The following is a 57671-nucleotide window of genomic DNA, read 5'->3' as shown; positions in this document are numbered from 1 at the left end:
TTCAAATCAGTGTCACCAATAATATTTAAAATCTGCAATAGATGAACGCCTCCTGATGATGGTGGTGGCATTGAGCAAATTTTAGCTTTACGAAAGTTTCCACAAACGGGATTGCGCCAGATTGCTTTATAGGCTTTGAGGTCTTCTAGAGTAATTAAACCACCATTTTTTACCATATCAGAAGCGATCGCGCGAGCAATACTGCCGGTGTAAAAACTTTGGGGATTTTTGGCAATTTCTGTTAAAGTACGTGCCAAATCGCGCTGCACCAGCTTCTCCCCTGGTTGATAAAACTCGCCATTGCGAGTGAAAATTGCTCGTGCTGCTGGATTGTTGAGAATTGCTTCCTTGCGGTTTTCGTATTCTGGGAGCGAACGCCAAGTAATTTGAGGACTGAGGACAAAGCCATTAGCAAGTGCGATCGCAGGTTTGATTACCTCTTGCCAAGGAAGCTTACCATAGCGACGATGCAGTTCATAAAGTCCCGCCACCGTTCCTGGTGTGCCTACTGCCAAATAACCATTAATACTTGCATTGGGACGCACCTTTCCTTTGGCGTCTAGATACATATTTCTTGTAGCTTTCAATGGTGCGCGTTCACGGAAATCTAGCGCTTTCATCTCGCCAGTTTTCTCAGAATGCATCAGCAAAAATCCGCCGCCGCCGATTCCGGCTGAAAAAGGCTCAACTACTGAAATTGCAAAGGTTGTAGCGACAGCTGCATCCACTGCATTACCACCTTTGCGTAACATCAAAATTCCCGCTTCACTTGCTAAGGGATGGGCCGAAACCACCATTCCCTTTTTGCTGCGTAAGGGTAAAGTTAAGGCAGCTGAGGCAACTTGGCTGTAAAGCAAGACACTGAAAGAAAAGATTGCCAGCGTAACTCGCTTAGGTTTAGTAAAAGTAAGCATTTTTATACCATTTCTCCTAAAATCTTATACTTGTTTATCATCTTGGCGTGAGATTATTGATATGATCTGATTTGAAAATTTTACAGTACTTATAAATGCTATGTTGCGAAAAATAAGCAAAACATTTTTTAAAGCTTTAACTATTGGATTATGTATCTCTAGTGGAAGCGTTCTTTCTCAAACATTATCGCTTTCTTCTAACTTAATAGGTTTTAATACGCCTGAAGGTGAAAAATTATTACTTCAGAGTAAATCAAATGAAGACTTCTTTCCCCTGAGTACACAATTCATTACTCAAAATAATCAGACATATTGTGGTGTTGCTAGTATGGTTATGGTACTGAATAGTTTACAAATTCCAGCACCAGAAGCACCACAGTACAAGCCATATCGAGTATTTACGCAAGAAAACTTTTTTAGTAATGATAATACAAAAAAAGTGCTAACTCCGGAAGTGGTGTCTCGCCAAGGTATGACTTTAGACCAGTTAGGGAAATTACTAGCCAGCTATGGCGTTAAAGTTAATGTTTACCACGCTGCCGATACTAGTTTAGAGCAGTTCCGCAAACAAGCGGCAGAAAATTTAAAACAACCGCGAAACTTTGTTTTAGTAAACTATTTACGTAAAGAAATAGGTCAAGAGATAGGTGGGCATATTTCCCCTTTAGCAGCATATAATGAGCAAACTGATAGGTTTTTAATTCTGGATGTTTCTCGTTACAAATATCCACCAATTTGGGTAAAAACAGCAGATTTATGGAAAGCAATGCTCACAACTGATTCCTCAGTAAATAAGAGCTGTGGCTTTGTATTTGTCAGCAAAAGCCCTTGATATAACAGTCTGTTCATTGAGTTCATGAATTCTGCGATCGCTCATCTTGATGTAAATAATGCGAACTAATTATGGATACCGTAATTACACCAGAAAGAATCGAATTACCACCTGGCGCGGTGTTGAAGCTTTTGGGAGACTGGAAAGACTATCAAGTATTGAGTCAGTAACTAGGCGATCGCTCCTCGCCTCGCATTAAGTATCGAAGAGGAGAAATTTTACTAATGACGCCGCTAACAGAGCATGGAAGAGATGCGAGTTTGCTGGCAGATATTGCTAAAGTTTTCCTGGATCATTTAAACCGCATATACGAATCATTTACGCCCATCACCATGAGCTTGCCAGAAATTAGTGGCATTGAACCAGATTTCTGTTTTTACATTGAAAATTGCAGAGCAGTAGTAGGCAAAAAAAGAATTAATTGGGAGTCAGATCCACCACCGGATTTAGCAATTGAAATAGATGTGACAAGCTACACCGACGTTAATGATTTCTTGCCTTATCGAGTGCCAGAAGTTTGGATATTAAAGAGTAATCGGTTATTAATTTATAGATTGCAAGAAGAAAGTTATGTGCTGACAGAAAGTAGCTACTTTCCTAACGTCAGAGAAATTGTACAGCAATGTCTCCAAATGGCAAACGAGCAAACAACAAGTGAAGTAATTAGGTGGTTAAAGAACTTTTTGCGTGAACAGTAGTAGTACAATGTCTAATCTACTAATGAAAAGTTTATAGTAATAGGACTTACGCAAAAATTGCTAAAAAGCTTAATTTCTCGAACCGCCAAGACGCCAAGAGCGCCGAGAATTCGTAGAGTGTGCGTAAGTCCTAAGTAAGCACAAACCGTAAAAAAGTGGACTAAATTGATTATTCAGTCCACTTAAGTGGACTTAGGCTATTAGCCCTGAACTTTAGTTCTGGGCGGGATATCGGTAAGTGTGACAGTTGAACTCTGACAAAAATGTAAGTAAAAGAGTTAAAATCCGATGCTTTGGGAAGGAGAGACAAAGCGCACCTTTGGCGGGGTGGGGTAATTCGGGTTTAAAAAGTAATCAAGCGGACATGATATTTAGAGGATAAGGACTAAAGTCCTGACTACGAACTTAACTTACCCATCAATTTAAACTTGACAGACTAGTAAGGTGTGTTACGCTAACCCTTAATTAATTACAAATTATTTTAATCCCTTCGATTTGCGAAACTCCTGCACAACATCTTTAATATCACGTAATTCCCCCTCAACTAAATAATTTAACTGCCGCATTTCATCTGCCGAAATCTTTCCAGCAAGTGAAGCGATCGCATTTTTTAATTCAGGATATTTTTTTAATATTTCTTGTCGAACAATTGGTACAGGTTCGTAAGGTGGAAAATAATGTTTATCATCTTTCAAGACAACTAAACCCAATCGAGAAATCTGTCCATCAGTGGAATTACCCGCCACCATATCCACTTGTTTTTGAATCAAAGCACGATATATCAAACCCAAATCCATAATTTGGGGAGGTTTAGCAAAACGCAAATTGTAAGCTTTCGCTAATCCAGGGAAACCATCTTCCCGTTCTAAAAACTCATAGCCAAAACCCCCGCGCCACTGTGGTGTATATTGAGTCGCTTCAGAGAGAGTTTGAATGTTGTAGCGTTTGGCATCATCACCCCGAACAATCATCGCAAAAGTGTTTTCAAAACCCAAGCTTGGCATCACTTCTAGATTGAATTGCTGAGAATATGCTTGTTTTAACCTTTCATAAACTTCTTTCGGATCATTAACTGCTTTTTGCTTTAAAATTCCAGTAAAAGCTGTGCCTGAATACTCAATATATGCGTCAATTTTGCCAGCAGTAATCGCACTATGACAAACAAAAGAACCACCCAGACGGGGACGACGAGCTACTTTTAAATTAGTTGTCGCCTCAATTTGTTGTGCTAACAGTTCACCTAAAATATCTTGTTCCGTAAAATCTTTGGAAGCAACAATAATATTACCATTACTACTATTATTTGAATTATGGGTACAGCTAGTGATTCCCAATAACAAAGCAAAAGTTAAACAGCACAATGCTAAAATTCTTTTCATTAACTTTTAATTTTTAATTTATTCTCCATCCAGCCAATTGCAAAGTCAGCCAGTAATGCAATTGCTGCCGCCGGAACTGCACCAGCTAAAATTAACTGATCGTTCACGACTGATATACCGCGAAAAATAAATACTCCCAAACCACCAGCACCAATTGCTGCTGCAATAGTTGCAATACCAATGGCAATTACCGTTGCTACACGCACCCCTGCTAAAATTACTCCCAGTGCTAAGGGAATCTCAACTTGTAATAATAATTGTCTATCTGTCATCCCCATGCCTCTGCCAGCTTCTCTAATAGCTGGATCTACACCAGTAATCCCTGTGTAAGTGTTACGAATTATCGGCAGCAAGGAATATACAATCAGAGCAACAATTGCTGGTACTGCGCCAATTCCGCCAATTATTGGAACAGGGATGAGCAAGCCAAACAGTGCCAAGCTAGGAATAGTTTGGAAGATATTTGCTATACCGAGAATTGGTTGGCGAAGATAACTTTTACGTGTAATTAAAATACCTAATGGAATGCCTACAAGTATAGCAATTCCAATTGCTATGCCTACCAAAAATAAGTGTTCTAGAGTATGCTGAAGAATTTCTGGGGCATACTTAATCAGGAAGAAATTTTTCATAGAGTATCTTGCAAGGTATGCAGACATTGGAGAAAGGCAAGGCTTTCTGGATGTTGCGATCGCATAAATTTATCCTTTGCCTCCAATACTACCAATTCTCCCCCATACATTAAACCAATTCTCGATGCCAACACAAATGCTTCTTGAATATCGTGGGTGACAAACACAACTGTCTTGCCCAATTCTTGCTGCAAATGCCGAAACTCTTGTTGAAGTTCTAGGCGCGTAATTGGATCGAGTGCGCCAAAGGGTTCATCCATCAACAACACTGGCGGATCTGCTGCTAAAGCTCTAGCTACACCGACTCTTTGCCTTTGTCCTCCCGAAAGTTCGTTCGGGTAACGTCCGGCAAATTGTGCTGGTTCTAAGCCGACTAATTGCAATAATTCATAAACCCGCGTTTTGATTTGTTTCGGTTGCCAACCTTCCAAAGACGGGACTAAACCCACATTGCGTTCAACAGTAAAATGGGGAAATAAACCAGTTTCTTGAATAACGTAACCAATTTTTCGCCGCAGTTTAATTTCATCCCATTGAGTTGTGGGAATACCATCAAATAAAACTTCGCCTTGTGTAGGTGTAAATAGGCGATTAATTAACTTCATTGTGGTGGTTTTGCCGCTACCACTGCGCCCAAGTAATACCAGTGCTTCTCCTTGGCGAATGGTGAAATTGAGATTTGACACCAATGGGCGATGATTGCGGCTAAAAGTAACATCGCGGAATTCGACGGCAATTTGATTATTTTGCGGCATGAGTGGCTTTTAATGGACGCTAGCTATTGTATTATGTGCTGATTTTGCTAGCGTGCTAACGCCCAATTTGCTCAAGGCTTTTGTTTTAAGCTGCTTTATGCAGTTTTAGCATTTTCATCTGATGCTTGTTCTGCAACATTTTTCAAGCGGCTCGATCTGATTTTGCGGATGCGATCGCTATTGCGAACACCACCCGCCATTTCATATTCGCGGCTGTCTTTGCCGTACTTGATCGCAACCACCATCAGCATCTTCTCAGAAAGCTGACTCAAGTTTTTTTCCATCTCTTCAATTTCAGTTTTAGAAGAGTCAACCACAGACAGAGCAGTATTATAAACATCAAGTTTGTTGCGTAACTGCTCAATTGACTCAATCAGTTTTTCCAGATTATGATTTTCATCAAATTTGATGCTTGGAACAATTGATTTCAGTCCAGCCGATCTTAACTGAGCTTTTTCTAGAATGCGGGATGTACGTTTTTGACGAGACATAAAATTACTCCTTTAAGATGCTGCTAGAGCTAGCTTGGCTTAATTAAACTGCGTTTCGGTTCAGCAAAACTCGCAGTTTTTGTTTATAAAATTTTCAGGTTATATCGGTAATTTTTCGGTATTTCTTTTAAGAATTTAATTAATAATGTAAAAAAGCAAAAGTTAGACCGCTCCCGTCACGACTGAAACCGCTCCCGTCACGAGTCAGACCGCTCCCGTCACGAGTCAGACCGCTCCCGTCACGACTGAAACCACTCCCGTCACGAGTCAGACCGCTCCCGTCACGACTGAAACCACTCCCGTCACGAGTCAGACCGCTTCAGTTTGTTGGAAAGTGCTGTAGATGCAAAGCAGCTTAAGCGATCGCATAGTATTCTGTAGGAAAGACTAATGCGATCGCAGTTTATAGAAGAGCGATCGCAACCCCAGGTTAGACAAATCCAATTGCTGCGCTGCACCCCACAACCGTGAAATACAACGCAAAGACTGCTGAGTATAGCGATGGTGAATCACTGACTATAGAGGAATATCTTGCTAACCGCTCAGTTCATGTTGGGTTTCACTGATGATTTTATGATTATAGGACTTACGCACTGTTTACGAATTCTTGGCGTTCTTGGCGTCTTGGCGGTTCGATAAATTAAGCTTTTTGGCGATTTTTGCGTAAGTCCTGGATTAATTGCGATCGCTCACTCATGGACACCAAAGACGCGATAAATCGCCGTCTCTACAAAAGACTAATTGTAGAGACGGCGATTCATCGCGTCTCCTGTCTTAATTCACATCACGTTAAGAAATTAAGACTCCATCTCCGCCAATTCTAACCAGCGTTCAGTCGCCACATCGATCGCTTGCTTGAGCTTTTCCACCTGATCATACAATTTCTGTACTTCGCTATAATTCCCCGGTGAGACATTCGCCAACGTTTTCTCGGTTTCCGCCTTCTCAGCCTCTAACTTGGCAATTTTACCTTCCAACTGCTCAAATTCTTTTTTCTCCCAATTGGATAACCTCCGTCGCTTTGTATTCTCTCCATCCTTGGGCGCAGACGCACCATTTTGGACTTCGATATTTTTAGGCTTCTCCTTAGTATTCGCGGCTTGTTGCTGTGCCTCTTCAGCCTTCTTATAGTCCAGATAAATCGAGTAATTACCTGGATATTGCCTCAGATTACCGCCTTCCTCAAAAGAAAATACTGTGTCGATGGTGCGATCAAGAAAGTAGCGATCGTGAGAAACTACAATTACACACCCGACAAAATCCTCTAAATAATCCTCTAGTACTGCCAATGTCTGAACATCTAAATCGTTTGTTGGTTCATCTAAAATCAACACATTAGGCGCACTCATCAAAACCCGCAACAGAAATAAACGGCGTTTTTCACCACCAGAAAGTTTATTAATTGGGGCATATTGTTGATTACCAGGAAACAAAAACCGCTCTAACATTTGCGAAGCAGTAATTTGAGTCCCATCGGTAATTTTGATAAATTCACCTTCTTCTTTGATGTAGTCAATCACGCGCTGATTTTCGTTTAAAGCTGTGAGCAATTCTTCAGAATGCTGGTCAAAATAACCGATGTGAACTGTAGTCCCAATTTCTGCACTACCTGAATCTGGCTGAATCTGACCAGTAATAATATCCATTAAAGTGGATTTACCTGCACCATTAGCGCCGATAATGCCGATGCGGTCTTCTGGACTAAATTCATAAGTAAAATTATTAATCAGAGTCCGCCCATTGTAGGCTTTAGAAATGTTATTTAATTCAATAACTTTTTTGCCAATGCGACGACCAACTGTAGAAATATCAACTTTACCCTGAACTTGTTTAAATTCAGTATCCCGTAGAGCATGAGCGCGGTCAATTCTGGCTTTTTGCTTGGTACTTCTGGCTTTCGGCCCTTTTTTGAGCCATTCCAACTCGCGCCGCAACAACCCTTGATGTTTACGTTGACTACTTACAGCAGATTCTTCAGCTAAAGCTTTCTTTTCCAGGTAATATGAATAGTTACCTGTATAGGTGTAAATGTCGCCTCTGTCGATTTCAATAATCCGATTGGTAACGCGATCTAGAAAGTAGCGATCGTGGGTGATCAGAAAAAGTGCGCCGCGATAGCGATTTAAATAACTTTGTAACCATTCTACAGAAAGAGCATCAAGATGGTTTGTCGGCTCATCCATGAGCAAAACATCGGGTTCTGCTAGCAACGCTGATGCTAAAGCAATCCGCTTGCGATAGCCTCCAGACAAAGTGCCTATCTTGGCGTCAAAGTCAGAAATTCCTAATTTAGTGAGGATGATTTTAGCATTAGTTTCTAATTCCCAAGCACCACTTGTATCCATCCGTTGCATCACCACAGAAAGGCGAGACATCAGTTGGCTATCATCTGGATAGTGAGCCAATTTATCTGAGAGTTCTTCATACTCACGCACCAAAGCCTTATGTTCGCCACTGTCAGCGAAAACTTGCTCTAAAACTGTATGATTCTCATCTAAATCTGGTAATTGGGGTAAGTAGATAATTCTAGAACCAGAGTTGACTAAAATCTGACCGCTATCAATCGATTCTAATCCGGCAATCATTTTTAATAGGGTTGATTTGCCAGAACCGTTAGTACCAATTAAGCCAACTTTATCGGTAGCATCGAGGCTAAAGCTGGCATCTTTTAAAATTTCTTTAATGCCAAAGTCTTTTTTGACTGATTGTAGTGTAATAATACTCATAAGATTTAGTAGTTTTTCATTGATTATTAGTTAGTAGTACAGCGCGGCATAAATGAAGCTACCATTTGAAACAAGCAAAAGCCTGAATCTACAAAGTTTTGACTTTTGAATGCGTTACTTCCGCCTTGCGGTAGTAGGTAAGGCACATACCCTACCTACATTGCCGAATTCTATACAAATAAATCCAAGGGGAGATGTCCATACATTTCGTTGATTCCGTCTTCGTCGTAAGACTGACAAGACACTAATACGCCACGATGATGTCCAGCATAAGAATCGAGATAACACAAGCCATTTTTACCATTTAATTTGATATAAACTGGGCCTTCGGGTGTAAGTAAATTGTCTGGTGCTTCATAACCCAAAGCCAGGGAATAAGTTTTCATGGCAAGTATTCCTTCTTCTGCCGTATCAGCACAAATTCCTAAAATTTGATAATCAGCAAGTTTAGCGATTAAAATTAAGGCACTACGAATTACTAATTTTTCTGATGGCTTGAGGACAGGCGCAATGTCTAGACAGTTGAATTTATTCAGTAATTTTTTCGCTTCTTCGGCGGTGAGATTCTGAGGATTGGGGGTTGACATAAACTTCGATTATTGTCTCGTTGGTTTTTCTGTTGTATTGAAGTTGGGACTAGTACCGCAAGGTGGAAGTCACGTATTCAAAAGTCAAAAGTCAAAAAGCTTTAATTTTGGGCTTGATTGCTGTAATGAAATGGTAGGTTTATTTCCGCTAACTTGTACTAGCCCAACTTACTAAATATTATTTACTCGAATTAAGGTTGATTTTGGACATTTCCAAGGTTATATATGAAGGGAACGCCGCTTTTTAAGTCACCACCCATAACGAGGACTTTGGGCATCTGAGCGCCGCCACTCTTCCAAGCTTCAATTGCTTCTTTTTGCAGAACTAACTGTCCTCCTTGGGCTTTGAGTGTCTCTGCTAACAGTCTTTGAGCTTCTGCCCTACCTTTAGCGCGATTCACATCTGCTTGTGCTTCTTGTTCTGCTTCCCGTGCTACATAAACGGCTCTTTGCGCCCGTTGTTCAGCAATTTGTTTTTCTTCCACAGCTCTTGCAAATTCTGGTGAGAATGCTAAATCAACTACGCTAGTATCTAACACAATTATCCCATATTTGTCTAAGCGATCGCCTAGCGCTTGATCAAAGTCTTCTTTCAACTCACTTCTTTTGGTAATTGCTTCTTCTACTGTTCTTCTAGCGGCTGCAATTTTAAATGCTTCTTGGGTCTGGGGTGCAATGATTTTCGATACAATATTTGCTAAGGTTCCTTGTTTCCTTCTAACTTCAACTACCTGTATGGGATCGAGGCGAAAGTTAATCGCAAATCTCGCAGATAAATTTTGCAAATCCTTAGTAGAACTCTCTGCTGGCACTTCAAATTTTTGCACCGTCAAATCATACACATCTATCACTGAGATAAAAGGCGGTTTTACGTGAATTCCTTCCAATAATGCCCCATCTTTGGCTTTACCCAAAATGCTAATCACTCCTGCTTGTCCTGGGTTAATAATGATAAAGGAATTTAGTCCCAGAATCACTAGTGTTGCTAACACAATTCCTAAAACTGTGCTTTGCCAATTTCCAAATTGCTGAATTTTCAAATTCTTCTCTCCATGTGAATTAGTTATTAGTCATTAGTCATTAGTCGTTAGTCATGAAGAGTTATTATTTTCTCCTTGTCTTCCTTCTCTAATCCACAGTACCTAGTACTGGGTAAGAAGTTTTACTTTAGCTTGGGCAAACTCAGTTACTAGTTTAAGCTTCTCATTAGTCTGTGTGAATCAACCCTTTAATTTGAAGAACCCGGCACTGGCGGTTTAATGTCCATCATTTGTGATGATATTAACCAATTAGATCGGTTTATGGATGGAGGAGCGAATGATATTATCCAAGTTTCCCCAACTGTTTTAGTTTATTGTTGCAAACATATATGCAAGTTACAGATGTAGTTGTCATTGGTAGCGGTATTGGCGGTTTGAGTTGTGCTGCTGTTTTGGCACGGTATGGCTTTGATGTAATAGTCTGCGAAAGCCACTCCATTGCTGGAGGCGCTGCTCATGCTTTTGAGCGCAATGGTTTCAAATTTGACTCGGGCCCGTCTCTTTACTCTGGACTGTCTTACAGCCCCTCTGCCAACCCTCTGCGGCAAGTCTTAGATGCAATTGGCTCGGAATTACCATGCGTAACCTATGATACTTGGGGTTGTTGTGTACCAGAAGGTGATTTTGATACGTCGGTTGGTGCAAAGCAATTTTGTGAGGTGCTAATGAAATTCCGGGGACATGATGCTGTAGCCGAATGGCAAGAACTCCAGCGCGTTATGGAACCATTCGCTAGTGCAGCAACTTCCATACCACCAGCAGCATTACGCTTTGATTTTGGTGCAGCTAGAACTGTGGGCCCATTTATCCCATCTCTGACAAAAAATCTGGCGAATATAATTAAGCTGACAGGCCCCTTCAGCCGGATTATGGATGGCGTTGTTAAAGACCCGTTTACCCGAAATTGGCTGAATTTGCTGTGTTTTTTACTTTCTGGATTGCCCGCAGATGGCACTAGTGCCGCAGAGGTAGGATTTATGTTTGCGGACTGGTATCGACCAGATGCAATACTTGAATATCCCATTGGTGGTAGTGGTGCTTTAGTTGACACCCTTGTACAAGGATTGGAGCGTCACGGCGGGAAGTTGATGCTGGGCGCTCATGTGGAAGAAGTGATTGTAGAAGGGAATCGTGCGGTGGGTGTGCGTCTGCGCGATCGCTCCGAAATTCGCGCAAGCCTAGCAGTAATTTCTAATGCATCGGTTTGGGACACACTGAAGTTACTACCAGAAAAGGCAGTACCCAAACAGTACCGCGCTAAACGACAAGCAACGCCTGAGTGTGATAGCTTTATGCATCTACATCTAGGCATTGATGCTCAAGGATTACAGTCAAATTTGCGGTGTCATTACATCGTGGTTAATGACTGGGAATTGGGCATAACAGCACCTCAGAATGTTGTAGTTATCTCCATCCCTTCAGTTCTCGATCCATCCCTAGCGCCACCAGGTAAGCACGTAATTCATGTTTATACTCCTGGTAATGAGCCATACTCTATCTGGCAGGGAATGGATAGAAAGAACCAAGAATATGCTGAAAAAAAGCGATCGCGTGCAGAAGTAATGTGGCAAGGTTTAGAGCGAATCATTCCAGATATTCGCTCTCGTTGCGAAGTCACACTTGTTGGTACACCTCTAACTCACGAGCGTTATCTCCGCCGTCACCAAGGTTCTTACGGCCCAGCAATTCAGGCTGGAAGTGGGATGTTTCCTGGGCCTAGCACACCTTTAGCAGGACTAATGTGCTGTGGCGACTCGACATTTCCCGGCATTGGTTTACCAGCAGTCGCCGCCAGTGGACTGATTGCTGCAAATACACTTGCACCGGTTAATAAGCATTTAGCAATGCTGCAAGATATCAAGTGTATTTAATTTTTCGAGTATAAAACCTAGTTGCCAACACAGCCGCACCTGCTGCCAAAACTGCTAATACACTATCAGCTTCAGGTACGGCAGCAACTTCAGCATCAATTCGGGCAGTTCCAGCAAACAAACCTGTCAATTCAGGTTTTTGCAGGATATTAGCAAACTCTGGAGAAACCAGCAATTTAACATCAGGGATGGTTAAATTTTGATTATCAAATGCCACAGGTTCTGGAAGACTCAAATCAAACAAAATTGTATTTAAAGAATATGTGTCTCTTAAAACAAATCCACTAGCATCTTTAACGGTACGTCCTGGAGTAAAACCAATTGAGAAATCACCAATAGTAATTTGATTGTTGAAGGTGACAGTCCCAGTATTCTCAATTGTCCCTGAAAGCGGAGTAAAACCGCCCTCATCGCTGAACGTAAAGTTGCTGGCTGAGTCTATGTTAAAGCCAACCAAATAATTTCTGGGAATTGGTGTGACTGTATTATGACTGCCTGTCAAGATTAGTCCGATACTTCTAAGAATATCCTCGTGGTCACGATCAATGCTAGTGACTCCAGATATCACTTTAAAAGTTGCAGCTTCTACCTCTATGGGTGCAATTGATATAAAAGCTGCTGTTGTACAAGCAAGAATCCCTGAAAACTGAAAAAAACGCATAAATAAAATCCCCCTTATTTTAGTAGTTAATTTTATCTAAAAAGCGCTCCTTATAAAACTAAAAACACTTTTATGAAATTTATATGAAGTAATTGTCAAACTAATAGCAAAATCTCAGTCTTAGAGTTACAAATACAAAGTTGTATACATAGGGATAAATAAATATCACTATTTATAAAGAAGCATAAGGTATGAGCTATAAGGCATTAGGTGTAAAAGATGATAAAAATATAGTTACGTTTAATTATGTCTACTGCCAATTATTTAGCCTTAAACCTAAAAATTATGATGTGGTTAAGCATAAGTTTTATCTTTAATTATTGATAAGCTTATGTTAAGAGATGAAGCACTATCTCAAAAATTATTTATGTATTTATAAAGTAAATCTTAAGTAGGATGCGTGGTGCGTTCATATCTGTTTCTGGACTAGTCGGGTAGATAGGACAATCGTTTTATTTGCTGATTTAAGCAAAAAACAGGCGAAGAATTTTTATGCTTATATCAAGTTCGGTTAATCACTTATGATTACCGTATTTGTGCAAAAATCGGCAAAGCCTCTTTTCCCTTGCTCCCAGCAATCTCAATTTTTATCAAATTTTAAAATTTCACTTAAATTAAACAATTTTGGAGCCTCCTTGCTGACAATTAATGGCAGCTTACCATTCCATTTTTCTATTGCTTGCCTTTGCAGAATTTCGGGAGTTAAACCATCACGTAATAATCTGTGCGCCTCAGCCTCTCCTTTTGCTAAATTAACTTTTGCCTCAGCTTCTTTTGTTGCTTTCAGTGCAATAAACTCTGCTCGTTTTGCTTCTTGTTCGGCAATCTGCTTCGCCTCCACCGCCTCACCAAATCTTTCTGAAAAATGGACATGAACAAGAGAAATATCATCAACTGCAACGTGATAGCTACCCAATCGTGTGGACAAAGCATCATCCACTCCACCTTTAACTTCTCCTCGTTTAGTAATAATTTCTTCAGCAGTATACTTTGCCATTACTGCTTTTAGCACTTCTTCAACTGCCGGGTTAATAATCCGAATAACTACATCTTGTTCATCTCCAATTTCTTGAAAAATGGCATTTGCTTCCTGGGGGACAATATGCCAATTTAGAGCAACATCAGTGAATACATTTTGTAAATCTTTAGAAGAAGCCTCCGCCGATATTTCCTGATTTTGAACTCTAACACTCAATTTTTTGACAGTATTAACTACAGGAATAATTAAGTGAAGTCCTTCACCTAATATCTGGTTTTGTACTTCACCAAATTTCATCAAGACACCACGTTCACCTGCATTTACAATCACACAAGGCGTGAGAAAGAGAGTTATCAGGAACAAAAGAGCAGTCAGTTTACCGGCACTGTTAAAAGCTGGGTTTTTTTTCATCTGTGTGAAACTTTTCTGGTGTCGGATAGATGCCAATGGGGGCTGCACGCATCGCCGCCCCGCTTTTGTCACTCTCAGGGTTAATTTTCGTTAAAAACTCTTCCCCATCTTGAATTTCTCTCAGAAAATGGTAGAAGCTTCGAGCATAACCTTCTCTCTCATCACGTTTGAAGGCTCTAACGAAACTATCGGCTAAAACTTCTACCGTCCACGGTGCTTGAGCAACAATTACTTCAGCAATGGCAATGCTCATCTGGGTGTCGTCGGTGTAGATGCCAGGATTGAGTCGAAAACGCGGATGTTGCACGTATCGACTCAAATCATTGTTAACGAGCATCTCGTCAGCATATTCAAAGCCTGCACCGTAAGCATCTGCAATCGCTAACTCTAGCAGCATATTCGGATTAAATTAAAAATGGACGCGCTAGAAAAAAGCTAGAAACTGATTTAGCATCTACCGGCTCTCCCTCCAGAATCGCTTTCTCTAATTCTTCAGGAGTCAAAAACACAGTTTCGATATCCTCGTCTTTGTCTTGTGGTGGCGGTGTTTCCAGCTTTTCTAAATCTCGCGCCAGAAAAGCATAGATAATTTCATCAGAATAGCCGGGTGCTAAGAAAAACTCGCCTAATTTGTCCCATTTTTTGGCACTATAGCCAGTTTCTTCTTCAATCTCACGCTGTATTGTTTCTAAAGGTTCTTCATTTGCTTCCACAGTTCCCGCCGGAAATTCTAATATTCGTCCCTGAATTGCAAAACGATACTGACGCACGAGAACAAGTTTACCCTCTGGCGTCACTGGCACAGCTAGAGCGCCACCAGGGTGACGAATACATTCCCATTCTCCTTCTGATTTATTAGGCAAACGCAAGCGATTAACTTCAAAATCAAATTTGCGTCCTTTATAAAACAGGCGTTGTCTTAGTAATTGTGGTAATTCTCTACCTAATGGCATAATAAAATCTGATTATCTGTGAATACAGAGGTGAAATCAGCGTTCTTCTGCGTTTAAGGATGGTATTTTTAATTGCCCATCAATAAATGTACATCAGAACAGTCTACCTCTTTCAGCAGCTCTTTAATAACATACCCGGATACTGGTTCTATCCAATCTGAGGCAATTTCTGCCAGTGGTACTAACACAAAGGCCCGATCCCGCATTCGTGGATGCGGAATCTGGAGATTTGGTGTATCCAGAATAATGTCATCAAATAATAACAAATCTAAATCTAGGATTCGTGGCCCCCAGCGTTCCTGACGCACACGCCCAAATTGTTGTTCAATTCCTAACAAAATTTCTAATAACTGCTGCGGTAATATTTCTACCTGCAATGTGACGCAGCCATTTAGGTAATCGGGCTGTGGTGGCCCCACAGCTTTGGTTTGGTACCAATTGGATCTGGCTTCTAAGAAAATACCTGGCGTTTGAGCTAAAGTTTCTATAGCTGCTTCTAAAATTGTTTGTGAATCGCCGATATTACTACCAAGGGCAACGGCGCTTCTGCTTGGCTTTGCTTCGGCGTACCTCGCCTTAAGCATCGCACTCTCCTTAAGTAAGCTATTTTGGGGCTGTCTTTGCGAATACTTCGGCACACCTGTTACAGAAAATGCCGATAACTTGAGATATCAAAATTGCAATCTTTTTACAAAACTAAATTATAAAATCTAAAAAACATTATTTTATGGTGATTTTAGTTAATTATTTATAGGATATTATACTAACACAATGGTGGTGAACTAACCCCAAAGTTGATTGATGGTGGTTATACAGTTACTATTTTGAGCGAGGAACTGACGTGGGGAAGCTTACCTCCTGGTTCAAGCGAAGACCAACTAATTTGAGTGACTCTGGACAAGGAGGAACAAATGAGAAGCTCACCACCAGCATATCTGGCGCAGACGAGGCAGTTACCGAGCAAATGAAAATTTTACCCTCTAGGATGAAGTCCAATCAGGCAACTCGTGGTAAACCACTCTATCGTCGCATCTGGTTTTGGGCAGGCTTGGGTGTAGGTGGTGGGATAGTTGCTTTTATCTACGGCATCAGTTTAATAGATCGGACTTTGCCAGATCAGGCAGAGTTGAATGCCGTGGTTAGAGAGCAAACACTGACTATCAAAGCCGCCGATGGAACTGTATTACAACAACAAGGTGAAACAGCAAGAGAACAGCTAAAGCTAGAACAAATACCAGATAATTTAAAAAAAGCTTTCATTGCCTCAGAAGATAGAAGATTTAAGCAACACAACGGATTTGATCCTCAAGGTATTGCTAGAGCCGGTTTGAATAATTTGCGATCGCAAGGTGTGGTTGAAGGTGCTAGCACTATCACCCAGCAGCTTGCGCGGATTCTGTTTTTGAAACAAGAACAGACAATCTGGCGCAAACTCAAGGAAGTCCGCCTAGCACAAAAAATGGAAAATGAATTAACCAAAGATCAGATTTTAGAACGCTACCTAAATCTGGTTTATTTGGGAGGTGGAGCTTATGGTGTGGCAGATGCATCCTGGGTATATTTTAGTAAAACGCCAGATCAGCTTTCTTTAGCGGAAATGGCAACGATTGCTGGATTAGCACCTGCTCCTAGCTTATACGCTCCAGACAAGAATCCCGAAGCTGCGAAACGGCGGCGGGACTTAGTATTGCTACGGATGCAAGAAGATAAAATAATTACGCCAGAACAAAGGCAGGCAGCAGTCCAAGAACCACTAACTCTCAAAACCAGTTTACCCAAGCGGCTGGAAGTAGAATCACCCTACTTTACCAGCTACATCCAAAAAGAATTGCCGAAGTACGTTTCTTCTAACGTGCTAAAAAGTGAAGGATTAGTAGTAGAAACTACGCTGAACCCGACTTGGCAGAAAGTTGCAGAAGAGGCGGTTGCCAAAACCCTGCGAAATCAAGGAAGCTGGGAGAACTTTAAGCAAGGAGCAATGGTAGCCATTGACCCCCGCAACGGTGAAATTAAGGCAATGGTTGGGGGAAAAGATTTTGGTAAAAACCAGTTTAATCGAGTTACTCAGGCACAACGGCAACCAGGATCGACATTTAAAGGGTTTGTATATGCCACTGCGATCGCTAGCGGTAAAAGCCCCTACGATAGCTATGAAGATGCACCCTTTGTTGTAGACGGCTACGAACCGAAAAACTATAGTGAAAGGTTTCGGGGTTCGATGAACATGCGAGATGCCCTCACCCGCTCTATTAATATTATTGCGGTGAAGGTGTTGATTGATGTGGGATTTACGCCAACGATTAAACTTGCCCATGATATGGGGATAAAATCTGAACTCAAGCCCACCTACTCCTTGGCTCTCGGCTCAAATGAAGTCAATCTGTTGGAATTGACTAGTGCCTATGGCAGTTTTGCAACTCAGGGATTGCACACAGAACCTCATGGTATTACTCGCATCCTTAACCGCCAAGGCAAGGTGATCTGGTCAGCTAATTTCAAGCCACAACGGGCCCTTGACGCTGACAGTGCCGCCATCATGACTTGGATGTTACGCAACGTCGTAGAAGAGGGGACTGGTGCTGCTGCTCAATTAGGTAATAGACCAGTTGCAGGCAAAACTGGCACTTCCGACGAAGCCCGTGATTTATGGTTTATTGGCTACATTCCCCAAATGGTGACAGGGGTTTGGCTAGGTAACGATGACAACCGCCCGACATACGGCAGTAGTGGTAGTGCTGCTTATACTTGGCACGAATTTATGGAGAAAGCGGCAGAAGGGATGCCTGTAGAAAAGTTTCCTAAACGTCCCAAGTTAGAAGGTCGTAAAGGCACTATAAAAGCCCAGTCCATCAAGCCCAAACAAGTGCTGAATCGTTCTATTTCCTCTGATGATGACTCAGAAGGAGAAAGTGCTAGAAATTCTGAAGAGAGTAGGTCATCTAGGAGACGTAGGAGGAGGAGCTATTCTCAAGAAGAACAGCAATCGAGCGATTATACCCCAAGACGGAGAAGACGCGATGCCTACGGCGGGCTACGCCTACGCACCGAAGAATCAAGTTCCAATAACTCTTCTTCAGAGTCATCCACTCCACGACGGCGGCGCTCCAGAAGAGTAGAATCTGATTCTTCTCCCCCGCCTCGAAGAAGTGGGCGATCTTCCTCTCCGACAAATAGTTCTGGTTCTTCAGATTCTTCATCACAACCATCCTGGCGGGATAGACTTAGACCTTCTAACTAATGAAGAGTGGGCATTGGGCATGGGGCATTGGGCATTAGTCCTTCGTTTTCTTCCCCTGCTTCCCCTGCCTCCCCTGCTTTGCATCCTCTTTTCTATGCAATATGGAGCTGCTGAAACTAAACTCCAGAGGGATGTTAAGTGATACGCTCATTCTATAGTGTGTCAAGTAGTGTTACTTAACGTTGGAGAATATACTCATGCATATACTGATGCAGGCAGCAGATTCAATTGCAACAGATGGGACTCATTTTCCTTTTGCTTTCACCTTGGTGTATGTCGTTGGTTTTATTGCTGCTGTAACCATTGGTTCAATAGCTTGGTACAACTCGAAACGCCCCGCAGGTTGGGAAAGCAAAGAGCGTCCTGATTTTGTGCCTAAGGTTGATAAAGAAGAAACTCCGGGTCTGGGTGATCCGAAGTCATAATTTAGTCATTAGTCATTAGTCATTAGTCATTAGTCATTAGTTATTAGGCTATAGACTTTTGACTATGATTAGTTTTGCACTTCAACCCAACGACGGTAAAGCTTTTGAATTTGTTTGAGAAGTGCAGTGTGAGCCGGTTGAGTTGAGTCATTCGGCTTGGCTACATCCTGCAATTGGATCAGTAGTCTAGCTTCTTCGACGGCAACTTCATCATCGCTATAAATTAAGCCACTGATGGCTTCAATTAGATTTTCACAATCTTCATGGCTGGGGCGATCGCCTAAATACTCACGCACCCAGTCATAGCATTCTTTTGGCTGTACAGGAACGAATTCGTACAGCCAAGGCTTAATTTCTGGATCGTTAGCCAAACCTTTTGCTTGAGCTATTTCGCGGAGATATTGCCGTTCTTCTGGTTGGATTCTGCCATCGATCCAGGCGGCTCCAATCAGGATTTTAACTAAGTTTTTGACATTAGAAGGGGTAACCATTGCTGCCTCGTCTGGTAGATTCAGGCCTCCACCAAATCGTACAATCCCAAACAGTATTCACTCGGAATTATTGGTTTTTCTTAAGCGCACCATAAAAAAGCCATCCATGTCCTGTTTATGGGGCCAGACTTTAAACCAACCTTGAGGGGTGCTATATGCAGAAGCAGGCAACTCAAAGCCGCTTGGAGACTCAATTTGCCAATGAGGTGACTCAGCTAAAAATGTCGAAATTATTTCTTCGTTTTCTGCTGGATGCAATGTACAGGTGGCATAAACTAATACACCACCAGGTTTGACAAAAGTTGATGTATGTGTTATTAATTCTTTTTGCAGCACCGAAAGTTCCCGGACAGATTCTGGTGTCTGTCGCCAACGAGCATCAGCATGACGGTGCATAGTTCCTAGCCCAGAACATGGAGCATCCAATAATACGCGGTCTGCGGTGTTTTGGAATTGGTTGAAGTGGCGGCTGTCACCAGTATAAATTTGAATAGATTGTAAATTCAGCCGTTGAGAATTTTCTTGGAGTTTGCGAAGACGAGAAGGAGTGCGATCGCAAGCCCAAATTTTCCCTTTATCTGCCATTAACTCAGCAATGTGGGTTGTTTTACCCCCTGGTGCGGCACAGACATCAATTACCACCTCACCGGGTTGGGGGTCGAGCAAATGACTTACCAATTGGGCACTACTATCTTGTACAGTCCACCAACCTTCTTTAAAACCAGGTAGTTTTTGAATTGACCCAGCACTACCAATCAATCGTAAAGCTTGGGGTAAATCAGGAATCCGTCTCACCAAAATACCAACAGATTGCAAAGCCGCCTCAACTTCTTCGATGGAAGTACGAAGTGGGTTGATACGCAAGTCAATTGTTGGTGATTGGTTCATCCATTCACACAGTTGTTCTGTCTGAGCCAAACCCAGTTGTTCTAACCAAACTTGAATAATCCAGTCAGGAAAGCTGTGTAAAATACCCAAGCGTTCCACTGGGTTTTCGGGAAGTTGTAGCGGATCAAAATCGGGGAGTGGGGAGTGGGGACTGGGGACTGGGGACTGGGGGAGTGATGAGTTTTTCTCCTCTACCCCTGTGCTCCCCTGCTCCCCTGCTTGTCTTAAATACTGGCGTAATAGACCGTTAACAAAACCCGTGAGTCCAGAAAAACCGTTTTCTTTTGCTAGCTGGACGGTAGTATTAACAGCAGCTGAGGCGGGAATACGCTGTTGATAACGCAGTTGGTAGAAACCCAGATGTAAGATGGTGCGGAGGTCTTGTGGTTGTTGGTGAGATTTCTTTTTAGCAAATTGATCGATGAGAGTATCAAGAGTGCGCTGCCTTCTGACACTCCCATAAACCAATTCTGTCAGCAAGCGGCGATCGCTATCAGGCAAATTAACTTTTTGCAGCACTCTATCTAGGGCAACATCAGCATAAGCCCCCTTGTGAACATCTCGCAGGGCGATAAAAGCTAGTTGACGGGGGTTTGTCATGGAAACAAGATTCAGGAGTCAGAAGGCTTTTGTATTCTAACTCCTGTACAGACGCGATTAATCGCGTCTGTACTCTTTCCCTATCGAGACAGATACGGGTCTACACTAGCGATTTCAAACTCACATGCTCTAGAAACCTGTTCTGCTGGTAATTTACCAAAGCTGATTAATGGTAAATAAGTGGGGTTTGCCATCAGTTCTTTTGCTAATAAGAACCCAGTAATTGTCCAAGTTTGATATTTTCGAGCTTGTTTGCCAATCAGTCGCCCTTTCTTACCATCGTAATATTCTGGCCATTCATCTGTACTGAGGCGTCCTTGAGCAGTTTCAATAGCCTTTTGTGCAAGATTTGTTTTGTTAGTTTTCACCGCCGCCGCCGCTAACATCCACATTAAAACTGGCCAACTACCAGCATTATGATACGACCAGGGGATATTTTTGGGGTCACATCCAGTTACAATTCTGTATTCTTCATGTTCTAAAGCTGGGAAACAAATTTTCATTGGCATATCTCCCACTAAATCATCCCATCGATCCTCAATGAGAGTCATAATCGCTTGTGACTGTTCTTCAGTGGCTAAGTCTGAAATGATTGCCATTAAGTTTCCGAGTGAAAAGAAGCGAGTATCTAGCTGCGATGGCCCGACATTACCTGCTAGATAACCACCTTTTTTTGGTAGCCACTTATCTAATTCATAATAGGGAACAGAATCTACATATATGTTGAACAGATTAACAGCACCCTTACCATATTCTTCACTTTTGAAGCGATAAATTGCATTCAGGCGATTAATATCTATCCAATAATGCTGGCGGATATGAGCGCATAAAAGAGGCAACCGATTATCAATGGCTTCAACAATATCGGAATTACCTTGGCAAATTAACAGTTCACGAGATGCACGCAATGCCGTGTAAAAGAGAACTTGTAATTCTAGAGGATGCCCATAAATGCCCATACGACGGTCAATCATACAAGCACCATCTGGAACCAACAGCGTTGGGTACATATCAAAACGATTTGCCAAGCAGATTTCCATGATTAACCTGATACCATTTTGGAATTCAGGTTGATAGGCTAGAGAAAAATCTTCTGTAGCGATTACATAAGCACGCAACAAAATAATCCACCATAGGCAAGAATCTACAGGTGTAACTCTAGCGATCGCATGTTCACCAAAATCAGCCTCTAAATATTCTTGCCCATTTTCTGATACAACTTTAAAGCTAGCTGGAATTAATCCTCGTCCAGGCTTATAAGCATCTAATGCCCTTTCTTTAGGTTGTAGCTTTAAGGTTTCTTCTAAGAAATTGCGAACAATATCTGTTCTACCTTTAATTAGAAAAATTAGAGCTGAGGAAACAAAATCCCGAACAAAGCACTGGTCATAATTAAGAGCCTCTACAGATGCATCATAAGCGGCTACCGTCCCAACAGGACGCCCCTGATAATAGAGAATTGATTTTTCTAGTGTTCGCCACGCTTCTTCGACTTCTTTTAAATTTTCAGTAGTTTCTAACTCGTTTAGGTGCATCGCCAGAATAGCTCCATTGGGATTGTGAATTTGTGGTAGATGCGTTTTCATTTATTATTTTTGCCATTCTCAGCATAACAAAAACAATTCTTTGAATAGCAAATATAATTTGGAAAAAAATTAATCAACTAATAACGAATAAATCTGCTGATACATACAGCTTTATTACTAGTTAATTTACTTATAATGGATTACTCTTTTGGTGAATTCTAGTTATTGCTCATCACCGCAAGCGGTAACATGATTTTAAAAACAGTCACACAAGATATATTTTTAGATTATTTATTGTTCCGTTTCATGTCCAGAATCTTTGCTTTACCAAATAAAAACATATCTTCAGTGCTGTTTAAGATTTGCATGAAGTAAAACTGGTTGCAGTATATTTACTTGAGCAGGATTAGTTTTTGACACTAAGAGGTCAGATTATTCCCCTATAATCTAATAATTTATAACGTTTTTTCAAAATATGCAAGATAAATGCTTGAAAAAGTTCAGATGTCAATACTTCTGAAGAGTTATATATTTTACCCTACTGACAGATGACATGGGGTGTTTATCGGAGTGGTCAAAAATAATCAAGGTGCTGAGTCGAAATACCGCTTATAAGGTATAGAGAATATATCAAGTACATAAGTACTGAGTATTAACACAATGTTCATTACTGTTACTGTTCTAATGATTTAAAGGCTTTTTACGCTAACAGCACTGGCTTAACCCATTACACCTGTTTAACTGTTAACCTCAGAGCTACAAACTGGCTGCGTATTCGTAGGTGAGATGACCTGAAAATCGTAGTACTCAAAGTACTTAGTCGGGTAAACTCTGGGCGATTAATTGCCCCCACCATATTGCTCTTAGCAATTGGTGGTGGGTAATTTACATTTTGACTTGCATCGATAAACTGCTAACTTTATATTACCCGTTCCTGAAATTCTTTATAAGCTTGATTAATTGCTTGCATAGAGGCTTTTGCAATTGTAGAACTGTTGACATCAGGATGATACAATCTGTTTAAATATTAGTACAAATTTTTAGTTGGTTAAACTCATCACCTTACAGAACTCAGATATACCCGCATTTATCACAAGTATTGCGATCGCTAAAAGCTCACCAAGCAAGTTATTCCACAGAAATATCTATAATATTAGTAAATTCTTGGCAAAAGGAATAGATGTTCTTCCTCTCTGAACAATCCAAACAGCTTCGGCTAATGTTGTAGCTGGTATAACTAATTGGGAATCAGGATTAGAAAGAATAGTCTTGGCATTCGCACCTAATCGTGGATTTCCTTCGAGAAACCAGATGAGAGCATGAGTATCAATCACGTACTTCATAATTACCTATGACCAGTCTAAGCCGTCTTCGGTATCTCCATGAAATTCAGTAAATTGAAAATCTTTTTCTGTTGATTGATTATTTCCAGAAAACATCCCAAGCTGCATTATCCGCTTTTGACTTTGAGGTTTTTTTCGTTCTAGAAAAGTTACAATAACACGGCTTTCTAATACATCAGATGGTAATTCTGAAAGTTCTATATTACCGTTCTTATACATTCCTTCAATAGATTGCAACATTAGTGTTTACCAAATTTATACTCATAATAAATTATACTGATCGCTGAATTATCACACATACTATATTCACTATGTCAAGCAAACCTACGCTTTTATTAATCAGCAAATAGGCGAACTTGAAGAAGAAACACACACGCGATCGCATTACCAACTTTCATTGTAAGGAGGTTTGCCCTAAAAGGTACTCACTCCAAACCTAAATGTAGTTTGAGAGCAGCATCTACTAATTGCATCAACTCTTCACTTAAACTATTTACCACCTCTGACACAATTCTTTGCTTAGAAATTGTTCGCACCTGCTGCGCTTGTACTTTGGAAGCTTTAGCTAAACCACTATCCTCTAGATTAAGTAAAACCTCGAACGGATAAACACGGCTAACATTGGATGTGAGTGGTAAAATTGTTACTGTGCTAGCAGCGCGATTACTTGCATCATTGCTGACTATCAGCACAGGGCGGCGTTTATCCATTTCTGAACCTACAGTCGGACTGAGATTCGCATAATAAATATCACCACGTTTCATCTATTAATCCATCTATAATCGTTACATCCCAATCATTGTCAACTTCGGCAGATGCTTCTCGGTAAGCTAATTCTAATTCTTGTTTTCGCAACAATTGCAACGCCATTTCAATGACTTGGGAGCGAGATTTACAATCATGGGCTACTTTGTAACCTTCAACAAATTGCACCAGGGACGCTGGTAAGGAAATTGATAGTTTTTCAACTTGCATAGTCTTACCAAATAGTAGCAAGAATCTTCTTACTTAATGGTAGTCCTTCTCGTGTCTGCCCGTAAGCCAGTACAGCAGGAAAAGCAATCACTTCTGCTTATTATTGCGTCCATCCTCTTGTTGTCCAATCTCTATCGTGAAGTTCATAGCCAGTGAAGGTATTGTAATAAAAGCGATTCCTGAATAAAACAAAAAATTTATATGACCTCAGTTTCTCCTCACAAAAAAGCCAGAGCCTTAAAATCTACCAGCCGCCGCCCTGCTAAAGAACTCTGTAGCGAGTGTGGACTATGTGATACATACTATATTCACTATGTCAAGGAAGCCTGTGCTTTTATTAATCAGCAAATAGGCGAACTTGAAGAAGAAACACACACGCGATCGCGCCATCTCGATAACCCTGATGAACTCTACTTTGGTGTTCACCAAGACATGATGGCAGCGCGGAAACAACAGCCTATCGAAGGCGCACAATGGACGGGTATTGTTAGCAGCATTGCCATTGAAATGCTCAATCGCGGCATAGTTGAAGGTGTTGTCTGCGTGCAAAATACCAAAGAAGACCGCTTTCAACCCATGCCCGTCATCGCTCGTACTCCAGAAGAAATACTAGCAGCGCGGGTAAATAAACCAACTCTTTCCCCAAACCTTTCGGTGTTGGAACAGATAGAAAAATCCGGGATGAAGCGGCTATTAGTAATTGGTGTTGGTTGTCAAATTCAGGCACTACGAGCCGTAGAAAAACAACTTGGTTTAGAAAAGCTGTATGTTTTGGGTACGCCCTGCGTAGATAATGTTAACCGTGCTGGACTGCAAAAATTCTTAGAAACCACCAGCCGATCGCCTGATACAGTTGTGCATTACGAATTCATGCAAGACTTCCGGGTTCACTTCAAACATGAAGATGGCTCATCAGAAACAGTACCTTTCTTTGGCTTGAAGACAAACCAACTCAAAGATGTCTTTGCCCCATCCTGTATGAGTTGCTTTGATTACGTCAACTCCCTAGCCGATTTAGTTGTTGGCTACATGGGCGCACCCTTTGGCTGGCAGTGGATTGTAGTTAGAAATGATACTGGTAAGGAAATGCTGGACTTGGTGAAAGACCAGTTAGATACTCAACCAGTAATGTCTAAAGGCAACCGCAAGGAAGCTGTACAGCAAAGTATTCCTGCTTACGATAAAGGCGTTACCCTCCCGATGTGGGCAGCAAAACTGATGGGTGTGGTTATCGAAAAAATCGGCCCCAAAGGTTTAGAATATGCGCGGTTTTCCATTGATTCTCACTTTACTCGGAATTATTTGTATGTGAAGCGAAATCATCCAGAGAAATTAGAAGCGCACGTTCCAGAGTTTGCCAAGCGGATTGTTGGGCAATATAAGTTACCAGAATAAAAATTGGACATGGGACATGGGGCATGGGGAATTGGGCATTGCTTATTCTCCTTGTCTCCCTCATCAATAATCAGCTTGTTGAGCCAAATGGCGATCGCTGGGCCTGCACCACCCACTAATGTCAAAATTGCCACATAGCGTAGCTCCTTTGGAACTACCTGCATCACCGTTACCACACTGCGGCGAAATGCCTGGAATGGAGAAATTTCTATGATTTGCATATATCTTAAAGTAGCAAACAATAGCAAAATTCTCAGAGAGACGTTGTGATCTAAATTTCAATGAGCAGGCATCACACGGGTGATACTATTTTGGATTTTAGATTTTTAGATTTTAGATTGGAAACCGCTTAGTGTATCTGGGTTTTTTCTGCCCATCTGCCGCAATCATTTTTAAAATTGGTATGAGCAAGAAAAAATTTTAAGAATTGGGCGGCAGTTTTCCGAAATTGGTAACCTAAGTTTGGTAGTTATTACCAGAACACTAATTTATAAATAACTTCTATAACTAGCCTTGGGGAAATATGGCCCCACAAAAACCTGGTCTTCGCGATCGGGTTTTTTGGCATGTGTAAATTAACAGTAATTAGAAGCGAAACCCAACCTTAAGTTGATTGTGAGCGAATCATCCACACTAAAATACCTAAGACTTGCTCTACTGGAGGAATTAAGTACTCAGTTAAATCAATAGTTACAGTGCTATCCTCTAACTTGAGGAATGTCCACAGGTTGCCACTAGTAACACTACCGTAGATAGTAGCAATAGGTTTTTCGTATTTGGCATTAAACCTTTGGGCGGCGATCATTTCTGCGATACACTGTCCCAAACCACCTTTAAGATTTTCCTTTTTGGCTTCCACAATCACCACTGCTGGGGCTTCAATAAATAATTGTTCTGGCGAAGCGCTAATCAAAAAGTCGCAAAATCCAGCCAGTCCAACTTCTGGATCAACATTAAATTCTTCTCCAGAAAAAAAACTGATTTTTCTGTTGAGAATTTTTCGGACTTCAAACAAAATTGGGCTGATAATCAATTCTGATCTAGCTTTCTCAGAACCCATTGCAATTGCTAGCTGGATACTTTCTGCTAAAAATTCAGCCAGCAGCAGACTAGGTGAGATTGGTTCTATAGGAGGTAAAAATCGTCCACCTTCTACTAAGGTGAGATTAAAGTCTTGTTTTACTTTTCTTAAAGAAAACTCTCTATAGGACATCAAGTATCTCCTAGTAACATCCCCTCTTTGCACAGCGAAGAGGGGTAGGGGTAAGGTTACGCCGGATAAATCCGTAAGCGGCGATTTGGTTCTTCGCCAAAACTATGCGACTTGAGGCGATAATGTTCTACCAACTCATGTTGCATTTTGCGGACTTGAGAAGAACGCGGCAATAATTCGACTGGCTGTCCTTTAGGAATCACAATTTGCTCAACAGCAAGTCTGGCTTCTTCCAAGGCATCCATCTCATCATCGCTACCATTGTGCAAAAACAGTTGCAATTCTAGGTCATCGGCCATCTCTGGGTCATCAATGTTCAGCAACCGTCGCAAGCCACGGGTAATTTGGGGAATGGTGCTGGACTTAATTACGTGGATGGGTACATGACGGGCTTTGGCCATTTGGCGTAATTTGGCGTGGTTTTTGACGTGCGATCGCAGTGCTAAAATTGCATCAGCAGTATCTATATCTTTTGTCAATACCACGGGCAAAGTTAGCACGCTAATTACCTGTTCTAGTTGATGGCGACTAACACCATAAGGGTAAACGTGCAGTGGCAAATCTTCACCATTGGGTCCTGGCACTCTTGTAACAGCATCTAAATCAATGCTTTCAGAATAATTGAAGGATTCATCCAGCAAACGATCAAATTCACTGCGTCCAGTTACCCGCTCTACAGGCAATTGCGGCAGTGCTACCATTTGTCCAGATGAACGCCAGCCATTAGACGGTCGCGCCGGTGCGAAAGATTCCTCCACTGTCGCTAGCTGTCCACCGCCGCGACCGTTGACAACAGCTAACTGCCTTGTAACAGCAATTTTACCTTGGTCATCAACAGTTCTTGTTTGTGGGGTAGGCTGACGACCCCGCAGCAGATTATCTACTGTGTCAGCAACACTTTCATGTACTGTCCAGCGTTGGCGCTCCAACATTTCTACAGCGATTTCAAAGGTAGGAGGCGCTTTCCGCTCCAAAACAGTCTTTTGAGAACCTCGGCGTCTTGCTTCGTCGTCTCCCAGCGTCACAGCTTGGATACCCCCAACTAAATCAGCCAGGGTGGGGTTTTTAATCAGATTTTCGATCTGATTCCCGTGGGCAGTACCTACCAACTGTACACCCCGTTCCGCAATGGTACGAGCCGCTAAAGCTTCCAGTTCCGTGCCAATTTCATCAATGACAATCACTTCTGGCATGTGGTTTTCCACTGCCTCAATCATCACCTGATGCTGTTCATTGGGATGAGCCACTTGCATCCGCCGAGCGCGACCAATAGCAGGGTGAGCAACATCACCATCCCCAGCTATTTCGTTGGAGGTGTCAATAATCACCACTCGCTTTTGCAGATCATCTGCCAAAACACGGGCGATTTCCCGTAAGGCAGTAGTTTTGCCCACGCCTGGACGCCCCAGCATGAGAATCGATTTACCAGTTTCTACCAAATCGCGGATCATGCCAATGGTTCCGAATACCGCGCGACCAACGCGACAGGTCAAGCCAATAATCTTACCTGTGCGGTTGCGGATGGCGCTGATCCGATGCAAAGTTTGCTCAATTCCTGCTCGATTATCTCCGCCAAAGATTCCAACTCGTTGAATACAATCATCTATCTGTTCTTGAGTAACGGGTACTTCGCTCAGATACTCAGCTTGATTAGGAAACCGAGCCTCTGGGCGACGGCCCAAATCCAAGACCACTTCTACTAAACTATCTCGTTTGGGATGACTCTCTAGTACTTGTTGCAGGTCTTGGGGCAAAATGTCTAATAACTTTTGGAGATCGTCTGTAATCGTCATGCTTTCTATGGTGACGTTTTTAGAGATAGCGAGGACATTTGCGTGCAGGAGAACTCGCTCTGGGTAATTTCCCGAAACGAGCAATTAATGCTCCTGCTGTGACTTGATCTGGGAAACGAGAGAATGGGCAAGTTTTACAGCTTGCCAAAGTAATACGTCATTTTCTTCGAGGCGAAGATTCGCTTGCACATTGGTGTTACTTACCTCCTTATTCTCTAACTGTTCGAGAATTGGTGACAGCAATACGCGGGCGTAGCTACCGTAGGCCACTCCAGCAATGGATGGGGAGGATGAGGGGGATGAGGGGGATGAGAGGGATGAGGAAGAATTTACTTCCCTATCTCCCCCTGCTCCCTCATCTCCCCCTGCTCCCCCTGCTCTCTTCAGCATTCCCATTGCCTTTAACTTAGCAACGGTATAGCTATTTGTGCCGCCTGCTAACTGCACATATCCCGGTAACTTAGCTGCCAAAACTTTTTGCCCTAATTTCACCGCAGCTATTGTGGTGCCATCGCCAATATCACCACTCATGGCACGGCCGTCGGTTTGCCAAATTAAGGCACTCTTGAGTGGGGCAATCAGGTCATATATTGCTCTTAGGTAGTCAATCATCCCCTCGCCATCGGGACAGCTGATAGCTACTAGCTTTAATTGATCGGCCCACGGTGAAATTGCCTGCCATAATTGCTCAAATTCTGTCAACCGCCCGACTTTTGTATGGATTTCTACGGCATCTATTCCCGTTGACATTACCAATGGCGCGATCGCTCCCGGCGTTGACATATATGAACTTGTATCAATTATACTATATGGACAAACTGGTATACAACGACCGCAGCCATAGCACTTTTCTGATATTACTCCCGAAAAGTTTTCTTTTACATTTTTTACATTGTTAAACACGATCGCTTGTGCCGGACAAATCCGTTCACAGGGTCTAGGACAGTCTGTAGGACACTCAGTAGGATTAAATTCTGCTTTCCGAAAATGGGGGTCTTCTCCATCGTTCAGGCTTACCATCAAAAAGGGTGAGTTACCTTTGTAGCTAAAGCCTCGCTTTTGGGCATCCGTAGCCAGAGATTTGGCTACAAGTAGCCCTGCTTGCGCTGCTGCAATCACTGCTGGATCAGCTGCAACATCTATGCAGTCAGCGCCCGCCAAAGTATAGGCTAAAGTTAAACTTCTGACTGCCGGTAAATGCTGGAAGCTGGCTCCGCAGATCAGCTTGAACCAGTCACCTTGTTTGAGAGATTGTAAAGGGGCGAACAGATCAGTCACTATTCTATTATGCGTTTATACGACTAAAAATAGTAGTCTGCGATCAAGAAAAAGTCCGGATTTCTTGATTCAGGGCATTGGGCAAAATAGTGCTGAGTACTGAGTTAGGAGTTAGGAGTTAGGAGTTATTCTCCCCTCTGCCCACTCAGCACTCGGAACTCGGAACTCAGCACTCTTGAGGTACTTGTACGTAGGTTGAAAGCTAACAATTACAGCTAATGCAACAGCTAAAACAGCTACAGGAACAACAAAAGTTAATTGGAGCGATCGCTCTTGATATTCGTAAATCCTTGAAGTTTCAAGACATCCTTGCTACGAGTGTCAAAGAAGTCCGCCAGTTACTCAAGGCTGATTGCGTACTGGTGTATCAATTTACTCATCAGATACAGGGTAAAGTTATAGCTGAGTCGGTTTTATCCCAATGGACACCAACCTTGGAACTTGAAATTGAAGATACCGATTTTCAGCAAAGCCCAAGAGAAGAATACTACCAAGGAAAAATTTGGGCAGCAACGAACATCTACGAAGCGGGTTTAAGCGATCGCCATATTCAATTTTTGGAACAGTTTCAAGTCAAGGCGAATTTGGTTGTCCCCATTTTGTTAGAGAACCAAGGGACTCCAGCAGTTGTATGGGGGTTATTCATTGTGCATCAATGTTCTGCTTTCCGCCAATGGCAGACATTTGAGGTAGAATTTCTCAACCAACTGACGGTGCAACTAGCGATCGCTATCCAACAAGCCCAACTTCAGAACAACCTGCAAACCCTCAAGGCTGAATTAGAAGCCAAAGTCGAGGAACGCACTACTGCACTACAGGAAAGCGATCGCCGATTCCGGGCAATTTTCGATAACACTTTCCAATTCACAGGACTGCTAACGCCAGATGGCATTTTACTGGAGGCGAACCAGACTGCGCTCAGTTTTGGCGGACTTAAGCTTGAAGATGTGATTAATCGCCCTTTTTGGGAAGCACATTGGTGGACGATTTCACCTCAAACTCAAGAACAATTAAAACAAGCGATCGCTCGTGCAGTTCAAGGGGAGTTTGTCCGCTATGAAGTTGATGTTCTCGGCGCAAATAACCGAGTAGCAACAATCGATTTTTCACTGCGTCCGTTGCAAAACGAAACGGGTCAAGTCGTTTTGTTGATTCCAGAAGGGCGAGATATCACTGAACGCAAAGCAACAGAACTCGCCTTGTCTGAGCGTGAAGTGATGTTGTACTTGATTGGAGATAATCTGCCTAATGGTGCAGTTTATCGGGTAATCCGTGAATTGGATGGTAGCGATCGCTTTTCCTACCTGAGTGGGGGAATTGAAAAACTGATGGAAGTCAAGGCAGAAGATGCACTCAGAGATTCATCTCTGCTTTATCGCCAGTTTCTCCCAGAGGATATCCCCCGCCTAGAAGCAGCCGTTGCAGAGTCATGCCTGAATCTGTCTGTATTTGATATTCAACTGCGAATCCGAACGCCCAGTGGTAAGCTCAAATGGTTTCATTTTCGTTCTACACCACGTCAGTTGAAAGATGGACGTGTGGCTTGGGATGGACTGGTGGTAGATGTCACCGACCTCAAGCGCACTGAAGAAACACTACGCAAAAGTCAAGCCCTGCTAGAAGAATCCCAGCAAGTTGCTCGCCTTGGCAATTGGGAGTTTGAACTTGCTAGTGGCAAAATTACCTGGTCGAAGGGGCTTTTCGACCTCTTCAATCGAGAACCCGCACTTCTTGAGCCAAACTATCAGGAAATTCTGCAATTGTATCACCCTGAAGATGGGGAGAAATTGCACCAAGTTGTTGAGCGAGCGATCGCCACTGGTGAGTCTTACAAAGAAATTCTCCGTGTACCCCAGTCAGATGGTTCTAATCGCTACTTTGAGGGTATTGGACATCCAGAATTCAATGCCGATGGAGAGGCAATCCGCCTTTATAGTACTGCCCAAGATGTCACCGAACGGGAAGTTGCATTGCGCGATCGCCAAAAAGCTGAAGAAATATTGCGTCAAAGTGAAGAACGTTGGCAATTAGCGATCGCAGGTACTAATGAAGGAATTTGGGATTGGGACATATCTACTAATCAAATCTTCCGGTCTGAGCGTTGGTTCGCAATTTTGGGATATGAACCTAACGAATTTAGCGATCGCGATGATGAGTGGAGTATTCGCATTCATCCTGATGATTATACCAGAGTCATGGCTGCACAAAAGGCTTATTTGCTTAGGCAAGTTGCCGATTATAACGTTGAGTATCGTCTGCGGTGCAAGGATGGCAGTTATCGCTGGGTGCGATCGCGGGCCAAAGCTATCTGGAATGAGCAAGGAAATCCAGTTCGATTGGTCGGTTCACTTGGAGACATTAGCGAACGCAAACAAGCTGAGGAAAAACTTCGAGAAAGTGAAGAGAGATTACAATTAGCACTAGAAGCTTCTGGGGATGCTTTATGGGACTGGAATATTCTTACTGGAGAGGTATATTACAGCCCCCGTTATTTAGAAATGCTTGGATACAGTTTCGATGAACTTCCACAGGATCTTAGTACCTGGAAGCGATTAGTCCATCCAGAGGATCTGCCTTGGGTTGAGAAAATCTTGGCAGATCACTTAAAGGATAATTCAATACCCTACAAATTTAATTATCGACTCCGAACTAAGTCGGGCGAATCCAAATGGATTGCCAACTATGGCAAAGTTGTAATGCGAGATAAACAGGGTAAGCCTTTGCGGATGACTGGTACTCATCGGGATATCAGCGATGTCTATGATGAGCTTCGCTTACGCAAACAAACCGAAGCAGCCTTAGCCAGAAGTGAAGAACAACTCAGACTAACGTTAGAATTTAACCACATCGGGATCTGGGATTGGAATCTTAAAACAAATGAAGTTATCTGGAACGACAACCATTTTCGTTTGTTAGGTTTAGAACCAGAAACAACAGCCAGCTATCAGCTATGGCGCGATCGTGTTCATCTAGAGGATGTTGACCAAATTGAACAAGCTGTATCAAATGCCCTAGCACAACATACTAATTTTCAAGGTGAATATCGAGTGATTTATCCCAATGGCAAAGTTCACTGGCTGATTGGGAAAGGGCGCGGCATTTATAACGAAGCAGGCGAACCTGTTCGGATGTTAGGGGTAATTATTGATACCAGCGATGTCTACGACGAGCTTCGCTTACGCAAACAAGCAGAAGCAGCTCTGCAAGAAAGTGAAGCTCGGTTCCAAGCATTTATGAACAATAGCCCCGTGCTAGCTTGGATCACTGATTCCGACGGGCGTGTACTTTACTTAAACCAAGCATACCTGCATACATTTAAATTACTACCCGAACAGGTGATTGGACAATCCATTTTTGACCTCTATCCAGATGAAATTGCTCGGCAGCATTTTGATCGCATTCAGACAGTTATACAGACAAATCAGGTAATTGAGGCGATCGAAGTTGCTTCCCGACCAGATGGTAGCCTTGGAGAGTTCTTGGTATATAAGTTCCCGATTCTGGGATTGTCTGCACAAAAGCTAGTGGGTAGGGTGGCGATCGACATCACAGAACAGAAGATTTTGGAGCGAGAACTGGCTCACAAGCAAAAGTTATTAGATACCTTCATCAACAACGCACCTGTTGGTATAACCATTCTGGATCAGGAACTGCGTTACTCATTGATTAATGAAGCATTAGCAGAAATTAATGGCATTCCCGCAGCCGCGCATATTGGCAAGAGACCGTGGGATATTGTTCCTGATGTGGCATCAAAGCAGGAGCAAATCTTTCAACATGTCTTGAGAACGGGTGAACCGATTCTGGATTTGGAAATCAGTGGAGAAACCCCGAAACTCCCAGGTGTAATCAGGACTTGGTTAGCTTCCTACTTTCCGATTCAGTCTCAAGCCGATCAACCCATTAGTATAGGCATTGTCGTAGTTGAAATCAGCGATCGCAAACGCGCTGAACAAATGTTAGAACTGCAAGCAGTGATTACCCGTAACATGGCAGAGGGAATTTGCCTAATTCATGCCACAGATAGCGTGTTTGTCTACGCTAATCCTAAATTTGAGCAGATGTTTGGCTATGAACCTGGTGAATTAATCGGTCAGCATGTGTCGATTGTCAACTACGGTGACGAACATAATACACCTGAAGAAGTTAACCAGGCAATTAGGACTGCTGTCTTGCAACACGGTGAGGCAAACTATGAAGTTTATAATGTTAAAAAAGATGGCACTCCGTTCTGGTGTAGGGCGAACGCTTCCATTTTTGAGCATCCTGAGTATGGAAGCGTCCTTGTAGCTGTCCAACAAGACATCACCGAGCATAAGCAAACGCAGGAAAAAATCAAAGCCTCTCTGAAAGAAAAGGAGGTATTACTCAAAGAAATTCACCATCGTGTTAAAAACAATTTAGGAATTGTCAGCAGTTTGCTGCAAATGCAGTGCAGACGTACACAAGATCCTCTGGTGACAGCTGTTTTGCGCGATAGTCAAAACCGTATTGCCTCCATTGCCTTGGTTCATGAAAAGTTATACCGCTCTGAAGACCTTGCTGATATTGATTTCGCTCAATACATCCCAGATTTAACAACTCATTTATTTGATTCTTACAACGTCAGTTCTAACCAAATTCAACTGAAGATTCAAGTTGAAAATGCTAGCCTTGACATCGAAACTGCCATTCCCTGTGGCTTGATTATCAATGAACTGGTTTCCAATGCTTTGAAATACGCTTTTGTTGGTAATCGTAAAGGGGAAATTGAGGTTAAGTTTTATCAAGAATCCAAGTCTACTTTGGCACTCATTATTCGAGATAATGGCATTGGTTTACCTGAAAATTTTGATCGCGACAAAACTAAAACACTCGGCATAACTCTTATCCAGGGTTTAGTCAAGCAACTAAGAGGAAAGCTCGAAATTGACTCTCACCACGGAACACAGTTCAAAATTACTTTTACAAACAGCCGGGTATGAAAACAATTGGCATCCCATCAAACCTAGATGCAAAGGAGACAGTTAGAATCCTTATTGTTGAAGATGAATATATTCTTGCGATGAATTTGCAAGAAAGTTTAGAGTCTTTGGGATACATTGTTTTAGATATAGCGGATTCAGCAGAAGGGGCAATTGTAAAAGCAACCGAATTACGCCCAAACCTGATTTTAATGGATATCAGATTACGGGGTGAAATGGACGGTATCCAGGCAGCAGAGCAAATCTGGCATAATTTGCAAATTCCTGCTATCTATGTTACGGGGCATTCTGATAGAAGTACTGTAGAGCGGGCAACGCTGACATCCCCCTTTGGATATATTCTTAAACCAATCAAGGAGCAAGAACTCTACGTTGCCATTCAAACAGCACTAAATCGTTACGATCGCGAGCAATTTTTAAGTTCTATCCTTCGAGGAATGGGGGACGGAGTGATTGTAGTCGATCTTCAGTTAAGCATCAAGTATCTAAATCAGGTCGCTGAAGCATTGACAGGGTGGCGATGGGATGAAGCCAAAGGACGAATGTTAACCGAAGTGTTCAAGCTTGTTGATGAACAAACTCAGATCCCCACCCAGAATCCAATTATCACAGCCCTGCAACAAGAAACTACTATCTATCTAGGCAATCACATCTTACTAGTTGCTAGAGACGGCACAACCATACCAGTAGCTGATAGCGCTACTCCCCTGAGAAATAATAGTGGTGTAATTACAGGAGGCGTATTAGTTTTCCGGGACGACACGCAACGACGGCTAACTGAAGAACGCAATCTCGCAGATGAGCGTGCCCAACAATTAAAAATTCAAGTAGCAGAACTCCAACGGCTGAACCAGTTGAAAGAGGATTTTCTTGCAACCACTTCTCATGAAATGCGAACGCCCTTGTCAAACATCAAAATGACCATTTCCGCGCTAGAAAATATTCTTGATCGGCAGGGTATCTTAAATTCAAACGCACTTTCCTCATCTGAATCTGTAGCCCACTACTTAACTATCCTGCGTGAACAATGTGAACAAGAACTAGATTTAGTAGACAATTTGCTGTATATGCGAATGATTGATGCAGATGTCTATCCGTTGGAATTAACTTCAATTAAACTCCAAACTTGGCTGCCTCACGTTGCCGAATATTTTGGGGAACGGGCTGGGGTTAGGCAACAGACTTTCCAAGTTAGTATTCCTCCAAATTTACCACCTTTAGTTACAGACTTGGCTAGCCTGACCGAAATTGTCTCAGAGTTACTCAACAATGCTTGTAAATTTACTCCTCCTGATGGACAAATTATGGTGAATGTTCGGATAATCGACACCACAAAAAGTCTCATAAATGAGGATGCTAAATCTGGTGTATTAGATAATCTTCAATCCTATTTTCAAATCACAATTAGCAATTCTGGGGTGATAATCCCTAAAAAAGAACAATTTCGAATCTTTGAGCCGTTTTACCGGATTCCTCAAAGCGATCGCTGGCAACATGGCGGTACAGGATTAGGTTTATCATTAGTGAAGAAGTTAGTAGAATATCTCCAAGGTACAATTGAAGTTACCAGTTCTCAGGGCTGGACAACGTTCACAGTTCAACTGCCGTTAACTATGTCAAAATGATTGGTGATAAATGGTAATTGTATTGGTTTTACATTCCCCTTTCAAAGGATAATTTACTAAGTTTTCTGTTGGCTAATGCTCTTGTTGCTTGATGGGAATTTCGATCACAAATTCTGCTCCTTGCCCAACAGAAGAAGTGCAGGTAATATTTCCTTGGTGTTTTTGGACAATAATCTGATAACTAATAGATAATCCTAGCCCACTACCTTTGCCCACAGGTTTTGTGGTAAAAAATGGATCAAATAAACGCGATCGCAACGACTCTTCAATACCAGGGCCATTATCTGCGATCGCAATTTTGACCATATTTAACTCAGTCACCTCTGTGTGAATCCTAATTTGGGGAGTAGGAAGTAGAGAGTAAGGATTAAAAGATAGATTCCCCATTCCCCACTCCCCACTCCTCACTCCCTCTTCTAAAGATAGATTCCCCATTCCCCACTCTCTACTCCCCACTCCCTCTTCTATTGCATCAATAGCATTATTCAACAGATGCATAAATACTTGGTTTAATTCACTCGCATAACAAGTGACTAAGGGCAAGTTACCATAATCTTTCACTATAATAATTGCGGGACGATCTGCTGTTTCCCTGAGTCTATGTTGTAACATCACCAAAGTGTTTTCGATGTCTTCGTGGATATTGACCTGCTTCATCTCTGCTTCATCATGCCGAGAAAAGCGTTGTAGTGCTAGTACAATTTCCTGAATGCGATCAGATCCTCTATACATTGCACCTATCAGGTTTTGCAGATCCTTAATAATAAAATTCAGGTCTATATCTTTGGCTATTTGCTGAATTTTTGGTGTAGCTTTGGGATATTCCTGTTGATAAGCCTCAATCAGATTCACTAAGTCTTTTACATATTGACCAGCATATTGGAGATTCCCATAAATAAAGCTGATAGGGTTATTAATTTCATGAGCAAGCCCAGCCACTAACTGTCCCAGCGCTACCATCTTTTCGTTCTGAATCTGTTGAACTTGAGAGGCTTTCAAGTTGTCAAGAGCCTGTTGAAGTAAAAAGTTTTTTTCTTGTAGTTTAACTTGAAGCAAACGTAAATTAATCTGATTTTCAATTCGTGACACAACCTCTGCCCCATGAAAAGGTTTTGCAATATAATCTACACCACCAACACCAAAGGCTTTTACTTTATCTACAACATCATCTAAGGCGCTAATAAAAATTACTGGCACTTCACAAGTTTTCTCATCAGCTTTCAGCTTTTGACATACTTGATAGCCATCCATATCGGGCATATTGATATCCAGTAAAATCACATCTGGCAAAACCATTTGGCAGGCAGTCAGCGCCATTTTACCGTTTAAGGCTTTGCGAACTTCAAAACCTTGTGTAGTCAACATCGCTGATAAAAGCCGCAAATTATCTGGGGTATCATCGACTACTAAAATATTTTTTTTATGATAATTAATTTGATTTAAAGGCATTGTGTATAAAAAGCTATGTTTGTAATAGTTGAAAACAGTAAAGACTTATTTGAAACAGTGCTGAAAAATTTTTATCAATTTCACTGAAATACTTGTATTTCTAGTCTAAATCCCCCAGTACTTGAGATGGCGTTAGCCTGCTGCAAGCTGCTACGCCTCTACAATAATTTTCACAACTCAATTAGGAATTTTGCAAACTTGATAGCCTAATTACAGCAGTATATTATCTAGCCGAGGGTCAACAATGAAACTTTTATAGGTGTTATTTGATAGCTACCATTGAGGTGATAAAGCAAGTAACTTAATAACCAATTGTTGTTCTATGGGTTTAGAAAATAGATATCCTTGAGCAAAATTACAGTTTAAACTTCTCAATTGGATTAGTTGTTCTTGGGTTTCGACACCTTCAGCGATCGCACTCATTCCCATTGAGTTGGCAATGCCAATCATTGCTGGTACTAGTCCCATGTTCTCTTTATTTTCTTGCATACGTTTAACGAAAGATTTATCAATTTTTAGTGCATTAAAAGGAAAGCTGTGTAGGTAACTCAAAGAAGAATATCCTGTACCAAAATCATCCATAATCAACTTGATTTGGCGCTGCTTTAGTTGTTGAAGAATTATTTCAATTGCATTAGTATTTTCCATAATTACACTTTCTGTAATTTCTAATTCTAAGTATGCAGGATTTATTTTATTTTCAGAAATTATTCGGTCAATTTGTTCTACTAAATTAGGCTGTAAAAATAACCGTGCGCTCAAATTGACACTCATAGTTAGAGGTTCTGGTGTGACTGGATAATGTTGCCAGATGCTCAGTTGATGACAAGCTGACTGTAATACCCAAGTATTTATGGCATTAATCAAACCTGTTTCTTCTGCCACAGGAATAAACTCTATAGGAGAAACCAAACCGCGAATCGGATGTTGCCAGCGTACCAAGGCTTCAAATCCAGAAATTCTGCCTGTAACTAAGGAAATAATTGGCTGATAGTAAACGAGGAATTCTTGTCTTTCAACAGCCCTTCGCAGATCATTTTCTAACTCTAAAAGCTGAATAGCTTCTTGATGCATTGCTGGATTGAAAACGTGATATTTGGCTCTTCCTTGAGCCTTGGCTCGATACATTGCTGTATCAGCATCCCGTAGCAAATACTCTGGGCGATCATAATCTTTATTACCCCAACTAATCCCAATACTGGCATTCATAAATACTTCATATCTGGACAGCTTAAAAGCGAGTGATAACTGTTGCAAAATCTGTTCGGCAACTTGAATTGCCATATTGATATCTATAATATTTTCTAGGAGAATTCCAAATTCGTCACCGCCCAATCGTGCTAGAGTATGAGTAGGTATGAGACATGCTTGCAGGCGGTAAGCGATCGCTATTAGCAATTCATCTCCTACCAGATGTCCAAGGGAATCATTGATCACCTTGAAGCGATCGCAGTCCAAAAAAAGCAGTGCAAACTGGTAACTAGATTCTTCCTTGGCTCGATTTAAAGCATTTTTTAGTCGCCTAATAAACAAAACTCGGTTTGGTAATCCAGTTAGGGAATCATGCAGCGCTATGTCTAGCAGTTGACTTTGCAATTTCTGGCGGGAATTAATTTCTTCTTGGAGTTTTTGGAGAGTTTTTTCTAGCTCCCCAGTTCGCTGTTTTACTCGATCTTCCAATTCAACATTTAGCTTCAATATTTCTAATCGCGCTGACCTCAATGCCAGTTGATTTTGCACGCGTACTAAAACTTCTTGGAACTCAAAAGGTTTGGTGATGTAGTCTACACCACCTACTTTAAAAGCTTTCACTTTGTCAAAAACATCATCTAAAGCGCTAATAAAAATCACCGGAATATCGGCTGTTAGCTCCCAAGCTTTTAAGGTTTGACAAATTTCATAGCCATCTACTTCTGGCATCATAATATCAAGTAGAATCAAATCCGGTAATACTGTTTGAGTTGCTGTCAGTGCCATTTGCCAATTCAAGGCTTTACGAACGCTATACCCTTCCCTTGTCAATATAGAGGATAAAACCCGGAGGTTATCCGCCATATCGTCAACGATCAAAATATCTTTTTTATTAGGGTCTAAATGCTCGTAATTCATTCTACGTTTGTTTTAGTCAATTCCATGATTTTCTCAAACTGGTAGTTATTTGCTAAATCCCTGAGAACTTTAAAAACTTGACTATTATCTGATGGAATTTGCTTGAGTAACTCTAAAATCAGTTCATCGCTACAGCTAGCTGCGGCATAGTAAATCTGTTGGAGCCACTCAGGTGACATTTGTGATAAACGGCTCAGGAGTTCGCTAACACTGATAAACATCTGTGTGGGTTGCTCGACAACTGTTGTGTTTGTGGTTTCTACTTGGTTGGTATACTTTACACCCAGATGTTGGCTCAGTTTTTCCAATAATACTTCTTGTATGAATGGCTTGCGAATAAAATCATCGCAGCCAATAGATAAAATTTTCTGGCGTTCTTCTTCAAAGGCGCTAGCAGTTAGGGCAATAACGATCGTGTCTGTATTGGAGCAATTTTGCTCTGCCTCAGAAAAGTCAGAAGGGGGAGCCAGAGCTGTTGGCGATCGCTTTGTGGACGCATCATTTGCATCATTTTCCATGACACCAGTTGCTTCTAGCGTGGGAGACGTCGCGCCTAGCTGGCTTTTGAATAGGGGTACAACTTTGAGAACTTCGCACTCACCGGAATCGGGGAATCCTTCTGCAAGGTACTGGCTCCCTGACGACACCTGCTGTTTTGAGTTTGGGAACCTCCGTAATTCATTAGCCACTCGATACTCTCTTTGTTTACCTTTAATTATTCTTGTCGCTTCATAACCATCCATGACCGGCATTCGCATATCCATAAAAATTAAGTGTGGTTGCCAAGATTCCCAATTAGCAACTGCTTCACTACCATCTGTAGCTTCCCTGACTTCAAAGCCAACAGATGTAAGAATTTTAACTAGCAAGAATCGGCTTTCTTTGGAGTCGTCAACTACTAAGATGCGGTATGCTTTCTCAGTCGGCGCTAAAGCTAGAATTTGGTATTTAATTTGGTTTATTGGGATTTCTCTGGGGCAAGCTAAAGCAATCTGAATATTAAAGACAAATCTACTACCGACACCCGGTATACTGTTGACAGTGATATCTCCTCCCATCAGTTGCACGTATTTTCGGCTAATCGCTAAACCCAGTCCCGTCCCTTGTTGGGATTTTCTGCCGATTTCGGTTTGCTCAAAAGCTTCAAACAACAAGTCAATTTCTTGTGGGGCAATACCGCAGCCAGTATCTTGTACCTCGAAGAAGAGATGAGGGGGATGAGGGGGATGAGGGGGATGAGGGGGATGAGGGGGATGAGGGGGATGAGGGGGATGAGGGGGATAAGGAGGATATTGCTCCCTCATCTCCCCCTGCTCCCTCATCTCCCCCTGCTCCCCCTGCTCCCCCTGCTCCCCAGTTTCCCAGCCCCCAGCCCCTAATCTCACCCTTAGTGTCACCCTCCCAGTATTAGTAAATTTAATGGCATTTCCCAAGAGGTTAAGCAAGACTTGACACAGTTTATTTTCGTCCGTTTCTATGTATTTAGGAATGTTTTGTGCATATTCAAACACTAGTTCTAAATTTTTAGATGCAGCACTTGCGTGTTGCATCTTTTCTAATTTCTTCAACACATGAATTAAGTCAAAGCTGCTGCTATTTAATGTGATTCTGCCAGCTTCAATTTTGGACATTTCTAGAATGTCGTTAATTAAGTTAAGTAGATGTTCGCCAGCCCGATTAATAATTGCTAAGTTTTCTTGATGTTCGCTAGATAAAGAATAATCTCGGCTCATGACTTGGCTAAAACCCAGAATGGCATTGAGTGGCGTACGCAGTTCATGGCTCATATTAGCAAGGAATTCGCTTTTGGCAAGGTTGGCGGCGGTGCTTCGCGCCGCTTCACGAATGGCTGCTTGTTGTTCTTGTGCGGCAATTTTTTGCGATTGAATTAGTTCTTGTTGGGTGGTTTGTAGTTGCTCGATCGCTTGCTGGAACTCTTCAGTACGTTTTTTTGCTTGAGCCTCTAAGGTGCGATTGTATTCTGCTAATAAGTTTTCTGCTTGTTTGCGTTGGGTAATATCAAAAAATGTGGCGATCGCAAAAGCAAGATTTCCTGATTCATCATAAATTGGCTTTCCCAAAACTTCAATGGGAATACTCTTGTCAAAATGGCGAATTTCCATATCATCGATCCTGGCGCTTTCCCCAAGCAATGCTCTCAATATCGGCAGGCGATCGCTGGGGTAAAGTTGATCTGTCCCAGCAAGGTAAGCTTGATATACCTCTGACAATTTTTCGCTGCTAACTTGTGCGATCGCTCCTCGACCAAGAATTTGCTGCCCTATTTTATTTGTGTAATAAGGTTCACCTTCAGCATCTATAATAAATACACCTATTGGCATAGCATCTAAAAATTGAGTTAGCCGACTCTGACTGTGAGATAGCGCCTCATTTAAGACTTGCATCTGAGCATTCTTTGCTTCTAAAGTATTGAATGATGTTTGGAGTTGCTTTGCCATAATTTCAAATGCCTTGGCTAGTTCCCCTAGTTCATCGGAACGCTGAATTTCTGGTATTTGCTTCCATTCACCTTTAGCAATTTTCTTCGCTGATGTGTTTAATTCTAAAATCGGCTTGATTACCCAGCGACTAGTCAAAATCCCAATTCTTGTAGCGACTAAAAAAGCACCTATGCACAGCAAAATAGTGATGTGGGTATTAGCATTAATTTCCTCCATAAATTCGCCTTCGGGAATCACCGCCACAATTAGCCAATCTAAACCCAGTTCATCCCTCCAGTTTTTTACCTGGACAAAATAACGCATTCCATCGGCGGTAAAACTTAGCTGTTGCTTCCCAACAACAAACCCAAGATTACCAAAGCGTTTGATCAAAGACTGGGTTGTGAGTCGAATTAAAGAATCTTCAGTGTCTAATGCCGATAGGCGTTTTGCGTGACGATTAATGATGGTATATGGTGACTCAGTAGTAGAAGAAGCCACTATTAACCCGGAACGCTCTAAAATAAAAGTTTTACCCGATTTTTTGGTGTTGAAATTTGCTAAGAAATTGCTAGTTTGTGACAATAGCAAATCAACACTAATCACCCCAACAAGTTTCTGATTTTTATTGTAAACAGGATAGCTAGAAGAGATAGATAGGACTTCTGGTTTATCTTCCCATTGATAAATTTGACTCCAAATGGGTTTGCCCATCTTGGCTGCATCTGCATACCACGCTTCTATAAGAGGATCGTAATTTTTAACTTGTTGAAGCTGGCGGCGATTGCCTTTCAAATCCGTATCGTAAACATAAAGTTTCCCGATGCCATGCTTTTCGGTAACTTCATTAATTAAGAGCCTGCCATTATCTAAACGTTCAACACCGATAAACTCACCTTTGGAGTTGGCAAAGCTGTTGTAGCCAACATTAAAAACCTGCATTTGTTTCCAAAAATAATTTCCGGTGGTTTTAAAGTCTGAAAGATTGAGCATACCTAGCTCAGTTGCATCTAAGTTGATTTGATTGATTTGCTTCGGGGTTGTTAAATGCTTATCAAGATGTTGTTCAATGCGATCGCAGATTTCATTTTCTAATTGATTAGCAAGCTCCGTTACCGCTTTTTGGCCGTTTTGATACGAAAGATAGCCTACAAGTCCCACCGCGCCACAAATTTGCAATATAAAGGGCACAATCAGAACATACCTCAGGGGCATATTGGCATAAACTTTGCCAACTAAGCGATTAATAGATTTGATCGGCTGAAGTTTGGATAACATTGTTGTTTAATTCTTCCCCAGCATACATTAGGGATATTTTTGCCATATCAGCTACATTTAATATCAGGATAATTACGGCGTATTATGCATTTTATATGGCATATTATTTAAGTATAAAGTATAAAAAAATACAGAAATTTATTTTCTATTTTTTTGACTGGCTAAATTCCTCCAAGGTCTAATTTTCAAACTTAGCAACGCCGATAGCGAGTCTTGCCTACGGCACAGTGAGCGAACGAGCGTCATAACCCGTCGTAGATATTGCACCTGAATTGACTCAGTTCTATCAGATTTTCTCGGATGAAATGAAATTTAACTGATAAGCTACAGTATGCCATTCTAAAATTCAGGTCGTCATTAGTACCCAATCCTAAATTTAATTTTTAATTGCTGAGGTCTTGATTATCCGGTCTGAAAACTCTTGGACTTATATAAAAATTAAGTACAACTTTAAAATTTTTATATAAGTTCAGAGTAAAAATAAAAAAATCTAAAAAATTTACTTAATATTTTTTACTTTAAATAAATGTTAATTTTATTGTATAAATATGTCAACCTTATCGCCGATTTGCAAAATTTTTCCGGCTGACGATGGGGCTAATTGAGTATTGACACTCAATCTGTAAAAGTGATTAAAAGGCGATGAAGCAACCCAATTTGGTAGAGTTGCTTGTCGTTGAGTTGCAAAGATTTTTTGAAAGTTTGGGTAAGCTTTTCCTAAATAAGAATCGCGTGTTGGCACAATACAACGCTGACATGGATTAACCCCAAAAAAATCTACATCTCCCACTCGAAAGGAGACTAAATCACCTTGTTCACTAAATAGTCGATCTTCCCAAAATGCTGGTACACCATCAATCTCGATGTTGGCACGCATCCGACGGCGTATTTCATCTACACTTAAACCGGGAAACCAGGAAGCTACTTCTGCCAATGTTGCTGTACTAATTACCGTTGGGCCAGGTGAGTATGTATCGTCAGGAAAACCCATCAGAGAATTTTGCCTTAATGTGACAGCAAACTCAAAAAAATTACTCATAGTTGCTTCTAATGCTGGCCGTTCCTCATCCAGATGAAAAATTTGTTGTGAGTCGCCGCCTGGGATCTGCAACGAGATAGTTCTATTTAAGAGTGCAAATTGCGCTCTTATTACATTGATTTTAGCATGACGTTTGCCATTCACAAATCTATCCTGTTCGTCAAAAAAAGCAAACTCGCGGTCATATTGTAGTGCGCCACTGGCAATAACTCTAGCGTTCTCAACTTCAACACCATCCAGTGACTTAACTGGATACAGTAAAATCTTGGCTAAGTAAGGCATCATAGCAGTGAGAGGCAAGGGGCAGGGGGAGCACGAGAAGAATTTCTAACTCTTGACTAATGACTAATGACCAATGACTAATGACTCCCCTGATTTTCCCAACAAGTAAGCACTGGTGTTACTTCTTCAACCAGGGGAGCATCAATAATAATATTGTTAATTATGGATATATTGGCGATTTATCTATTCCTCCAACATGATTTAGAGGCCAGAAGCGAACTACAGCCCGTCCAATAATATTCTCGCGGGGGACAACACCCCAGCAGCGGCCATCATAACTATTGTTACGATTATCACCTAGTACTAAGTATGAACCTGTTGGTATAGTCTGGGGTTTTGCCAAAAAAGGTGGTTGTGGCCCTGATTGGCAAACATCAATGACTGTAGTCTGACCAGAACTGAGGTAATTGCTTTCTGGGAGGGGTTTGTTATTGATATAGACTTTGCCATCCTTAAGTTGTACTTTTTCTCCAGGTAAGCCAATTACACGTTTAATAAAAGCATCTTGGTATTGTTCTTTTTGTAGCTCTTTTGTTGGCGAAAATACTACAATATCTCCCCGTTGCGGGTCAGCAAATTTATACTTCAATTTATCGACAATGATTTTATCTGCCTCCCACTGGTTTGGCGTACCATGCAGAGTCGGTTCCATCGATCCAGAAGGAATCCAGCGTGCTTCAGCAACAAAGGTACGAATTCCCAGAGCTAGAACAATGCTTAATACAATCGTTCTACCTAGCTCTGCGATCCAAGAATTATCAGGTTGTTGACTAGAGTTGTTATCAGACACTTTATTTTGCATGAAATTACTTAACTGAAGGAAAGATGTAGGTAATTAACTCGCCTAGTGAGACTTTATCTGTTAATCTTAACGGGAAATTTTAATTTCCTAGTCATGCTCCCATCTTGATTAGCAATTTTAGATTAGGGTGTTTGTTCTGGGTCATGACTCGCCTCTGGTGGGCGAAACCAATGTAAAATACCCAAGCCGCATCCCTTTCAGGCTACGGTCAATCCAAAATCCAAGCTGCGCTGAAAGCGCACCAAAGATACAACCTAAAATCTAAAATCCAAAATTGATTGACGGGGTTGTTCATAAATTAAAAATAAACTTTTTTTTAACGCCCGGCAAAAATTGGTTACTCCGATCGCGAATAAGTTTAACCTAAAAGCATAATTCTCTGTAATACATAGCTCCCTATCTCAACTTTATTAACCCTATGTCATCTCCACAAATTTTACTGATTCGTCGCGCTCGCATAATTCTACCCAATGGTGAACTGATGATTGGGGATGTATTGACCCGCGATCGCCAAATAGTCGAAGTTGCACCAGAAATCTCCCAAACGGCACTAGCCACTGAAATTGACGCAGAAGGGTTAACTTTGTTGCCAGGAGTCATCGATCCGCAGGTGCATTTCCGGGAACCTGGACTAGAACACAAAGAAGATTTATTCACCGCCAGTTGCGCTTGTGCTAAAGGGGGAGTCACTTCTTTTTTAGAAATGCCCAATACGCGCCCCCTGACAACGACACAGCAGGCTTTAGACGACAAGCTACAACGTGCCTCACAAAAGTCCTTGGTTAATTATGGCTTTTTTATTGGGGCAACAGCAGAAAATCTACCAGATTTGCTCTTAGCAAAGCCAACATCGGGAATTAAAATTTTCATGGGGTCGATGCATGGTCAGTTGTTAGTTGATGGCGAAACAGCATTGGAGGCGATATTTGCTAAAGGCGATCGCTTGATTGCCGTTCATGCCGAAGACCAAGCTAGAATTAACCAACGCCGCCAAGAATTTGCCAACATCCACGATCCAGCCGTTCACTCGCAAATTCAAGATAATCAAGCGGCATTGCTTGCAACCCAACTGGCATTAAAACTTTCTCAAAAATATCAACGTCGTTTGCATATTTTGCACATGTCAACTGCCGAAGAAGCAGATTTGCTGCGTCAGGAGAAACCTAGTTGGGTAACAGCAGAAGTGACACCACAGCATTTGTTGTTGAATACCAGTGCTTACGAGAAGATTGGCACTTTAGCACAGATGAATCCACCTTTGCGATCGCCCCATGATAACGAAGTTCTCTGGCAAGCTTTGCGCGATGGCGTGATTGATTTTATTGCTACAGATCACGCGCCGCACACCTTAGAAGAAAAAGCTCAAGAATACCCCAATAGTCCTTCGGGAATGCCTGGGGTAGAAACTTCTCTAGCTTTGATGTTAACTGCGGCGATGGAGGGAAAGTGTAGTGTTGCTCAAGTTGTTAACTGGATGTCAAAAAATGTAGCTGTGGCTTATGGTATTCCCAATAAAGGAGCGATCGCGCCTGGTTATGATGCCGATTTAGTACTTGTAGATTTAAACACATACCGTCCAGTCCGGCGCGAAGAACTATTAACCAAATGCCGTTGGAGTCCCTTTGAAGGCTGGAACCTTACCGGCTGGGCTACAACTACCATTGTCGGTGGTGAAGTAGTTTATGACAAAGGTCAGGTAAATACACAAGTGCGGGGTCAAGCTTTAACTTTCTTATAGGAAATATTTATTTAAGCTTATGTAGTAGACCAATAATTAGACATCAAAGCCATACTTGAACTGGCAAGATTTTCATCTATCCCAAGTTAAGACTAGATCAATGCCGTTTGGTTAAAGCTAAAATTGGGGACGACAATCCTTATTTTTTTCCTTTACCTTTTAACCCAAGGGTATTGACTAGTCGCTGTATTAGAGATGGCAACTTGAAACTCTAAATTTATTTATAAGGGTTTCAAGTCAAAACTTTAATCGCTCCTGCGTTGCTCATAGCTACGCTTAAGGCGCAGCCTCTCTATCCGCAATTTCTGCCAAAATTAATTCTGTTAGCGGATAGCTAAGGTTTAGCCCATTCTGACAACTGACTCCTGAATTCTGTTCGATAACCATAGAAATAATCAAATAGAATTGCTATGTCCTTCAAAATTTTAGCTTTAGATGGTGGCGGTATTCGCGGAGTCGTTGCAGCACGAATACTTCAAGAAGTAGAACAAGAAATTAGAAACCAGGGCAAAGGAAACTTTTTATACGAATATTTTGATTTGATTTCTGGCACTTCCACTGGTTCAATGTTAGCAGGAGCGATCGCTTTAGGAAAGGAGAGCCATGAACTCATTAAACTCTATAAAGATAGAGGTCAAGATATATTCCCGCTAGATAGAAAAGAACGCTATAAAAACTTGCCGTCCATCATCAAATCAATTCTTGATGTATTTTCACCACCTAAATATTCTCATGATGGAATTATTAGCGTTCTCAAAGATACGTATAAATCTATAAGAATAAAAGATATTGAAAAACCGATTATTTTGATTCTTGCATACGATACATTATATCGGAATACAACCTTTTTTACTAATTGCCATCCCGATTTAGGAGACAGATGGTACGATGACTGTTATTTATGGCAGATATGTACTGCTTCTGCCTCAGCTCCTACTTTTTTTCCACCATATAAATTAGAACCTGTAGATAAAGAAAAATTTGGTGATTGGGAATTCCCACATATTGATGGAGGAGTTTCTGCTAACAACCCTTGTCTTGCAGCTTTGAGTTTAGTTATGAGGATCAGTCAATCTTCAGTCTCTCCAATAATTAAGCAAAAATATAAACTGGATAATCTGCAATTGGAAGATATTTCTATTCTTTCTATTGGCACAGGTCAAACTGGTGAACCATATCAATATAAGCAAATAAGTAAATGGAGAGGCTTAGACTGGATACAAAATCTTACTAATATCTTTATGGAACCTACATCTGAGATTGATAGTACTATTTGTCGGCAAATTATGGGTGGATACGATTCTAAACGTTACTTACGACTTCAGTTTGACTTAAATGAGACATTTAAAGCCAAGCCAGAAGAGACTTATAAAGATCCTCGCATTGTGTTACCTCCAGAAGAGCGAAAAAACCGATTTACAGGTGAAAAAGTCAGTCCAGAAATAGATAATGCCAGTTTGGAGATTATTGAGCAGTTAATAAATACTACTTCTGCATTCATTGATAAAGGTCTTACATACTATACCAGAGACGACTCTGGTTCTCCGATAAAGGAGGCGATCGCCTCTTTTATTAAAGATAATTAGTGCATCTACGTAGACTTATTCATATCAATTAGTAAAGGAAAAAACATCTCGTATTTATACGATAGTTATGTATAAATACGAGATGTTTTATTTAATTTATTGATATCAGTATTAATTACAGATGTGAATAAAATAATTTATTGCTATTCAAATTAATTTTCAAATATTTGATAATTCAGTATTTCTGTGTATATATTATGACTTTAATTTGGGTATATTGAGGATAAGGAAAAGTTAGACAACTTCTGCATAACTTGCTTGATGTTGTTTAACTTATCTCTACTAGCTTTGGCTGCTAAATAATCCAGATTTGTTCTTTTAATGACAGTAGAGAACCAATCGGGTAAAACTAAGCTGACTAAGTTTTGTGAAAATTCTTATTTAACCCAACAACAGTTTACATTTTATTCATTTATAGACCATTTAAATCAGTTTTTTTAACTGATTATTGCAGTAATCAAGCTGCTGTTACAAAATTTTTTAATTTATTCTGGGTTGAGATAACAATGTTAGTAATTGACAGTGGTGAGCGTGGTAGTGGCAGATAGAACGAGTGTGGAGTTCTCCCTTGACTGTTTGCAAAAATTTTCTCGTATTACATATTTTCAAGAAAGTCACATTTCTCGTACTTAAGTCGGGAGATGAGCTTAAATCGCGGCAATGACTTCGCTAATGGCACAATTGAATGGGATGAGTTCGACTTGACGAGTGCCCTCATTCCCATAAGTCAAGCTCACACTTAAATAGCTATCTGGCTTGTAGGGCAATCGTTCTGCCCATTCAACTGCCACAATTCCTGGTATGACTTCAACACCTTCCCAGTAACTTTCTAAATTCAGGGCTGCAACTTCTTGTGGTTCTAGCCGATATAAATCTAGATGGTAAAGGGGGAGGCGTCCTTCCGTATACTCATTAATCAGGGTGAAGGTGGGACTAACAATAGGTTCAGCGATTCCCAAACCTTTGCCAATACCTTGAACTAGGGTAGTTTTACCAGCACCTAAATCACCTTCTAGTAAAATTACGCTGCCAGGAGTTAGGGATTCACCGAGAGTAATACCTAAGCGTAGGGTCGCCTCTGTATCTGCAAGAAAAATTTTCATAATTAGTTATTAGTTATTAGTTATTAGTCATTAGTCCTTTGTGTAGACTAATGACTAATTTTATTTTCCTTCATTTTGAATTTTAAATTTTGAATTTTGAATTCCCCGAAGGGGCTGACTTCTACCGTACCACCGCAACAACACTTGTGCTAGTTTCTGCGGATTGTGACGGATAACACCCGTTTCATCTTCATACAAAACATTAGCTGGAACAATCCTTCGTCCTAGCTGAGTTACGGCTTCTCTATCTAGGAAAACCGGATGGGAGTTTTGTTCGGCGTAGCGGATGAGTGATTGCTCTGAGGGGGATTTTTTGTGTATCAGTACAGCATCGAATAACCGTCTTTCCCCACAAGCAGCATCAATTGCTCTGATGTGATCTGCAACAGTGTATCCTTCAGTTTCTCCTGGTTGAGTCATTATATTGCAGATATAAATACGGGGGGCATCTGTTTGAGCGATCGCATCGGCAATTTCTGGTACTAGTAAATTAGGAATTAGGCTGGTATAAAGGCTACCTGGGCCAATAATAATGTAATCAGCTTCTTTAATTGCCTTAATAGCTGCTGGTACTGCTGGAGGATTAGCTGGAATGCAGCCAATTTTAACGATTTTACCGCCAGCTTTGGGAATGCTAGACTCCCCATCAATGCGACGACCATCGGCTAATTCTGCCCAGAGACGAACATCACTGAGAGTTGCTGGTAGTACTTGTCCCCGTACTGCTAGCACTTTAGAACTGGCTGCAACAGCTTGTTCTAAATCTCCAGTAATATCACTCATTGCCGTTAAAAACAAATTACCAAAACTGTGACCCGTTAACCCATCTCCAGCCCGAAAACGGTATTGAAACAATTCTGTTAATAACTTTTCTTCGTCTGCTAGTGCAGCTAAACAATTGCGAATATCCCCTGGTGGTAACACTCCAAATTCTTGACGCAACCGCCCAGAAGATCCACCATCATCGGCGACAGTAACAATAGCAGTAATATTAGCGCTGTAGGTTTTGAGTCCCCTCAACAACATAGAAAGTCCGGTACCACCACCTATTACCACTATTTTCGGGCCTCGGTACAATCGATGATGTGCCAGTAAGACATCGATGAGTTCTTCTCCGCCTTCTGTTCTTAGTACCTTAGTAATTGAGCCGACAGTGCGAGTTTGCCCCCAAAGCACTAACAGCAAGCCGCCAAGCAGCACCAAAGGCCCACTAACATAGTTGGGTAAAATGTTGGTGATTACTCCCAGAAGATTCCTAAAAAACTCGATCATCCAAAAAATTGGGGTGAGCTTAATCCAGATAGCTAACCCCAAACTCGCCAGCAGTACACCCCCAATACTGATCAACAACCAACGTTTTACCGATAGTCCAGGGGATAACCATTTGAACCACTGGTTAACCCGATAGGAAGTACGAGAGCGCGACTGCTTTTGCAGGGCGTTGAGGGCTTGTCTGAGAAAACCAATTGACATACCTGATTTACAGCAGTGCTACAAACAATAATTAACAGAAAATTTACACCAGTTGGTTTAAAACACTCGGCGTGAAACTATTATATTTGTCTATCCCATTAGACTAAGAGCAAGTGGTCAAAATTGCCAGTATTCCTAGTTAAACAATACCCTAGCTTGATAAAAGTGAATTTAATGGAAAAACGAATTTTAGGATTAGATCCAGGACTGGCAATTTTAGGATTTGGGGCAATTACTTGCACACAAACTCCTAACAAGATACCAGAGACTACAGTAAATATGCTGGATTTTGGGGTAATCAAAACTTCGGCAGATGTGGAAATGGGACTGCGCTTATGTACCTTGTTTGATGATTTACACACTGTGATCGAGGAATTTAAACCAGATTTGGTTGCGATCGAGAAGCTATTTTTCTATCGGATGTCAAGTACAATCCTGGTTGCACAGGCGCGGGGTATAGTCATTTTAGTGTTGGGCCAGCGTCGTCTTCCTTATGTAGAGTTTACTCCTGCTCAAATTAAACAAGCTTTAACAGGGTATGGCAATGCCGATAAGTCGGAAGTGCAAGAAGCAGTGGCGCGGGAGTTGGATTTAGATGATATTCCTAAGCCGGATGATGCTGCGGATGCTTTGGCGGTAGCTTTGACGGCTTCTTATCAGCTGTAGGTGTGTACACAAACAATAAAGTTCGTCACTCGATTTTAGATTTTGGATTTGCGATAGCGTAGCGTTAACGACGTAGGAGCGTCTTTTAGATTAACCTCTTCTTATAAAAAAGAAGCTTAACTATTGAAAATTTTATTTTTCATCTCCGTAAACGGAGAGATTTGAAAACTTTTTTAGATTCTAGATTTAGATTTTAATCTAAAATCCAAAATTTAAAATCTAAAACTAGCTTAATCTGATTTATTTAAATATTAATTATAACAAACTAACTTTACACACAAGTACACTAGCGTATAGAAGTGGTACAATAATTATGAGTACTTAATTGTACAATAAATTTGAAGCTTGCCGTACCACTAAAGGTACTAGATATACAATAACTTTCTCTAAAACTCAATATCCAGTTACAAAAAATACTTTAACTACTCGACTTACTGAGAAAAGGCAATTACAGGATATTGGCTGAAGATGCTTGAAAGAAATCATTAACATTTAAAAATAGCCAAAATAGCTCACTTGGTTTCTAAGTAGTTTCAAAACCGTATGTTGTAATAATGTCAAATTGAAGAATTATTATTTGATGTGTGTAAGCTCCTATGGTCAAGCGATCGCTCGAAGCATCCCTCGCCGGGATTCAACAAGCTAAAAAAGCGTTCGCTCATAAAGGGTGGACACAAGAAGATTTGGCTTTTGAAGTTAACTTAAAGACTCGCCAACCAATTTGGCGGTTTTTTAGTGGGCGTCCCGTTGAGCGTCATATCTTTATAGAAATTTGTTCTGTGTTGTCGTTGAATTGGCGGGAGATTGCGGCTAATCCACCAGAAGAATTCTCTGAATCAAAAGAACTTGGTACTGCTGAATTTTTAGATATTGATGCTCTAGTACAACAAGTGCGATCGCAACGCTTCGACAAAATTCAACACCAGTGCGGCACTTTGCAGCTATTAGATGTTACTCGCCCCGTTAGAATCGACGACATTTATATCGATGTCAACATTTTGGAGGAAATTGCCAGCCTTCAGTGGTTAGAGTTTGCTGATTTGCAAAACTTTACATCAAAAGAATTCGATCGCTTTGGTTTAGGTGAAGTATCCCAGACGCAAATCGCGGGGATCGCGGCAGTTCAAACTTACTCAAAGCTGCGGGTGTTGGGTAAACCGGGAGCAGGTAAAACCACTTTTTTACAACATCTGGCGATTCAATGCAACCGAGGGAGATTTGCAGAAAATCGGGTTCCTATTTTTGTCACCTTAAGAGATTTTGCCGACGAAGCGAGAGTTGTAGGAGAGTTCCATTTACTCAACTATATTTGCAAAGAATTCTTCACCTGTGGAATTTCAGATCCATCTGTGCTGGAAACTTTGTTGTTAGAGGGCAGAGTGTTGCTGTTGCTGGATGGATTAGATGAAGTACTCCATGAACAGAGTAAGGGTGTCGTCAATGAGATTCGCAGACTATCTGAAAAGTATCAAAAGAATATGTTTGTCGTCACCTGCCGCACGGCAGCTAAAGCTTTGAACCTCAGACGCTTTACAGATGTTGAAATTGCCCCTTTTAGTCAAGATCAAATTGTTACTTTTGCTCAAAAGTGGTTTACAGCAGTTACGAAAACCAACATTCAGGATAAACAAGAACAGGCATTTGAGTTTATTAAGAAACTAGATTTACCCGAAAATTTACAATTTCAAAGACTTGCTGTCACTCCGTTGTTTTTGCATCTCGCCTGCTGGGTTTTTCATCATCATAACAAATTTCCAACTCAAAAAGCTGCGTTTTATAAGCAGTGTTTAGACCTGCTCTTGGGGAAATGGGACGAAACTAAAGCAATTGAGCGGGATGAAGTGTACGAAGGTTTTTTATTACCACAAAAACTTAAGTTGCTGAGTCAAGTTGCTAGCGCGACATTTGAGCAGGGTAATTACTTTTTTGAACAACGCATTGTTGAGCAATACATTAGCGATTATATCGGTGATTTGCCGAATGCCTCCACAGAACCAGAGGAATTGGAATTAGATAGTAAAGGGGTACTTCAGGCGATAGAGTTGCAACATGGATTACTAGCAGAACGAGTGCGGGGGATTTTCTCTTTCTCTTATTTGACGTTTCAAGAATACCTGACTGCTCGAAAAATCGTTGCTAGTTATAATTTACAAGCATTAAAACAACCGTTAGAACGTCTGGTGACTCATATTACTGAACCCAGGTGGCGTGAAATCTTTTTGTTAACGGTTGCTATGCTGCGGAATGCAGATTTTCTAATGCAGTTGATGAAGCAAGAAGTTGATGCGCTAGCGGCTCAAGATCCATATTTGCAAAAATTTTTAACTTGGACAAGTCAAAAGTCTCTCGCTGCTCCTGTGCCTGCTGCAATTCGGGCGTTTTATCTTGCCCTGGCTAGGACTCCTCACCTTACCCCGTACTTTGCTTTTGTCTGCATCTTCGATCGAGATATTTTTTTGGATGCGGTATTAGATAACCTAGTAATGGAATGCGAATCTAATTTTGCCGATGTCTATGGGTGCAACGATGCTCTGAGTAGTGCTTTAGCAATTGTTCAAGATGCTGGCTTACATCAAGCTTTACAAGAACTTAAAGACCTACTGCCCGATCCAGAACAAAGTAGAGAAAGCATTCAAACATGGTGGCAAACAAGTTATCCTGCTTGGATGGAACAGTTAAAAACTGCGATCGCCAAGCATCAAAACATTCAGCATCACTGGCATTTCAGCCCACAGCAACAGCAAGTATTGCAGCAATATTACGATGCCAATCTGTTGCTTATCGATTGCCTTAATAGCAACTGTGAGATCACAGACGTTGTGCGCCAGGAGATTGAAGCCAGTTTATTGCCGATAAAAGAACTCTCCAAGTGGGAATGGCAAGGGGCAGAGAGCAGCGAACAGGGAGCAGAGGAGAAGTTGTAGTAAGTCTTTCCCCTCTGCCCCTTTGCTCCTCTGCCTCTTATACCAAATGCTCAATGCCCTTTCATTTCACTGCAATAACTCTAGCTACAGAGATTTCTGGTTGTTCAGTGGAAACTTGTCCGGGTATAGATGAGCCTTTCAACCACAGCAGCACTGCGGGAGTTACACCCAGTAATAAGCCTAGCAACACGGGTACAAAGAATCCAGCTGTTAAGCTCATGACTGTAGCGAAAGCAAAGTTACTTAAATAAACTGCTAAAGGTATATTAAGTTGCGTTGGCAAAGCCCACCGCAGGTATCGATCCCAGTTAATTGGATTGTTTCTCCACAAGAGTGCAGTCACAGTCATAAATACCGCACTAGTACCCAGCCACCCTGCAAAGTTTTGGTAAGGCATTCCAAAGAAGGGGCCTGGTTGTTGCCAATACCAAAAGGGCAGGGAAGTTTGACTCATTGCGGGATCGAGAACAAAATCCCAGGAGGTTAGTAATAAAGCACCCAATGCGATCGCACTTATATGACGCCACAAGTTGGGTTTTTTGTCCACTTCTAAACCTGCACGTGCTAGTAAGTAAGAAACAAATCCCAAATAAAACCACGACAAGGGAATTGTAAATGGGACTAAACCTGCAATCTTATAACCTAAACCGCTTAGGTAACTATAATGGCCAAATGGAAAACCAGTACTGGTTCCTAGTAATTCACTTCCTAGAGAAATAAATACAGATGGCAACAGAAATGCCAAAGCGCGACCTAAACCCAAAGTCCGCGTGGCATACAAGAAAACACCTACCGCGCCTAAAATCATATAAACTACACCGCCTCCTGCCATACTCCATTGCATAGCAGTTTGTCCAACCTCGGATAAGTTCAAAATTACTTGGGCATTAGGTACAACTATTAGTATTCCTACCAATCCAAATACCATTGACACGATATGACCAATGAGGCATACGCGTTCAGCAATAACAAGTTGTTTCATGATAGTTCCTTAACAAGATATGACACGCGGCTACTCGGCTGGTAAAAGTTCTAAATGTTTAAGAACATATTTAGAAAGTCATTGAATACAATCGAGCCTCAGTTGAGATTCGCAGGAGGCATTACCACTTTTTTGGCTAACCCCAGTGTCTTCAGTGTTTGAATTGCCCACCACGTTACATCTACCTGCCACCACTGCCAGCCAGCCTTTGCCACATTAGGGTAAGCATGGTGATTGTTGTGCCAGCCTTCCCCAAAGGTTAGGAGTGCTGCCCACCAGAGATTACGAGATCCATCTTTGGTCTCAAATGTTCGATTCCCAATCAAATGCGTCGCTGAGTTAATTAACCAAGTTGTGTGCCAGAGGAAAACTATCCTGACAAACGTCCCATAAACTACAAACGACCAGCCACCTAGTAGATACAGTAGAACTCCTAACGGCAGTTGCAGCAGTAAGAAATAGCGATCGAGCCAGGAGTAAAACGCATCGCGTCCCAAGTCGGGAGCATATTTACGATAAATGTCGGTAGCAAAAAATTCAGGGCGGGGATAGAGAATCCAAAGAATATGGCTCCACCAGAAAAAATGCATTGTTAATGCGTCAACTTTTACTTGACACTCTACTAAGTCAGCTAACGGATGAGAGGAATACTAGGTTGTAGCCTTGTTAAAAGCCTGATTATGTCGTCTGCAAATCTGACTCGGTGAGGAGTATCATCGTTTCTGCACCAACTCTGCCAAAGTCAGGCTCTAGCCCTAATGCCATCTCAATGAGATAAGTCCATGTGCCAGATTCAGGTGTGTAGCTGCGTACAACTCCTTCTCCACCAATAAAGCTCACCCATTGAGTATTGCGAAACTTAGGCAGCTTCATGAAGGTTGCAGTCATGCTTTTGATTCCTCAATTCATAGTTGATACTTTCTGTTTTAATAAAATTAATTAAATATGTTTTGTATCTTTTTAAGTAAAGATGTGAAACATCATCTATAACTTTTGAATGTTTTAGATACAAATTAAACAATTTATACGTAATTCAAACGTTTATCAAAAAAGAATTCAGTGCAAAAGCAAACTGCTGTATATTGAATTCGGGTACTCGTTTATTGAATTCGGGTA

Annotated in this window: 45 protein-coding genes and 2 pseudogenes (1 of these 47 only partly in view); 12 read left to right on the top strand and 35 right to left on the bottom strand. The window is 41.4% G+C overall.

Features of this window, described 5'->3' with window-relative positions:
* On the bottom strand, positions 1-914 hold the 5' portion of the coding sequence (gene ggt / locus CDC33_RS23060; protein ID WP_109010887.1) for a gamma-glutamyltransferase. The gene continues 862 nt to the left of window position 1, outside the view; the window shows 914 of its 1776 coding nt (coding positions 1-914); the start codon lies at positions 912-914; the stop codon falls past the left edge of the window.
* Between the two features lie 100 nt (positions 915-1014).
* On the opposite strand from ggt, the gene CDC33_RS23055 reads away from it, so the two are divergent.
* Together CDC33_RS23055 and CDC33_RS23050 are read left to right on the top strand one after the other, a co-directional pair.
* Positions 1015-1746 carry a phytochelatin synthase family protein gene (locus CDC33_RS23055; protein ID WP_109010886.1) on the top strand — a complete coding sequence of 244 codons (732 nt, stop codon included), beginning with the start codon at positions 1015-1017 and terminating at the stop codon, positions 1744-1746.
* A 71-nt stretch (positions 1747-1817) separates the two neighbouring features.
* Positions 1818-2444 (top strand): annotated as a pseudogene (locus CDC33_RS23050) (Uma2 family endonuclease).
* A gap of 476 nt (positions 2445-2920) precedes the next feature.
* On the opposite strand, the gene CDC33_RS23045 reads toward CDC33_RS23050, so the two are convergent.
* From CDC33_RS23045 to CDC33_RS23015, 8 genes are all read right to left on the bottom strand, one after another.
* On the bottom strand, positions 2921-3823 hold the full coding sequence (locus CDC33_RS23045) for a glycine betaine ABC transporter substrate-binding protein (protein WP_109010885.1): 903 nt from the start codon (positions 3821-3823) through the stop codon (positions 2921-2923).
* Complete coding sequence (locus CDC33_RS23040; RefSeq protein WP_109010884.1) at positions 3823-4455, bottom strand: ABC transporter permease; 633 nt, start codon at positions 4453-4455, stop codon at positions 3823-3825. Before CDC33_RS23040 ends, CDC33_RS23045 begins: the two co-directional genes overlap by 1 nt.
* The gene (locus CDC33_RS23035) at positions 4452-5210 is read right to left on the bottom strand and encodes an ATP-binding cassette domain-containing protein (RefSeq protein WP_109010883.1); all 759 of its coding nucleotides are present in this window, start codon (positions 5208-5210) and stop codon (positions 4452-4454) included. The genes CDC33_RS23040 and CDC33_RS23035 overlap by 4 nt, the downstream gene beginning before the upstream one ends.
* A 95-nt stretch (positions 5211-5305) precedes the next feature.
* Positions 5306-5701, bottom strand: a complete 396-nt coding sequence (locus tag CDC33_RS23030) for a hypothetical protein (RefSeq protein WP_109010882.1) — start codon at positions 5699-5701, stop codon at positions 5306-5308.
* Between the two features lie 387 nt (positions 5702-6088).
* Positions 6089-6214, bottom strand: coding sequence for a hypothetical protein (locus CDC33_RS41375; protein WP_280524432.1), 126 nt, complete (start codon positions 6212-6214; stop codon positions 6089-6091).
* Between the two features lie 284 nt (positions 6215-6498).
* Positions 6499-8427, bottom strand: a complete 1929-nt coding sequence (locus tag CDC33_RS23025; protein WP_109010881.1) for an ABC-F family ATP-binding cassette domain-containing protein — start codon at positions 8425-8427, stop codon at positions 6499-6501.
* Positions 8428-8597: 170 nt separating this feature from the next.
* Positions 8598-9014 carry a DUF1824 family protein gene (locus tag CDC33_RS23020; protein ID WP_109010880.1) on the bottom strand — a complete coding sequence of 139 codons (417 nt, stop codon included), beginning with the start codon at positions 9012-9014 and terminating at the stop codon, positions 8598-8600.
* A gap of 191 nt (positions 9015-9205) precedes the next feature.
* Positions 9206-10054, bottom strand: a complete 849-nt coding sequence (locus CDC33_RS23015) for a prohibitin family protein (protein ID WP_109010879.1) — start codon at positions 10052-10054, stop codon at positions 9206-9208.
* Positions 10055-10383: 329 nt separating this feature from the next.
* On the opposite strand from CDC33_RS23015, the gene CDC33_RS23010 reads away from it, so the two are divergent.
* Positions 10384-11925: a phytoene desaturase family protein gene (locus CDC33_RS23010; protein ID WP_109010878.1), complete on the top strand. Its 1542-nt coding sequence runs from the start codon at positions 10384-10386 to the stop codon at positions 11923-11925.
* Here the strand turns inward: CDC33_RS23010 and CDC33_RS23005 are convergent.
* The 5 genes from CDC33_RS23005 to folK all read right to left on the bottom strand — a co-directional run bounded on the left by CDC33_RS23005 (position 11912) and on the right by folK (position 15513).
* A complete protein-coding gene (locus CDC33_RS23005; protein WP_109010877.1) occupies positions 11912-12586 on the bottom strand; it encodes a hypothetical protein in 675 nt (224 codons plus the stop codon). The two genes, CDC33_RS23010 and CDC33_RS23005, sit on opposite strands and share 14 nt — an antisense overlap.
* 580 nt (positions 12587-13166) lie before the next feature.
* Entirely contained in the window at positions 13167-13976 is an 810-nt protein-coding gene (locus CDC33_RS23000; RefSeq protein ID WP_109010876.1) for a prohibitin family protein, read from the bottom strand.
* Positions 13954-14373 carry an ADP-ribosylglycohydrolase family protein gene (locus CDC33_RS22995; RefSeq protein WP_244919324.1) on the bottom strand — a complete coding sequence of 140 codons (420 nt, stop codon included), beginning with the start codon at positions 14371-14373 and terminating at the stop codon, positions 13954-13956. The genes CDC33_RS23000 and CDC33_RS22995 overlap by 23 nt, the downstream gene beginning before the upstream one ends.
* A gap of 7 nt (positions 14374-14380) precedes the next feature.
* Positions 14381-14929: an NUDIX hydrolase gene (locus CDC33_RS22990; protein ID WP_109010875.1), complete on the bottom strand. Its 549-nt coding sequence runs from the start codon at positions 14927-14929 to the stop codon at positions 14381-14383.
* Positions 14930-14997: 68 nt separating this feature from the next.
* Positions 14998-15513: a 2-amino-4-hydroxy-6-hydroxymethyldihydropteridine diphosphokinase gene (gene folK / locus CDC33_RS22985; RefSeq protein ID WP_109010874.1), complete on the bottom strand. Its 516-nt coding sequence runs from the start codon at positions 15511-15513 to the stop codon at positions 14998-15000.
* A gap of 380 nt (positions 15514-15893) precedes the next feature.
* On the opposite strand from folK, the gene CDC33_RS22980 reads away from it, so the two are divergent.
* Positions 15894-18167 carry a transglycosylase domain-containing protein gene (locus CDC33_RS22980; RefSeq protein WP_439956640.1) on the top strand — a complete coding sequence of 758 codons (2274 nt, stop codon included), beginning with the start codon at positions 15894-15896 and terminating at the stop codon, positions 18165-18167.
* Between the two features lie 197 nt (positions 18168-18364).
* Positions 18365-18592 carry a photosystem II assembly protein Psb35 gene (gene psb35 / locus CDC33_RS22975; RefSeq protein ID WP_100902670.1) on the top strand — a complete coding sequence of 76 codons (228 nt, stop codon included), beginning with the start codon at positions 18365-18367 and terminating at the stop codon, positions 18590-18592.
* Positions 18593-18660: 68 nt separating this feature from the next.
* Here psb35 and CDC33_RS22970 read toward each other — a convergent pair whose 3' ends face one another.
* From CDC33_RS22970 to CDC33_RS22940, 7 genes are all read right to left on the bottom strand, one after another.
* On the bottom strand, positions 18661-19083 hold the full coding sequence (locus tag CDC33_RS22970) for a tellurite resistance TerB family protein (protein WP_109010872.1): 423 nt from the start codon (positions 19081-19083) through the stop codon (positions 18661-18663).
* Between the two features lie 57 nt (positions 19084-19140).
* Positions 19141-20571, bottom strand: a complete 1431-nt coding sequence (locus CDC33_RS22965; protein WP_109010871.1) for a 16S rRNA (cytosine(967)-C(5))-methyltransferase — start codon at positions 20569-20571, stop codon at positions 19141-19143.
* A gap of 80 nt (positions 20572-20651) precedes the next feature.
* Positions 20652-22106, bottom strand: a complete 1455-nt coding sequence (locus CDC33_RS22960) for a glycoside hydrolase 100 family protein (protein WP_109012679.1) — start codon at positions 22104-22106, stop codon at positions 20652-20654.
* Positions 22107-23242: 1136 nt separating this feature from the next.
* Positions 23243-23440 (bottom strand): type II toxin-antitoxin system VapC family toxin, encoded by a 198-nt coding sequence (locus CDC33_RS22955; RefSeq protein ID WP_244919323.1) that lies wholly within the window; start codon positions 23438-23440, stop codon positions 23243-23245.
* 6 nt (positions 23441-23446) lie between these two features.
* A complete protein-coding gene (locus tag CDC33_RS22950) occupies positions 23447-23680 on the bottom strand; it encodes a hypothetical protein (protein ID WP_109010870.1) in 234 nt (77 codons plus the stop codon).
* A gap of 185 nt (positions 23681-23865) precedes the next feature.
* On the bottom strand, positions 23866-24204 hold the full coding sequence (locus CDC33_RS22945) for a type II toxin-antitoxin system PemK/MazF family toxin (protein WP_109010869.1): 339 nt from the start codon (positions 24202-24204) through the stop codon (positions 23866-23868).
* Entirely contained in the window at positions 24191-24415 is a 225-nt protein-coding gene (locus CDC33_RS22940) for a ribbon-helix-helix domain-containing protein (RefSeq protein ID WP_109010868.1), read from the bottom strand. Before CDC33_RS22940 ends, CDC33_RS22945 begins: the two co-directional genes overlap by 14 nt.
* 201 nt (positions 24416-24616) lie before the next feature.
* Between CDC33_RS22940 and CDC33_RS22935 the strand changes: the two genes are divergently transcribed.
* Positions 24617-25810 carry a Coenzyme F420 hydrogenase/dehydrogenase, beta subunit C-terminal domain gene (locus CDC33_RS22935; protein WP_109010867.1) on the top strand — a complete coding sequence of 398 codons (1194 nt, stop codon included), beginning with the start codon at positions 24617-24619 and terminating at the stop codon, positions 25808-25810.
* Here CDC33_RS22935 and CDC33_RS22930 read toward each other — a convergent pair.
* The 4 genes from CDC33_RS22930 to ldpA all read right to left on the bottom strand — a co-directional run bounded on the left by CDC33_RS22930 (position 25735) and on the right by ldpA (position 30094).
* On the bottom strand, positions 25735-26031 hold the full coding sequence (locus CDC33_RS22930; protein WP_109010866.1) for a hypothetical protein: 297 nt from the start codon (positions 26029-26031) through the stop codon (positions 25735-25737). The two genes, CDC33_RS22935 and CDC33_RS22930, sit on opposite strands and share 76 nt — an antisense overlap.
* A gap of 383 nt (positions 26032-26414) precedes the next feature.
* Positions 26415-27023, bottom strand: a complete 609-nt coding sequence (locus tag CDC33_RS22925; protein WP_109010865.1) for a hypothetical protein — start codon at positions 27021-27023, stop codon at positions 26415-26417.
* A 56-nt stretch (positions 27024-27079) separates the two neighbouring features.
* Positions 27080-28816, bottom strand: a complete 1737-nt coding sequence (locus CDC33_RS22920) for a R3H domain-containing nucleic acid-binding protein (RefSeq protein WP_109010864.1) — start codon at positions 28814-28816, stop codon at positions 27080-27082.
* Between the two features lie 84 nt (positions 28817-28900).
* Positions 28901-30094, bottom strand: coding sequence for a circadian clock protein LdpA (gene ldpA, locus CDC33_RS22915; RefSeq protein WP_109010863.1), 1194 nt, complete (start codon positions 30092-30094; stop codon positions 28901-28903).
* Positions 30095-30312: 218 nt separating this feature from the next.
* Here ldpA and CDC33_RS22910 point away from each other — a divergent pair, with 218 nt between their 5' ends.
* Together CDC33_RS22910 and CDC33_RS22905 are read left to right on the top strand one after the other, a co-directional pair.
* Positions 30313-35058 (top strand): PAS domain-containing protein, encoded by a 4746-nt coding sequence (locus tag CDC33_RS22910; protein WP_181374108.1) that lies wholly within the window; start codon positions 30313-30315, stop codon positions 35056-35058.
* Positions 35055-36683, top strand: coding sequence for a hybrid sensor histidine kinase/response regulator (locus CDC33_RS22905; RefSeq protein WP_109010862.1), 1629 nt, complete (start codon positions 35055-35057; stop codon positions 36681-36683). Before CDC33_RS22910 ends, CDC33_RS22905 begins: the two co-directional genes overlap by 4 nt.
* Before the next feature lie 72 nt (positions 36684-36755).
* On the opposite strand, the gene CDC33_RS22900 is transcribed toward CDC33_RS22905, so the two are convergent.
* The 5 genes from CDC33_RS22900 to lepB all read right to left on the bottom strand — a co-directional run bounded on the left by CDC33_RS22900 (position 36756) and on the right by lepB (position 46083).
* On the bottom strand, positions 36756-38132 hold the full coding sequence (locus tag CDC33_RS22900; RefSeq protein ID WP_109010861.1) for a hybrid sensor histidine kinase/response regulator: 1377 nt from the start codon (positions 38130-38132) through the stop codon (positions 36756-36758).
* 273 nt (positions 38133-38405) lie between these two features.
* A complete protein-coding gene (locus CDC33_RS22895; RefSeq protein ID WP_109010860.1) occupies positions 38406-40241 on the bottom strand; it encodes a two-component system response regulator in 1836 nt (611 codons plus the stop codon).
* Positions 40238-43960, bottom strand: a complete 3723-nt coding sequence (locus CDC33_RS22890; protein ID WP_109010859.1) for an ATP-binding protein — start codon at positions 43958-43960, stop codon at positions 40238-40240. The genes CDC33_RS22895 and CDC33_RS22890 overlap by 4 nt, the downstream gene beginning before the upstream one ends.
* Before the next feature lie 535 nt (positions 43961-44495).
* Positions 44496-45281 (bottom strand): MOSC domain-containing protein, encoded by a 786-nt coding sequence (locus CDC33_RS22885; protein WP_109010858.1) that lies wholly within the window; start codon positions 45279-45281, stop codon positions 44496-44498.
* A 160-nt stretch (positions 45282-45441) separates the two neighbouring features.
* The gene (lepB, locus tag CDC33_RS22880; RefSeq protein ID WP_109010857.1) at positions 45442-46083 is read right to left on the bottom strand and encodes a signal peptidase I; all 642 of its coding nucleotides are present in this window, start codon (positions 46081-46083) and stop codon (positions 45442-45444) included.
* Between the two features lie 418 nt (positions 46084-46501).
* Between lepB and CDC33_RS22875 the strand changes: the two genes are divergently transcribed.
* Positions 46502-47821, top strand: a complete 1320-nt coding sequence (locus tag CDC33_RS22875) for a dihydroorotase (RefSeq protein ID WP_109010856.1) — start codon at positions 46502-46504, stop codon at positions 47819-47821.
* A 410-nt stretch (positions 47822-48231) separates the two neighbouring features.
* Positions 48232-49407 carry a patatin-like phospholipase family protein gene (locus CDC33_RS22870; protein WP_109010855.1) on the top strand — a complete coding sequence of 392 codons (1176 nt, stop codon included), beginning with the start codon at positions 48232-48234 and terminating at the stop codon, positions 49405-49407.
* 647 nt (positions 49408-50054) lie between these two features.
* On the opposite strand, the gene tsaE is transcribed toward CDC33_RS22870, so the two are convergent.
* Both tsaE and CDC33_RS22860 read right to left on the bottom strand, forming a co-directional pair.
* Positions 50055-50510: a tRNA (adenosine(37)-N6)-threonylcarbamoyltransferase complex ATPase subunit type 1 TsaE gene (gene tsaE, locus CDC33_RS22865; RefSeq protein ID WP_109010854.1), complete on the bottom strand. Its 456-nt coding sequence runs from the start codon at positions 50508-50510 to the stop codon at positions 50055-50057.
* 60 nt (positions 50511-50570) lie between these two features.
* Positions 50571-51983, bottom strand: a complete 1413-nt coding sequence (locus tag CDC33_RS22860) for a gluconeogenesis factor YvcK family protein (protein WP_109010853.1) — start codon at positions 51981-51983, stop codon at positions 50571-50573.
* Positions 51984-52157: 174 nt separating this feature from the next.
* Here CDC33_RS22860 and ruvC point away from each other — a divergent pair, with 174 nt between their 5' ends.
* Entirely contained in the window at positions 52158-52649 is a 492-nt protein-coding gene (ruvC, locus tag CDC33_RS22855) for a crossover junction endodeoxyribonuclease RuvC (protein ID WP_109010852.1), read from the top strand.
* A gap of 596 nt (positions 52650-53245) precedes the next feature.
* Positions 53246-55573 carry an NACHT domain-containing protein gene (locus CDC33_RS22850; protein ID WP_109010851.1) on the top strand — a complete coding sequence of 776 codons (2328 nt, stop codon included), beginning with the start codon at positions 53246-53248 and terminating at the stop codon, positions 55571-55573.
* 61 nt (positions 55574-55634) lie between these two features.
* Here CDC33_RS22850 and cruF read toward each other — a convergent pair whose 3' ends face one another.
* The 3 genes and pseudogenes from cruF to CDC33_RS22835 form a co-directional block, all read right to left on the bottom strand.
* Complete coding sequence (cruF, locus tag CDC33_RS22845) at positions 55635-56555, bottom strand: gamma-carotene 1'-hydroxylase CruF (protein ID WP_109010850.1); 921 nt, start codon at positions 56553-56555, stop codon at positions 55635-55637.
* A gap of 98 nt (positions 56556-56653) precedes the next feature.
* Positions 56654-57136, bottom strand: a pseudogene (locus CDC33_RS22840) (fatty acid desaturase); the annotation flags it as partial.
* A 97-nt stretch (positions 57137-57233) separates the two neighbouring features.
* Positions 57234-57443 carry a hypothetical protein gene (locus tag CDC33_RS22835; RefSeq protein ID WP_109010849.1) on the bottom strand — a complete coding sequence of 70 codons (210 nt, stop codon included), beginning with the start codon at positions 57441-57443 and terminating at the stop codon, positions 57234-57236.
* Positions 57444-57671 lie beyond the last annotated feature (228 nt).

This window comes from Nostoc commune NIES-4072 (assembly GCF_003113895.1).
GTDB classification, from domain to species: Bacteria; Cyanobacteriota; Cyanobacteriia; order Cyanobacteriales; family Nostocaceae; genus Nostoc; species Nostoc commune.
This window is presented reverse-complemented; position numbering and strand designations above follow the sequence as displayed.

Excerpts from the sequence above, each read along its gene's own strand:
- ruvC (WP_109010852.1), top strand. The coding sequence starts at position 52,158 with ATGGAAAAACGAATTTTAGGATTAGATCCAGGACTGGCAATTTTAGGA.
- CDC33_RS23005 (WP_109010877.1), bottom strand. The coding sequence starts at position 12,586 with ATGCGTTTTTTTCAGTTTTCAGGGATTCTTGCTTGTACAACAGCAGCT.
- CDC33_RS22900 (WP_109010861.1), bottom strand. The coding sequence starts at position 38,132 with ATGCCTTTAAATCAAATTAATTATCATAAAAAAAATATTTTAGTAGTC.
- folK (WP_109010874.1), bottom strand. The coding sequence starts at position 15,513 with ATGCTTAAGGCGAGGTACGCCGAAGCAAAGCCAAGCAGAAGCGCCGTT.
- CDC33_RS22910 (WP_181374108.1), top strand. The coding sequence starts at position 30,313 with ATGCAACAGCTAAAACAGCTACAGGAACAACAAAAGTTAATTGGAGCG.
- CDC33_RS22990 (WP_109010875.1), bottom strand. The coding sequence starts at position 14,929 with ATGCCATTAGGTAGAGAATTACCACAATTACTAAGACAACGCCTGTTT.
- CDC33_RS22905 (WP_109010862.1), top strand. The coding sequence starts at position 35,055 with ATGAAAACAATTGGCATCCCATCAAACCTAGATGCAAAGGAGACAGTT.
- CDC33_RS22930 (WP_109010866.1), bottom strand. The coding sequence starts at position 26,031 with ATGCAAATCATAGAAATTTCTCCATTCCAGGCATTTCGCCGCAGTGTG.
- CDC33_RS22955 (WP_244919323.1), bottom strand. The coding sequence starts at position 23,440 with ATGAAGTACGTGATTGATACTCATGCTCTCATCTGGTTTCTCGAAGGA.
- CDC33_RS23045 (WP_109010885.1), bottom strand. The coding sequence starts at position 3,823 with ATGAAAAGAATTTTAGCATTGTGCTGTTTAACTTTTGCTTTGTTATTG.
- CDC33_RS22965 (WP_109010871.1), bottom strand. The coding sequence starts at position 20,571 with ATGACAAACCCCCGTCAACTAGCTTTTATCGCCCTGCGAGATGTTCAC.
- CDC33_RS22890 (WP_109010859.1), bottom strand. The coding sequence starts at position 43,960 with ATGTTATCCAAACTTCAGCCGATCAAATCTATTAATCGCTTAGTTGGC.
- CDC33_RS23040 (WP_109010884.1), bottom strand. The coding sequence starts at position 4,455 with ATGAAAAATTTCTTCCTGATTAAGTATGCCCCAGAAATTCTTCAGCAT.
- CDC33_RS22925 (WP_109010865.1), bottom strand. The coding sequence starts at position 27,023 with ATGTCCTATAGAGAGTTTTCTTTAAGAAAAGTAAAACAAGACTTTAAT.
- CDC33_RS23055 (WP_109010886.1), top strand. The coding sequence starts at position 1,015 with ATGTTGCGAAAAATAAGCAAAACATTTTTTAAAGCTTTAACTATTGGA.
- CDC33_RS22895 (WP_109010860.1), bottom strand. The coding sequence starts at position 40,241 with ATGAATTACGAGCATTTAGACCCTAATAAAAAAGATATTTTGATCGTT.
- CDC33_RS22870 (WP_109010855.1), top strand. The coding sequence starts at position 48,232 with ATGTCCTTCAAAATTTTAGCTTTAGATGGTGGCGGTATTCGCGGAGTC.
- CDC33_RS22850 (WP_109010851.1), top strand. The coding sequence starts at position 53,246 with ATGGTCAAGCGATCGCTCGAAGCATCCCTCGCCGGGATTCAACAAGCT.
- psb35 (WP_100902670.1), top strand. The coding sequence starts at position 18,365 with ATGCATATACTGATGCAGGCAGCAGATTCAATTGCAACAGATGGGACT.
- CDC33_RS22935 (WP_109010867.1), top strand. The coding sequence starts at position 24,617 with ATGACCTCAGTTTCTCCTCACAAAAAAGCCAGAGCCTTAAAATCTACC.
- CDC33_RS22860 (WP_109010853.1), bottom strand. The coding sequence starts at position 51,983 with ATGTCAATTGGTTTTCTCAGACAAGCCCTCAACGCCCTGCAAAAGCAG.
- CDC33_RS23000 (WP_109010876.1), bottom strand. The coding sequence starts at position 13,976 with ATGAAAAAAAACCCAGCTTTTAACAGTGCCGGTAAACTGACTGCTCTT.
- CDC33_RS23030 (WP_109010882.1), bottom strand. The coding sequence starts at position 5,701 with ATGTCTCGTCAAAAACGTACATCCCGCATTCTAGAAAAAGCTCAGTTA.
- CDC33_RS22940 (WP_109010868.1), bottom strand. The coding sequence starts at position 24,415 with ATGCAAGTTGAAAAACTATCAATTTCCTTACCAGCGTCCCTGGTGCAA.
- CDC33_RS22945 (WP_109010869.1), bottom strand. The coding sequence starts at position 24,204 with ATGAAACGTGGTGATATTTATTATGCGAATCTCAGTCCGACTGTAGGT.
- CDC33_RS22875 (WP_109010856.1), top strand. The coding sequence starts at position 46,502 with ATGTCATCTCCACAAATTTTACTGATTCGTCGCGCTCGCATAATTCTA.
- lepB (WP_109010857.1), bottom strand. The coding sequence starts at position 46,083 with ATGCAAAATAAAGTGTCTGATAACAACTCTAGTCAACAACCTGATAAT.
- CDC33_RS22950 (WP_109010870.1), bottom strand. The coding sequence starts at position 23,680 with ATGTTGCAATCTATTGAAGGAATGTATAAGAACGGTAATATAGAACTT.
- CDC33_RS23035 (WP_109010883.1), bottom strand. The coding sequence starts at position 5,210 with ATGCCGCAAAATAATCAAATTGCCGTCGAATTCCGCGATGTTACTTTT.
- CDC33_RS23010 (WP_109010878.1), top strand. The coding sequence starts at position 10,384 with ATGCAAGTTACAGATGTAGTTGTCATTGGTAGCGGTATTGGCGGTTTG.
- CDC33_RS22995 (WP_244919324.1), bottom strand. The coding sequence starts at position 14,373 with ATGCTGCTAGAGTTAGCGATTGCAGATGCTTACGGTGCAGGCTTTGAA.
- CDC33_RS23020 (WP_109010880.1), bottom strand. The coding sequence starts at position 9,014 with ATGTCAACCCCCAATCCTCAGAATCTCACCGCCGAAGAAGCGAAAAAA.
- CDC33_RS22835 (WP_109010849.1), bottom strand. The coding sequence starts at position 57,443 with ATGACTGCAACCTTCATGAAGCTGCCTAAGTTTCGCAATACTCAATGG.
- CDC33_RS22970 (WP_109010872.1), bottom strand. The coding sequence starts at position 19,083 with ATGGTTACCCCTTCTAATGTCAAAAACTTAGTTAAAATCCTGATTGGA.
- tsaE (WP_109010854.1), bottom strand. The coding sequence starts at position 50,510 with ATGAAAATTTTTCTTGCAGATACAGAGGCGACCCTACGCTTAGGTATT.
- cruF (WP_109010850.1), bottom strand. The coding sequence starts at position 56,555 with ATGAAACAACTTGTTATTGCTGAACGCGTATGCCTCATTGGTCATATC.
- CDC33_RS22920 (WP_109010864.1), bottom strand. The coding sequence starts at position 28,816 with ATGACGATTACAGACGATCTCCAAAAGTTATTAGACATTTTGCCCCAA.
- CDC33_RS22885 (WP_109010858.1), bottom strand. The coding sequence starts at position 45,281 with ATGCCTTACTTAGCCAAGATTTTACTGTATCCAGTTAAGTCACTGGAT.
- CDC33_RS23025 (WP_109010881.1), bottom strand. The coding sequence starts at position 8,427 with ATGAGTATTATTACACTACAATCAGTCAAAAAAGACTTTGGCATTAAA.
- CDC33_RS22960 (WP_109012679.1), bottom strand. The coding sequence starts at position 22,106 with ATGCACCTAAACGAGTTAGAAACTACTGAAAATTTAAAAGAAGTCGAA.
- CDC33_RS22980 (WP_439956640.1), top strand. The coding sequence starts at position 15,894 with ATGAAAATTTTACCCTCTAGGATGAAGTCCAATCAGGCAACTCGTGGT.